General features: G+C 74.4%; 34 protein-coding genes. 9 read left to right on the forward strand and 25 right to left on the reverse strand.

The genetic code is table 11. The features are described from left to right. Window positions 1–40 precede the first annotated feature (40 nt). The 4 genes from glpK to ACWGH1_RS30285 all read right to left on the reverse strand — a co-directional run bounded on the left by glpK (window position 41) and on the right by ACWGH1_RS30285 (window position 3154). A complete protein-coding gene (gene glpK, locus ACWGH1_RS30270; protein ID WP_453355954.1) occupies window positions 41–1558 on the reverse strand; it encodes a glycerol kinase GlpK in 1518 nt (505 codons plus the stop codon). 54 nt (window positions 1559–1612) lie between these two features. Then, window positions 1613–2446: an MIP/aquaporin family protein gene (locus ACWGH1_RS30275; protein ID WP_453355959.1), complete on the reverse strand. Its 834-nt coding sequence runs from the start codon at window positions 2444–2446 to the stop codon at window positions 1613–1615. A gap of 172 nt (window positions 2447–2618) precedes the next feature. Next, window positions 2619–2975, reverse strand: coding sequence for a DUF4190 domain-containing protein (locus ACWGH1_RS30280; protein WP_453355955.1), 357 nt, complete (start codon window positions 2973–2975; stop codon window positions 2619–2621). Further along, window positions 2972–3154, reverse strand: a complete 183-nt coding sequence (locus tag ACWGH1_RS30285) for a hypothetical protein (RefSeq protein ID WP_453355956.1) — start codon at window positions 3152–3154, stop codon at window positions 2972–2974. The genes ACWGH1_RS30280 and ACWGH1_RS30285 overlap by 4 nt, the downstream gene beginning before the upstream one ends. Before the next feature lie 96 nt (window positions 3155–3250). On the opposite strand from ACWGH1_RS30285, the gene ACWGH1_RS30290 reads away from it, so the two are divergent. Beyond that, a complete protein-coding gene (locus ACWGH1_RS30290) occupies window positions 3251–3898 on the forward strand; it encodes a TetR family transcriptional regulator (protein ID WP_453355957.1) in 648 nt (215 codons plus the stop codon). A 33-nt stretch (window positions 3899–3931) separates the two neighbouring features. Here the strand turns inward: ACWGH1_RS30290 and ACWGH1_RS30295 are convergent, their stop codons facing one another. The 3 genes from ACWGH1_RS30295 to ACWGH1_RS30305 form a co-directional block, all read right to left on the reverse strand. Beyond that, complete coding sequence (locus tag ACWGH1_RS30295) at window positions 3932–4975, reverse strand: NAD(P)-dependent alcohol dehydrogenase (protein WP_453355958.1); 1044 nt, start codon at window positions 4973–4975, stop codon at window positions 3932–3934. A gap of 204 nt (window positions 4976–5179) precedes the next feature. Next, on the reverse strand, window positions 5180–6139 hold the full coding sequence (locus ACWGH1_RS30300; protein WP_453409185.1) for an AIR synthase-related protein: 960 nt from the start codon (window positions 6137–6139) through the stop codon (window positions 5180–5182). Between the two features lie 91 nt (window positions 6140–6230). Then, window positions 6231–7649, reverse strand: coding sequence for an MFS transporter (locus tag ACWGH1_RS30305; protein ID WP_453355744.1), 1419 nt, complete (start codon window positions 7647–7649; stop codon window positions 6231–6233). A gap of 229 nt (window positions 7650–7878) precedes the next feature. On the opposite strand from ACWGH1_RS30305, the gene ACWGH1_RS30310 reads away from it, so the two are divergent. The 4 genes from ACWGH1_RS30310 to ACWGH1_RS30325 all read left to right on the forward strand — a co-directional run bounded on the left by ACWGH1_RS30310 (window position 7879) and on the right by ACWGH1_RS30325 (window position 15435). Beyond that, a complete protein-coding gene (locus ACWGH1_RS30310) occupies window positions 7879–8913 on the forward strand; it encodes an AfsA-related hotdog domain-containing protein (RefSeq protein WP_453355743.1) in 1035 nt (344 codons plus the stop codon). Window positions 8914–8918: 5 nt separating this feature from the next. Next, window positions 8919–11402, forward strand: coding sequence for a BTAD domain-containing putative transcriptional regulator (locus tag ACWGH1_RS30315; protein WP_453409186.1), 2484 nt, complete (start codon window positions 8919–8921; stop codon window positions 11400–11402). A gap of 68 nt (window positions 11403–11470) precedes the next feature. After that, on the forward strand, window positions 11471–13720 hold the full coding sequence (locus tag ACWGH1_RS30320; protein ID WP_453352054.1) for an ATP-binding protein: 2250 nt from the start codon (window positions 11471–11473) through the stop codon (window positions 13718–13720). Beyond that, on the forward strand, window positions 13717–15435 hold the full coding sequence (locus tag ACWGH1_RS30325; RefSeq protein WP_453409187.1) for an AMP-binding protein: 1719 nt from the start codon (window positions 13717–13719) through the stop codon (window positions 15433–15435). Before ACWGH1_RS30320 ends, ACWGH1_RS30325 begins: the two co-directional genes overlap by 4 nt. 22 nt (window positions 15436–15457) lie before the next feature. Here the strand turns inward: ACWGH1_RS30325 and ACWGH1_RS30330 are convergent, their stop codons facing one another. The 3 genes from ACWGH1_RS30330 to ACWGH1_RS30340 form a co-directional block, all read right to left on the reverse strand. After that, window positions 15458–16417, reverse strand: coding sequence for a polyprenyl synthetase family protein (locus ACWGH1_RS30330; protein WP_453352052.1), 960 nt, complete (start codon window positions 16415–16417; stop codon window positions 15458–15460). Window positions 16418–16638: 221 nt separating this feature from the next. Beyond that, on the reverse strand, window positions 16639–19332 hold the full coding sequence (locus tag ACWGH1_RS30335) for a LuxR C-terminal-related transcriptional regulator (RefSeq protein WP_453352051.1): 2694 nt from the start codon (window positions 19330–19332) through the stop codon (window positions 16639–16641). Between the two features lie 152 nt (window positions 19333–19484). Then, on the reverse strand, window positions 19485–20312 hold the full coding sequence (locus ACWGH1_RS30340) for a metallophosphoesterase family protein (protein WP_453352055.1): 828 nt from the start codon (window positions 20310–20312) through the stop codon (window positions 19485–19487). 321 nt (window positions 20313–20633) lie between these two features. Here ACWGH1_RS30340 and ACWGH1_RS30345 point away from each other — a divergent pair, with 321 nt between their 5' ends. Beyond that, on the forward strand, window positions 20634–21362 hold the full coding sequence (locus tag ACWGH1_RS30345; RefSeq protein WP_453352050.1) for a 4'-phosphopantetheinyl transferase family protein: 729 nt from the start codon (window positions 20634–20636) through the stop codon (window positions 21360–21362). A gap of 424 nt (window positions 21363–21786) precedes the next feature. After that, complete coding sequence (locus ACWGH1_RS30350; protein WP_453352049.1) at window positions 21787–22824, forward strand: LuxR C-terminal-related transcriptional regulator; 1038 nt, start codon at window positions 21787–21789, stop codon at window positions 22822–22824. A gap of 38 nt (window positions 22825–22862) precedes the next feature. On the opposite strand, the gene ACWGH1_RS30355 is transcribed toward ACWGH1_RS30350, so the two are convergent. Genes ACWGH1_RS30355 through ACWGH1_RS30390 form a run of 8 tightly spaced genes read right to left on the reverse strand, consistent with a single transcriptional unit; the run spans window position 22863 to window position 33768 of the window. After that, on the reverse strand, window positions 22863–23717 hold the full coding sequence (locus ACWGH1_RS30355) for a 4'-phosphopantetheinyl transferase family protein (protein WP_453352048.1): 855 nt from the start codon (window positions 23715–23717) through the stop codon (window positions 22863–22865). Next, a complete protein-coding gene (locus tag ACWGH1_RS30360; RefSeq protein ID WP_453352047.1) occupies window positions 23714–23953 on the reverse strand; it encodes a phosphopantetheine-binding protein in 240 nt (79 codons plus the stop codon). The genes ACWGH1_RS30355 and ACWGH1_RS30360 overlap by 4 nt, the downstream gene beginning before the upstream one ends. Further along, the gene (locus ACWGH1_RS30365; protein WP_453352046.1) at window positions 23940–25844 is read right to left on the reverse strand and encodes an HAD-IIIC family phosphatase; all 1905 of its coding nucleotides are present in this window, start codon (window positions 25842–25844) and stop codon (window positions 23940–23942) included. The genes ACWGH1_RS30360 and ACWGH1_RS30365 overlap by 14 nt, the downstream gene beginning before the upstream one ends. A 7-nt stretch (window positions 25845–25851) precedes the next feature. After that, window positions 25852–26883, reverse strand: coding sequence for a 3-oxoacyl-ACP synthase III family protein (locus ACWGH1_RS30370; protein WP_453352045.1), 1032 nt, complete (start codon window positions 26881–26883; stop codon window positions 25852–25854). Beyond that, a complete protein-coding gene (locus ACWGH1_RS30375; protein ID WP_453352044.1) occupies window positions 26880–29801 on the reverse strand; it encodes a type I polyketide synthase in 2922 nt (973 codons plus the stop codon). Before ACWGH1_RS30375 ends, ACWGH1_RS30370 begins: the two co-directional genes overlap by 4 nt. Continuing rightward, window positions 29801–30151, reverse strand: coding sequence for an acyl carrier protein (locus ACWGH1_RS30380; RefSeq protein WP_453352043.1), 351 nt, complete (start codon window positions 30149–30151; stop codon window positions 29801–29803). The genes ACWGH1_RS30375 and ACWGH1_RS30380 overlap by 1 nt, the downstream gene beginning before the upstream one ends. Window positions 30152–30196: 45 nt before the next feature. Next, window positions 30197–31960 (reverse strand): acyl-CoA dehydrogenase, encoded by a 1764-nt coding sequence (locus ACWGH1_RS30385; RefSeq protein ID WP_453352042.1) that lies wholly within the window; start codon window positions 31958–31960, stop codon window positions 30197–30199. Then, window positions 31957–33768 (reverse strand): fatty acyl-AMP ligase, encoded by a 1812-nt coding sequence (locus ACWGH1_RS30390; protein WP_453409188.1) that lies wholly within the window; start codon window positions 33766–33768, stop codon window positions 31957–31959. The genes ACWGH1_RS30385 and ACWGH1_RS30390 overlap by 4 nt, the downstream gene beginning before the upstream one ends. Before the next feature lie 156 nt (window positions 33769–33924). Here ACWGH1_RS30390 and ACWGH1_RS30395 point away from each other — a divergent pair, with 156 nt between their 5' ends. Next, window positions 33925–34908, forward strand: coding sequence for an ACP S-malonyltransferase (locus tag ACWGH1_RS30395; protein ID WP_453409189.1), 984 nt, complete (start codon window positions 33925–33927; stop codon window positions 34906–34908). A 69-nt stretch (window positions 34909–34977) separates the two neighbouring features. Here the strand turns inward: ACWGH1_RS30395 and ACWGH1_RS30400 are convergent, their stop codons facing one another. Both ACWGH1_RS30400 and ACWGH1_RS30405 read right to left on the reverse strand, forming a co-directional pair. After that, a complete protein-coding gene (locus ACWGH1_RS30400) occupies window positions 34978–36576 on the reverse strand; it encodes an outer membrane protein assembly factor BamB family protein (protein WP_453357030.1) in 1599 nt (532 codons plus the stop codon). A 50-nt stretch (window positions 36577–36626) separates the two neighbouring features. Further along, complete coding sequence (locus ACWGH1_RS30405; protein ID WP_453409190.1) at window positions 36627–38231, reverse strand: AMP-binding protein; 1605 nt, start codon at window positions 38229–38231, stop codon at window positions 36627–36629. On the opposite strand from ACWGH1_RS30405, the gene ACWGH1_RS30410 reads away from it, so the two are divergent. Further along, window positions 38202–38630 (forward strand): phosphopantetheine-binding protein, encoded by a 429-nt coding sequence (locus tag ACWGH1_RS30410; protein ID WP_453409191.1) that lies wholly within the window; start codon window positions 38202–38204, stop codon window positions 38628–38630. The two genes, ACWGH1_RS30405 and ACWGH1_RS30410, sit on opposite strands and share 30 nt — an antisense overlap. An 88-nt stretch (window positions 38631–38718) precedes the next feature. On the opposite strand, the gene ACWGH1_RS30415 is transcribed toward ACWGH1_RS30410, so the two are convergent. The 5 genes from ACWGH1_RS30415 to ACWGH1_RS30435 all read right to left on the reverse strand — a co-directional run bounded on the left by ACWGH1_RS30415 (window position 38719) and on the right by ACWGH1_RS30435 (window position 51787). Further along, window positions 38719–39972 carry a pyridoxal phosphate-dependent aminotransferase gene (locus ACWGH1_RS30415; protein ID WP_453356809.1) on the reverse strand — a complete coding sequence of 418 codons (1254 nt, stop codon included), beginning with the start codon at window positions 39970–39972 and terminating at the stop codon, window positions 38719–38721. Further along, entirely contained in the window at window positions 39969–41351 is a 1383-nt protein-coding gene (locus tag ACWGH1_RS30420) for a KamA family radical SAM protein (RefSeq protein WP_453356810.1), read from the reverse strand. Before ACWGH1_RS30420 ends, ACWGH1_RS30415 begins: the two co-directional genes overlap by 4 nt. A 224-nt stretch (window positions 41352–41575) precedes the next feature. Further along, entirely contained in the window at window positions 41576–43183 is a 1608-nt protein-coding gene (locus tag ACWGH1_RS30425; protein WP_453409192.1) for an MFS transporter, read from the reverse strand. 140 nt (window positions 43184–43323) lie between these two features. Continuing rightward, window positions 43324–44943 (reverse strand): AMP-binding protein, encoded by a 1620-nt coding sequence (locus ACWGH1_RS30430; protein ID WP_453355040.1) that lies wholly within the window; start codon window positions 44941–44943, stop codon window positions 43324–43326. Between the two features lie 61 nt (window positions 44944–45004). Further along, complete coding sequence (locus ACWGH1_RS30435; protein WP_453409193.1) at window positions 45005–51787, reverse strand: SDR family NAD(P)-dependent oxidoreductase; 6783 nt, start codon at window positions 51785–51787, stop codon at window positions 45005–45007. Window positions 51788–51811 lie beyond the last annotated feature (24 nt).

Genomic DNA, 51811 nt, shown 5'->3' on the forward strand with positions numbered 1-51811 from the left:
GGCTCCGGGAGCCGGGCGCGGCGCCGTCTCGGCGGTCGGGTCACTCGACCGTCGTCCAGTCGAGGGTGCGTTCCACCGCCTTCTTCCAGCCGGCGTACCCTTCCTGGCGCCGGTCCTCGGACCACTGGGGCTCCCAGCGCTTGGACTCCTGCCAGTGGGTGCGCAGCTCGTCGGTGTCGCCCCAGAAGCCGGTGGCCAGCCCGGCCGCGTAGGCGGCGCCGAGGGCGGTCGTCTCGGCGACGACCGGGCGGCTGACGGGGACGCCGAGCACGTCGGCCTGGATCTGCATGCACAGGTCGTTGGCGGTGACGCCGCCGTCGACCTTGAGCACGTCGAGGTGGACCCCGGAGTCCTGCTCCATGGCCTCGACCACGTCGCGGCTCTGGTAGCAGATGGCTTCGAGGGTCGCCCGGGCCAGGTGGCCGCTGTCGTTGTACCGGGCCAGGCCGACGATCGCGCCGCGGGCGTCGGAGCGCCAGTACGGGGCGAACAGGCCCGAGAAGGCAGGTACGAAGTACATGCCGCCGTTGTCCTCGACGGTCCGGGCCAGCCGTTCGCTCTCGGCCGCGTCCTTGATGATCTTCATCTGGTCGCGCAGCCACTGCACGGCGGAGCCGGTGACCGCGATCGAGCCCTCCAGGGCGTAGATCGCGGGGCTGTCGCCGAACTGGTAGGCCACCGTGGTCAGCAGGCCGTGCTGGGATCGGACCAGCTCGGTACCGGTGTTGAGCACCAGGAAGTTGCCGGTGCCGTAGGTGTTCTTGGCCTCGCCGGGCGCGTAGCAGACCTGCCCGACGGTCGCCGCCTGCTGGTCGCCGAGGACCCCGGTGATGGGGATAGCGGCGCGCAGCGGGCGAGAGGTACGGGTCTCCCCGTAGGCGTCCCGGTGGGACGACGGGTTGATCTTGGGCAGCATGGCCCGGGGGACGCCGAAGAAGCCGAGCAGTTCCTCGTCCCAGTCCAGGGTTTCGAGGTTCATCAGCATCGTGCGGCTGGCGTTGGTGACGTCGGTCGCGTGGATTCCGCCGTCCGGGCCTCCGGTGAGGTTCCACAGGACCCAGCAGTCCGTGTTGCCGAAGAGGGCGTTGCCCGCCTCGGCCGCCTCGCGCACGCCGTCGACGTTCTCCAGGATCCACTGGATCTTGCCGCCGGAGAAGTACGTGGCCGGCGGCAGCCCCGCCTTGCGGCGGATGGTGTCGCCCTGACCGGAGCGGTCGAGGGCCGCGGCGATGGAGTCGGTACGGGTGTCCTGCCAGACGATGGCGTTGTAGTAGGGACGGCCGTTGCGGGGGTCCCAGACCACGGTGGTCTCGCGCTGGTTGGTGATGCCAATCGCCGCGAGGTCGGCCGGGGACAGGTTCCCGTGCCGCAGGGCGTTCTGGATCACCGAGTTGGTGCGTTCCCAGATCTCCACGGGGTCGTGTTCGACCCATCCCGAACGCGGGAGGATCTGGGCGTGTTCCAGCTGGTGCTTCGCCACTTCGTTACCGGCGTGGTCGAAGATCATGAAACGGGTGCTGGTGGTTCCCTGGTCCACCGCGCCGACGAAGTCCGCCATGGGGGTGCCGCCTCTCCTGTGGGATGGCCTGCTCGCTGCCTCGGGCAGCCGTGGTCACGCCTCCGGTCCCTCGGGGGCCGGCACGCGTCCGGGAGGCTCCGGCTCGGCGGTCGGCAGGAACCTGCCGACGAAGAACTTGTACAGCGCCGCTCCGACCAGGCCGCCGATGAGCGGACCGATGATCGGGACCCAGAAGTAGAAGTTGCCGTACTGATCTCGCCACGCGTTCCCGTAGCCCGTGATGAAGCTGGCCAGACGGGGACCGAAGTCGCGGGCCGGGTTGATCGCGTAACCCGCGTCGGTGCCCCAGGCCATGCCGATCGCCACGACGACCAGGCCGATGATGAACGGGGCCAGGTTGGCGCCGGGAGGCGTGCCCAGCAGGTCCGTGATGGCCAGGATCAGGAACAGCAGGATCGCCGTGCCGATGATCTGGTCACGGAAGGCCCCCCATTCGGTCACCGGCAGGTTGGGATTGCCGTTGGCGGGGAGAGTGGAGAAGACGCCCTGCGTCTTCGTGTGCGTGGGGTCGATCGTCGACAGCGCCTCACTGTAGTTCCAGCGCACCAGCAGGGCTGCCACGAAGGCGCCCGCCGTCTGCGCGAGCGCGTACGGCGCGACCCTGCTCCAGGGGAACCCCTTGAACGCGGCGAGCGCCACGGTCACGGCGGGGTTGAGGTGCGCGCCGCTGAGCCGTGCCGCGACGTAGACACCGAGGGTGACGCCCAGGCCCCAGGCCCAGGCGATGCTGTCGTGGTTGCCGAGGCCGCCGGGGGGATCCGTGAGACCTCCGCCGGCCACCACCTGGGCCACCACGCCGCACCCGAAGAGGATGAGGATCATGGTGCCCGCGAATTCGGCCGACAGCTCAGCGACCAAAGGTGGCATTTTCATCCGCTTGACCATCGAAGCCCGCTTCCCGCCGGCCCAGGGCCGGCCGTGGACTGCCCGGGTCCTCCCCGCTTCTCACCATAGGACGATCACCGGCGAACCGCACGACGGTTCTGGCGCGGGCGGGCGGAGCACGGTGGCCGGCCGGGTCCGGCTGACCGCACGGTGGTCAGCCGACGCTCCACGACCAGGTGTGATCGGCGCCGACCAGGCAGGCGAGGACGACGAGGTCGGCGACTCCGAGCGCGAACCCGAGGCGGGCGCGGGCGGGGCGGCTCGTGCCGCGGCGCAGGGCGAGTGCGGCGAGGACCATCGAGGCCGGGCCGAGGAGGAGGTTCATCGCGAGCAGGCCGACCAGGCCGAGGAGGAAGGAGGCGACGGCCATGCCGTCGGCCTCTCGGGTGCGGCTGCGGCTGCGGGCGGAGGCAGGGGTGGGCCGCTCGGTGCGCTCGGCGAGGCCCGCACGGTCGGCGTTCAGCGTGCGGTCGGGGCCGAGGACGTGGTCGACGGCACTTCGGGTGCTCATGACGAACCTTCCTGTCGGTGGGACCGGCGGTGGTGGCGGCCGGAGCGTTCGCGGATCGCGAAGACCAGCAGCCAGCAGGCGATCGCGGCCGTCGCGGCGAGGGAGACGGGGGCCGGTACGTGGGCCACGGTCCCCAGGAGGACCCCCATCAGCATCAGGGCCGCTACGAGGAAGAGCATCGTGCTCCCTCCGTAAATAGGTGACAGTTGTTCACTGACTACCCAGTCTAATAGTGCTCATGCGGTCCTGTGTGGCGCGGGGGTTAACTTTCCGTCATGAGTGAGACCACCGGAGCCCGCCGGCTCCAACGCCTCAAGACCCGCCGTGCCCTGCTGGACGCCGCTCTGGCCCTCCTTGAGGAGCAGAGCCTGGGCAGCCTCGGCCTGCGCGAGGTGGCCCGCGCGGCGGGCGTGGCACCGACCGCCTTCTACCGGCACTTCCGCGACATCGAGGAGCTCGGCATCGCGCTGGTGGACGAGGCGCTGGAGAACCTGCACGCCACGGTCCGCTCCACGCTCGCCGCCTCGGGCGATCCCGAACAACGCATCGCCACCGCCGTGGAGTTGATGGCCGCCCTGGTGCGCGCCTACCCCGCGCACATCCGCTTCATCGTCCGGGAGCGGCACGGGGGTGTGCGCCGGGTCCGGGAGGCGGTGACGGACCAGCTCGACGCGTTCGCGGGCGAAGTGGCCGAAAGTCTCGGGTCCGACCCGCTCGGCGCCGGCTGGAGCCGCGACGACCTGCTGATGCTGGCCCGGCTGTACGTCGACCACATGGTGATGACGGCCTCCGCGTTCCTGGCGGCGGCCATGGATGACGGCGAACGGGACGCCGTCACCCGCACCGCCCTGCGCCAGCTGCGGCTCATCCACGCGGGGCGGGTGCACTGGGCTCCCGCGGGGGACGCGGCCCCGGCCGGCTGACCGGGCCCCGCCCCGAACGCCGACCCGGCAGGTTCAGCCCAGTGTCGCGATGTCGATCACGAAGCGGTAGCGGACGTCGGAGCCGAGGACGCGTTCGTACGCCTCGTTGATCTTCTCCGCCGGGATCGGTTCGATCTCCGCGCCGACCCCGTGCCCGGCGCAGAAGTTCAGCATCTCCTGGGTCTCGGGGATGCCGCCGATCATCGAGCCGGCGAAGGACCGGCGCCGCGACATCACGGAGAAGGCGTTGACGGCCAGCGGCTCCGGCGGGGCCCCGACGTTGACCATGGCGCCGTCGAGGGCGAGCAGCGAGAGGTAGGCGTCCAGGTCGAGCCGGGCGCTCACCGTGTTCAGGATGACGTCGAAGGCGCCCGCGAGGTGCTCGAACGTGCCCGGGTCGCTGGTGGCGTAGTAGTCGTCGGCGCCCAGGCGCAGACCGTCGGCCTGCTTCTTGAGGGACTGGGACAGGACGGTGACCTCGGCGCCCATGGCGTGGGCCAGCTTGACGCCCATGTGTCCGAGCCCGCCGAGGCCGACGACGGCCACCTTCTTGCCGTGGCCGGCGCCCCAGCGCTTGAGCGGCGAGTAGGTCGTGATGCCGGCGCACATCAGGGGGGCGGCCTCGTCGAGCGCCAGTCCCTCGGGGATGGCGAGGACGAAGTCCTCGTTGACGACGATGTGGGTGGTGTAGCCGCCGTTGGTGTTGGTGCCGTCCCGGTCGACGGAGCCGTAGGTGAAGACGGTGCCGTTCAGGCAGTACTGCTCCTCCCCCGAGCGGCACGGGGGGCACTCGCGGCAGGAGTTGACCATGCAGCCGACGCCGACCCGGTCACCGACGGCGTGCCTGGTGACCTCCGGGCCGGCCTCGGCCACCACCCCGGCGATCTCGTGTCCGGGGGCCACGGGATAGGTCACGGGGCCCCACTCGCCGCGCACGTGGTGGATGTCGGAGTGGCAGATGCCGCAGTACTTGATGTCGATCAGGACGTCGTGCGGCCCGACCGCGCGCCGTTCGACGGTGGCCGGGGCGAGCGGCGCGGTGGCGGAGGTGGCGGCGTACGCCTTGGCGGTGCTCATGTCGTGCCTCCATGGAAGGGAATGGGGCGGCCGGATACGGCTGAGGAGCGGGGCCGCGGGAGCGCGACGAGCGGTGGCGGGCCGGCCCGCCACCGGGGGTCCGTCGGGGCAGGGGCCCGGTTTTCACCGTACGTCCGTGCCGCCGCCCACGCTGGCCCGGCGGCAGGCGCCGCAGGTCACCGGCCCGGCCCGGCCGTCCGGGCCTCAGAGGAGCCGTTCCGGGAGGGAGCCGGGCACGACCGCGTGGGGGCGCACGGCGCCCTCCGGGGTGAGGTACTCGACCTCCCCCATCGGGTCGGCGGTGACCTCGCCGACCACCGCGGCCTGCCTGCCGTACGGGAGGGCGCGCAGGGCCGCCAGGACCGGTCCGGTGCGCCCGGGCGGGACGAACAGGCACAGGCAGCCGGCGCAGGCGGCGTCCAGCGGGGCCAGCCCCCGGGCGGCGAGGGCGACGCGCGCCTCGTACCGGACGGGCAGGGCGGCCTCTTCCACCCGCAGGGTCAGCCCGCGCCCGGCGGCGGTCCGGCGCAGCACCTCCGCCAGCCCGCCCGTGGTCACGGTCCGGGCGTGCCGGATCCCCGGCTGCGCCGCCCGCAGCAGGCCGGCCAGGGGCGCGCAGTCGCTCGGCACGTGGTGTTCGTACCCGAGGCCGTCGCGCAGCGAGACGAGGTGCGCCGCGTGGCTGCCCAGCGGTCCGGTCACCAGGATGCGGTCGCCGGGCCGGATCAGGCCGATGCCCAGGGGCGGCCCGGCGGGGACGCCGAAGGCGGTGGCGGTGACGAAGACCCGGTCGGCTTCGCCCGCGCGGACCACCTGGGTGTCGACGGCGGTGATGGTGACCCCGGCCTCGGCGGCGGCGGCGCGTACGGAGGCGGTCAGGCGGCGGACTAGGTCCATCGGCAGGCCGGCCTCCAGCACGAGGGCGAGGGCGATGTGCCGGGGTTCGGCTCCGGTGGCGGCCAGTTCGTTGACGGCTCCGCACACCGCGACGCGGCCGATGTCGCCGTTGCCGAAGAACGGCGGATCGACCACGTACGTCTTGGTCACGGTCCGCAGGGCGGGCGCGGCGCTCGGCGCGAGGGCCTCCTCGACCAGGGTCCGCGCGTGCGGGCCGAACCCGACCTGGGCCGTGTCCCAGTCGTGTGTGTACGTCACGAAAGCCATCCCCCGATGCCCACGAGCCCTGACCTGCCCATCATCCGGCGACGGAGGGGCGGGGCATACCCGTGTACCGGGCGGCGGCGCTGATGAGGGGTCAGTAGGGGCGGCGCGGGCCCCGGCGGTCGTAGCCGCGGAGCAGGAGGACGGCCAGCGCCGTGGCCGCGGCCGGGAGGACGGCGAAGCCGGCGAGCATGCCGAGTCCGGCGGTGGCGGTCTGCGGGGCCGCGTGGCCGGTGCCGGAGGAGGCGTAGCCGGAGAGCTGGAGGACCAGCCCGTAGAGGAGGGGGCCGACGGCGACGCCCAGGCCTTCGCCGGTGCTGAACAGGCCGGACAGCATGCCCGCTTGACGGGGTGTGGGGTCATCCGGCTCCGGGCCCACGCAGTCGGGCAGCATGGCGTAGAGGAAGAGGAGCTGGCCCGCGTGGCCGGTGCCGGCCAGGGCCATGCTGAGGAGCACCGCCCCTTCGGGCAGGGCGGGGGCCGCGAGGAAGAGCAGGCACCCGGTGGCGAAGAGCGCGGAGGCGATCGCGTGTCCGCGGCGGCCGCGCAGCCGCGACCACAGCGGCACGGTCAGCAGGTTGGGCGCGACGAACGCCGCGACCAGGGCGCCGACGCCGGTCGAGTCGTGCAGGACGTGCCCGGCGAAGTAGGGGGCGCCCGCGAGCAGGACACCGGTGGCGACGGACTGGACGACCACGCACCGCAGCAGCGCGGCGAACGCCGGCTTGCCGCGCGCCGCGGCGAACCGGCGGCGCAGGCCGGGCTCGTCCGGCCGGGCCACCGGACCGCTGCCGCCCGGGCCGCCGCCCGCGTTCGCGCCGCGGCCGCCGGACGTGCCGACGAAGACGCAGAGGGTGCCGAGCGCGATGACCGCGCCGCCGAACACCCCGACCCAGCGGTGGCCCGCGAGGCCCCCGCCGCCGGCCTGGATGAGGGCGGGGCCGGCCGCTCCGGTGACCAGCGCGGCCACCCCGATCACGGCGACCCGGCCGCCGGCCAGCCGCATGCGGTCGCGGGGCACGTCGGTGAGATCGGCGGGCATGGCGACGTACGGGACCAGGAAGAAGGCGAAGGCGGTGGCGGTGAGCAAGTAGCCCGCCGCGGTGAACCACGCGCCGGCGGTGCCTCCGAGCGGGCCCGCGAAGGTGAGCGCGAAGGCCAGGGCCATCACCATGCCGCCGGCGAGTACGTAGGGGCGGCGGGCGCCCCAGCGGGTACGGGTGCGGTCGCTGGCCCGGCCGACGAGCGGGTTGAGGAAGGCGTCCCAGGCCTTGGGCGCGAAGACCACCGCGCCGGCCAGCGCGGCGCCGACGCCGAGCGTGTCCGTGAGGTACGGGAGCAGCAGCAGCCCGGGCAGGGTGGTGAACGTCCCGGTGACCAGCGATCCCGACGCGTACCCCAGCCGGAGCCGCGCGGACAGTCCCCCGGCGGCTGCGGCCTGCGGCCCCGCCGGCGTGCGCGGCGGTGCGGGCGGCGGGACGACCCGGGTTCGCTCGGGTCCTGTGGTGGCCATCGGGATTTCCTTCCGACGCGGTGGAGCGGGGGAACGGCCCCGCCCCGGGGCTGGGGGGTTCCTGGGGGCGGGGCTGCGATCAGAGTGCGTTTCCCGTCATGGGCCCCGCTAAAGCCGGGACGGCCCGGGCGGAGGGCACGAGTTCCTGCCATGCACCTTGCTGCCACCGTGACCGCCTGGCCGCCCCTTCGACCGGCGCTCCAGCATGGCTCCAGAGAAGGAGAGGGACATGACAGTCGACAACGGCACGGCCTCGCCCCGCACCCTCGATGCCCGCGCCGTCGACGGCCCCGCCGGCGACGGGCGGACGCTCGCGGGCACCCGTCACCTGATCCACCGTCCGCCCTCGCGGGCCCACTACGCCCTGGACGTCCCCAGCCTGGGCGAGGAGAACTTCACCCTGGTGGGCGCGGCCCCCGTGGCCCATCCGCTCTTCAACGACGGTCCGGCCCACTTCCACGACCTGCAGATCGCGACGGAGACGATGGGCGAGATCGGCGCGTTCGTCGGGCAGCGCTACTACGGTGTGCCCGAGGACCGGCCGGGGCTCTTCTACCGGTTCGCCCTCAACCTCACGGACCTCGCGGCCTGGCGCTCCGACGGCCCGGGCGCGGGCCCGCTGCCGATGGCGACGCGGATCAGGGCGAGGCCCGCGAACGTCGTCGCCGAAGTGCCGCGCGGGCTCGACTTCCACATCGAGGTCTCCCTCGGCGACCGGCCCTGCGCCACCGGGGCGGCCGGCCTGGTCTTCCTCATGCCGCGGCTCTACCGGCGGCACGTCGAGCACTCCCGGCAGGCCCTGCGGGCCGCGCCCGAACTCGACGACGCCCCCGACGGGCCGCTGCGGCCGGCCGGCGCCCGCGAGGTGGGCCGCTATGCCGCCGAGAACGTCGTCGTCAGCGAGCCGGCCGACGCCTCGCGCGGCCGGATCAGCACCTGGCTGCTCGCCACCGGGGTGAGCCCCGTCTTCGCCGGTGAGGACGGCCGGCTCTCCGGTCTGCACGTACTGGAGGCGCTGCGCCAGGCGTCGCTGCTGGCCGCGGGCCGGGCGCACGGGCTGGCCGCGCGCCGGAGCACGCTCGGCGCGCTCCAAGTGCACTTCCGCGGGCAGGCGGAGCGCGAGCTGCCGCTGCGCTGCGTGGCGGTGGCCGGTCCCCTGGGGCGTGACGGCGACGGCCGGCCGGCCGTGCCCGTCACGCTGACCCTGACCCAGCGGCGCCGCGCGGTGGCCGAGGCGCGCACCTCTGTGGTGCAGGACTACTGAGCGGCATGCGTTTTCGGATTCTGGGACCGCTGGAGGTCTGCGCCGGGACCGGGCCCGGGACCGCGCACGCCCCGCAGGCCGCCAAGTTGCGGGTCGTGCTCGGGACCCTGCTGGTGCGTGCCGGCGAGGTGGTGTCGGTCGGCACCCTCATCGACGAGCTCTGGCCGGACGCGCCCCCGCGCACCGCGACGACGACCCTCCAGGTGTACGTGTCCCACCTGCGCAAGGTGCTGCGCGGCGCCGACCCGGAGCACGGCGCGGCGGCGCTGGTCACCCGTCGCCCCGGCTACCTGTTGCGGGTGGGGGCACGGGCGCTCGACGCCGTGGCCTTCGAGGAGCTGACCCGGCGCGGCCACGAGGCTTTGCTCGCCCGCGACTTCGCGGCCGCCGCGGAGTTGCAGCGGCAGGCGCTCGCGCTGTGGCGGGGGCCCGTGCTGTCGGACACCCCGCACGGGCCGGTGCTCGACGGCGCCGCCGTCCGGCTGGGCGAGGCCCGCGTCACGGCGCTGGACGAGCGGATCCGGGCCGAGCTGCAGCTGGGCCGTCACCGGGAAGTCCTCGCGGAGTTGCAGGAGTTGGTGGCGGAGCACCGGATGCACGAGGAGTTCCACGCCCACCTGATGGTGGCGCTGTACCGGTGCGGGCGGCAGGCCGAGGCGTTGCGGGTGTTCGCGCTGCTGCGGCAGACCCTGGTGGAGGAACTGGGCATCGAGCCGGGTCCGGCCTCGCGCGAGCTCCAGCGGCGCATCCTGGAGGGCGATCCCGGGCTGTCCCGGCCGCGAGCGCCGGAGACGGCCGCGGCCACCGGGGCCGGCCCGGCCGCATGGCCCACGGCCGCGGACGCCGCGCTGCCCGCGACCGATCCGTACTTCACCGGCCGGGCGGACGAACTGGCCGAGCTGGAACGGCTGCTGCGCAGCGCACCGGAGGGCGGCTGCGTCGCCGTGACGGGCCCGCCGGGCACGGGCACGTCGGCCCTGGCGGTCGAGGCGGCGCACCGCGTGGCGGACGCCTTCCCCGACGGCCGGCTCTTCCTGGACCTGCGCCCCGGCGCCGACGGGCAGCCGCCGCGGCCGGTGGACCGGCTGCCGGGGGCGGCGGACGGCCGGCCGCGGCGGGTGCTGCTGGTGCTGGACCACGTCGCGTCGGAGGCGCAGGTGCGGCCGCTGCTGGCCGCCGCGCCGGGCGCCGTGGTGCTGCTCACCGCCTGGCGGGTGCCCGCGGGGCTGCCGGGCCTGCGCTGCGTGGTCCTCGGTCCGTGGGGCCCCGAGCAGCTCCCGCGGCTGGCGGGGCTGTTCGCGGACCGGGCCGGGGCCGGTGGGGCGGCCGTCGCGGACCCGGACGCCGTCGCGGAGACGGCCGAGCTGTGCGGGCGGCTGCCGCTGGCCGTGCGGGCGGCGGCCGCGCAGCTGGCGGCCCGCCCGCACTGGACGGCGGCCGTCCTCGCGGGCCGGCTGCGGGAGGAGCGCGGGCGCCTCGACGCGCTGCGGACCGGCGATGTCGACGTACGGGGCCGCCTGTACGCGGCGTACGCGGCCTGCCCCGAACCGGAGCGGCGGGCGTTCCGGCTGCTGGGGGCGCTGCCGCCCGGCCGGTTCGGCAGCCGGGAGGCCGCGGCCGCGCTGGGCGTGGGCGAGCGGGAGGCCGCCGCGGTGCTGGAGGCCCTGGCCGACGGGCGGCTGGTCGCGCCGGAGCGGGACGGCTGCCGGCTGCCGGAACTGCTGCGGCTGCTGGCGGCGGAGCTGCTGGCCGGGGAGGAGCCGCCGGAGGCGGTCCGGGCGGCGGTGGAGCGCGTGGGCCGGGCGTACGCGGACGCCGCGGCCGAGCCGGGCCGGGTGCCGGACGCCGCGGCGGGCGGGCTCGTACACCTGGCGCGCGCCGCGTACGCGGCGGGGCTGTGGGAGCTGACCGTACGGCTGACGGACGCCCTGGGCGGCTGGGTTCGGGAGGACCTGGAGGCCGGCTACGGCCTGGCGCTGGACGCCGCGGTGCGGTGCGCGGACCGGGCGGCGCAGGCCCGGATGCTGCGTTCGCTCGGGGACCTCGCCTGGCAGCACCGGCGCCTGGAGCGGGCCCGTGAACTGTACGACCGGTCCCTGGAGCTGGCCCGGGAGGCCGGCGCCGAGGAGGAGGCCGGGCGCGCCCTGGTGGGCTTGGCGGAGCTGTGGCTGGACGCCGGGGCGGCGGGTGACGCCGCCGCTCTGCTGGAGCCGGCGCTGGCCGCCCTGTCGGGACCCGGCCGGGCCCGGGGCCGGTACGAGGCGAGCCGGGCGCGGGCGCTGCTGGCGCTGGCGCAGGAGGACCCGGAGACCGCCCGGGCCTGGTTCGGGGAGTGCCTGGAGCTGGCGGGCGTCCTGCGGGACCACCGGCTGGAGGTGTACGCGCGGCGTTCGCTGCGGGCGCTGCGGGGCGCCGGGGCGGGCGCCCGGGGCGCCGTGGAGATCCGGCCGGGCCTGTGGCGCCTGCACCCGCCCCCGGTCCGTACGTGACCGGCCGCCCCGCCCATCCACCGGGCCCGCGCCCAGCCGGGGCGCCCGCCCCTGACGTTCGGAGAACCATGTCGGTAGCGCTGGGTCCGGTCACGGAACTCGTCGGCCGGGAGCTCGAAGGCGCCGCGCTGCGCGAGCGGTTGCGGGATCCCGGGGTCAGGCTGGTGACGCTGACCGGGCGGGCCGGTGTGGGCAAGAGCGTGCTGGCCGCCCGGGCCGTGCGGGAGACCGGCGCGGAGTTCGCCGGGGTGGCCGTGGTGGACGCGGCGGACGCGGCGGACGCGGTCTCGGACGGCGCGGGCGCGCTGCCGGATTCCCTGCTCGCCGGGCCGCTGCCGGACGGCCCCGGGCGGGTGCTGGTCGTACTGGACGGCTGCGACCACGCGGTGCGCCCCGCTGCGGCGGCGGCCGCCGTCGGGCTCGCGGCCGACCCCCGGGTGGTGGTGCTGGCCACCGCGCTGGAGCCGCTCGGCGTGTACGGGGAGCAGCTGCTGCCGCTGGCTCCGCTGTCCGTTCCCGCGCCCGGACCGGGGGGCGCGGCCGACCCCGAGGAGCTGGCCGGGGTGGCGTCCGTCGCCCTCTTCGTGCGGCGCGCCCGGGACGCGGATCCGTCGTTCGCGCTCACCTTGGAGAACGCCGGGGCCGTCGCCGAGCTGTGCACGCTGCTGGGCGGTCTGCCGCTCGCGGTGGAGCTCGCGGCGCGCCGGCTGCGGCTGTTCCCGCCCCATCTGCTGCTGTCCCGGCTGCGCGGGCGGACCACGGCGCTGTCCGGCGGGCCGGCGCAGGCGCCCGAGCGGCACCGTTCGCTGGCCGCCCTCGCCGAGTGGAGCTGCCGCGGGCTGGATCCGCAGGCCTTCGGCGTGCTGCGGCAACTGAGCGTCTGCGAGCCGGGGTTCGGTCTGCCGGCGGCCGGGGTGGCGGCCGAGGCGGCCGTCGAGGTGCTGCTGGACCGGGGCGTGCTGACGGTGGTGGGCGAGGAGCGGGGGGAGCTGCGCCTCGCGGTGCCGGAGCCGGTGCGTTCGTACTGCAGGGCCGGGCTGGTGGAGACGGGCGGCGAGGCCGCCGCCCTGGACGCGCACGCGGAGCGGTACCGGCTGCTGGTGAGCTCCGCGCAGGCCGCCCTGGCCGGGACGGAACAGGCGGCTCGGCTGGGCGAGTTGGCGGCGGAGGGGGACAACGTGTCGGCCGCGCTGCGGCGGCTGCGGGAGCGGGGCGACGGCGAGGCCGTGGCGGCGATGGTGCTGGGCTGCCGGCTGCCCTGGCTGGCGCAGGGGCGGCTGCGCGAGGGGCTGGACTGGTGTGACCTGGCCGCCGAACCGGCCGGGCCGGTGCCCGCGGACGCCCTGCGGGCCCGGCTGGCCGACATGTCCGGGGTCTTCGCGCTGGCCCTGGGCGATCCCCAGGAGGCGGTGCGCCGTCACCGGCGCGCGCTCGCGGTGGGCAAGGGCGTGGGCGACCGGCGGCAGAACGCGCTCGCCTCCGCCCACCTGGGAGCGGCCCTGCTGGCGGCGGGTGACTCTCCCGGCGCCCGGGCGGTCCTGGTGACCTCGCTGAGCGCGCTCGAATCGATGGGGCTCACCCGGGGCGCGGCGGCGGCCGCCGCCTCCCTCGCCGCCGTCCTGCGGGCCGACGGTGACCGGCGCAAGGCGCTGGAGCTGCTGGAGCGGGCCGAGGAGGCGTTCCGCCGGATCCGCGACGGGCGGGGCCTGGCGGGTGCCCTGCGGATCTCGGCGGCGCTGGCCCTGGAGGGCGAGGAGCCGGAGCGCGCCGACCGGGCCCTGCGGGAGGGCCTGCGGCTGTACGGGGAGATCGGCGAGCGCAGTGAGCTGCCCGGGATGCTGGAGGAGTTCGCGCTCCTGCTGCTGCGCACGTCGCCGGCCCAGCGGCCCCGGTGCGTACGGCTGCTCGCGGCGGCGGACGCACTGCGCGGCCGGACGGGGGCGCGGGTGCCCGACGAGTGGCGTTCGGAGGCCGAGCGGGCGCGCACGGAGCTCAGTGCCCGGCTGGACTGGACCGACTTCGCCGTGGCCTGGGCGGAGGGGGTGCGGATGGCCGCGCCGACGGCCGTGGCGGAGGCGCTTTCGGCGCCCGGCCCCTCGCGGCGCCCGGTGGTCTCGGCCGCCGCCGAGGCGCAGTCGCTCACGCCTCGCCAGGTCCAGGTGGCGCTGCTGGTCGCGGAAGGCCTGACGAACCGGCACATCGCGGCCCGGCTGGACATCTCGGAGTGGACCGTCGTCAACCACGTCCGCCAGGTGATGCGCCGCCTCGGCTGCACCTCGCGGGTGCAGGTCGCCGGGGCGGTGGGCCGGTGGGCATGACCGACTCCACCGCGTACGGTGCCGCGGAGCGCCTCGGCCCCAGCCCCGCCCGCCCCATGGACATCAGTGCGCCCGACGAGGTCGCCGCCCGGTTCCGCGCGGCCGGCTGGTGGCGGCCGGAGACGTTCCTGGACGACCTGTACCGTACGGCGGCCGTCGCGCCGGAGCGGCCGGCGATCGTCTCTGAGCGCGCCCACCGGCCGGCCGGCCGGCGCCGGGTCACGATCGGCTACGGGCGGCTCGCGGCCTACGTCGACCGGTTCGCCGCCGCGCTGCGCTCGCTCGGGATCGCGCCGGGCGATCCGGTGGCCTACCAGCTGCCCAACTGGTGGGAGACGGCCGCGCTGACCCTGGCCTGCCTGCGGGCCGGGGCGGTCGCCGTGCCGGTGCTGCCGACCGTACGGGCGCACGGGCTGCGGCGGATCCTGGACAGCACCCGGGCCCGGGTGTGCGTGGTGCCCGACGTCTGGGAGGGCTTCCCGCACGCCGAGGCGCTCGCGGACCTCGCCCCGCGGCTGCCGTGGCTGCGGCACCGGGTCGTGCTCGGGGACGCCGCGGCGACCGGGGCGATCGGCTTCGAGGAGTACTTCCGGCGCACCGCGCACGAGCGCACCGGGGCCGGCCGCCGCGACCGGCCGCGCCCGGGCCGCGCCGACCGGCCAGCGCTGCTGATCAGCGTGATGGGACTGCGGGACGCCTACACCTCGGTGGTGCACTCCCCCAACACCCTGTACGCCAACATCAGCACCCAGCACGAGCCGCGGGGGCCGGGGCGCCGGCCCCGCGAGGTCTTCCTCAGTACGCTGCCGCTCACCTCGCTGGCCTCGCTGATCTACACCGTCTGCTGGCCGCTGGCGGTCGGCGGTACCGGCGTCTACCAGGACCTGTGGGATCCGGGGCGGTGCCTGGACCTGATGGCGGCGGCCGGGGTCGACCAGGTCAACGCGGAGCCCGCCTACCTGTCGGAGCTGCTCACCGCGCAGCGCCGGCGGCCGCGGGAGCTGCCGCGGCTGCGGCTGGTGCTGTCCGGCGGGCGCACCAGTACGCCGGAGCCGCTGGCCGACGAGCTGCGGGAGGTGTTCGGCGTACCGGTGCTGTCCGTGTGGGGGGCGCCCGAGCTCGGCATGGGCACCCTGTCCGGGGACGTGGCACACGGGCGGGACGGCGTCAGCGCGCTGCCGGGCCTGGAGTTGGCCGCCCACCCGGGGACGGGGACGCTGACGGTGCGCGGGCCCTCCGTCTGCCTGGCCACCTGGCCGCACGGTACGCCCGCCCCGCGGCCCACGTGGGAGCACGACGACGGCCGGCTCGACACCGGGGACCTGGCCACGGCCGGGCGGCACGGCGGGGTCAAGGTCGTGGCCCGGGCCGGCGAACGGACGGGGGCGATCTTCATGGTGCCCGTCGCCGAGGTGGAGGAGCGGCTGCTGACGCACCCCCGGGTGCGGGAGGCCGCGGTCGTCGCCTACACCGATCCGGAGCACGGGGAACTGCCCTGCGCAGTGGTGGTCCCGGCCGCGCAGGACCGGCCGCCGGGGCCGGCGGAGCTGCGCGAGCACCTCGCCGGGCAGGGCGTCGCGGAGGCGTTCCTCCCGACCCGGCTGGAGATCGTCGGAGCGTTGCCCCGCGACGACCACGGCCAGGTCCGCCGCGACGCCCTCCGCACCTGGCTGGCCCGGCTGCGCCCCGGCGACCCCCGCCCGGCGGTGGACTGAGGGAGCTCCGGGCCGCTCGGGCTCAGTACTCGCAGCCCGCCACGCGCCGGGCGAAGGCGGTGAGTTCGGCGCGCCAGTGCGGGGCGAGGGGGGCGGCCGCCACCGCCGCGTCGGCGCGCCCCAGGAGTTCGGCGATGGTCTCCTCGGCCCCGGCGCGCGCCCGCTCGTCGAAGAACACGTCACGCAGGAACTGGGCGTCGCCGCCGAAGCCGGGGCCGCCGCGCAGGAAGCCGCGGATCCGCCAGGCCCCGTGCAGGGCGCGGGCGTACTCCTCGTAGGCCTCGCGCAGGTCCTCTCGGCCGGCGAGCGCCGCGCCGATCAGCAGCGCGTGGCGCAGGCCGTACCAGCCGGCGGCGCAGCCGCTGCCGCAGCCGGAGACGCACTGGCCGGGCCAGGCGTCGTCCAGGTACTCGGTCGCCGCGGCGGCCTCGACGTGCGCGCCGATGGCCCGTTCGGTACGCAGTTCGTCCCACCACCGCCAGGCCTCGTACGGGAGCCGCACCGCGAGCCGGTCGCCGTAGGCGAGGGCGAGGTCCCCGGCGAGCACGGCGGTGCCCTCCCCGAACCGGCGGGGCTCGCCGCGCCAGCCGTTGCGCTCGTGCTCGGCGGCGTGGCTGATGTGCAGGGTGGGGATGCCGCGGCGCAACGGGGCGTTGTCCCGTACGTCCTCGCGGATCATGAGGCAGGTGTCGAGCAGTTCCAGGGCGGCGGCCGCGGCGACGGCGTCCTCGCCCTCCGGGTCACCGCCCGCGGCGAGGTACCCGGTGAGGCAGATGACGGGGTGCGCCCGCTCGGCGCCGGCCTGGACGAGTTCGGCGACGCCCGCCACCAGTACGGCGCTGCGCGGATCGCAGGTGCGCCGCGCCCGGTGCTCTTCGGCGAGCAGCCGGGCGAGTCGCTCCTCGACCCGGTCGAGCATGGCGTCGCGGACCTGGGCGGGTGTCCGGGTACGCCACGGCTGGTGGTCTGTCGGTGTCGTCATGGTGCCCTCCCTGGTGGGCTACGGCCTCATGAACGACTCTCCCCGACACCGCTCGAGGGGACCATCGAGGAACGCTACAGAGGGCGGACCGGGGGGAGGTGGGGGCCCGGTCCGCCAGTTGTCTGCCACGAGGGGGCGGACCAGGGGCGGGCTTGCCATGAGCTTGCCATACCCCCGCCACCTCGCGTCCTCGCTCCTGCCGTCGTCCGGTCACCTCCGGCTCAGACCAACTCCGTGACCCCCAGGTGGAAGTCGACGGGCAGTGCCTGGCGGCCGGGGATCTCCAGCTTGCGGTAGACGCGGGTGAGGTGCTGCTCCACCGTGCTGACGGTGATGTAGAGCTTCTGCGCGATCTCCCGGTTGGTGTGGCCGTGCACCGCGAGCAGGGCCACCCGCTTCTCCGAGTCGCTGAGGCTCGCCACGAGGTCGGCGTCCGGGCCGTCGGCGCCCTCCCCGGGGCCGGGGCTGTCGCCGGTGTGGCCGGGCAGGATCTGCACGCACAGCGCCTCGGCGCCGCACTCCTTAGCCACGTGCCAGGCCCGCCGGTCGACCATGGCGGCGCGGGCCGGTTCGCCCATTTCCCGCAGGACCTGCCCGAAGTCGGTCATGGCGCGGGCCAGTTCGTACTGGTCGCCCGAGCGGTGCAGTTCGTCGACGGCCTTGGCCAGCATCGCCTGGCGTTCCTTCGGCTCGCGCAGCGAGGCCCGCAGCCGCAGGGTGATGCCGCGCACCCAGGGGTCGCCGGCGTCGCGGGTGGTGAGCTGGTCCGCGAGGAACCGTTCGGCCTGGTGGACCTGGCCGAGCCGGATCAGGGCCTCCGCCGCGTCGGCGCGCCAGGGCAGCACCCGGGGCCGGTCCAGGCCCCAGCGCTTCATGTGGCGGCCGATGTCGAGGAAGTCGCCCAGGGCGGCGTGGAAGCGGCTGGTGGCCAGGGCGTGCCGGCCGCGGGCGCGCAGGTAGTTCAGACCGTGGACGCTGCCGGCGGGCCTGTCGGGGACCGGCCGGCCGAGTACGGCCGCCGCCTCCTCGGGGCGGCCCATGGCGGTGTACGCCCGCACCAGCGTGCCGGCGACGCCGCTGAGCAGGGCACTGCCGCCGCGCTCGGGGACGGTGCGCAGGGCTCCCTCGGCGGTTTCGGCGGCGCCGGTGAGGTCGCCCAGGCGCAGCCGCGCCTCGGCGAGCAGCCCGGCGAACACGGCCTGCCAGCCGGTGGCGCCCCGCTGCCGGGCCTGCCGGGCGAAGGCCTCGCACCAGGGCAGTGCGCGGGCGGCGCCGTGCAGGTAGAGGAGGGTGCGCAGGGCCTGTACGACGGGTTCGACCGTGCCTTCGGCGAGGGTCGCGCCGCGCAGGAAGAGTTCGGCGGCGTGGGCGGCCGTGGCCTCCTCCGGCTCCACGGGGAGCGCCCACATGGCCGCCGGGTGGGCCGCGGTCCGCACCGGGCGGCCGGTGAGCGGGCCGGGCCGGTCGGGAGCGCCGGTGCGGTCGCAGGCGGCCCATTGGGGGAACGCCGAGAGGCCGTCCAGCGGGTCGTCGCCGGGGACCTCGCCGGGCCGGCGGTCCGTGCCGGGGCGCCGTCCGCCGGCCGCGGCCAGCCGTTCCAGTACGTCGGCGGACTCGTCGATGCGGCCCTGGGCGGCCAGCACCCGGGCGAGCGGGCCGAAGGCGCGCGGTTCGAGCCGGCCTTCGGCGAGGGCGGCCAGGGGCTCCAGGAGGTGGCGCTCGGCGGCGGCCGGGTCGGTGCGCGCGGCGACGGCGGCGAGCCTGATGCCGATGTCGGCGCGCCGGGCCTCGTCCGGGCAGGCTTCGTGGGCGAGTCGCAGGAGGTCCGCGGCCCGCTCGGGGGCGCCGTCGGCGAGGCACTGGTCGGCGGCGGAGCGCAGCACGGGCAGCGCCCAGTCCTCGGCGGTGTGCCGGGCGGCGAGGAGCTGGCGGGCGACCTCGGTGTCGGGTGCTCCCGAGGCGCGGGCCAGCAGGGCGGCCCGGCGGTGCAGGGCCGTGCGGGCCGCCGGGTCCATGCGGTCCAGTACGGCGGCGCGTGCGGCCGGGTGGCGGAAGCCGGGGCCGTCGAGCAGGCCGGCGGCGTCGAGGGCCGCGGCGGCCCGGGCGGCGGCGGTTTCGGTGGCTCCGCTCAGCCGGCCGGTGTGGGCGGGGCTCGCCAGCGTGTCGAGTACCGCGATCGCCTCGGCCAGTTCGGTGGTGGCGGCCCCGCAGCGGTGGAGGCAGGCCAGTACGGCCTGCGCGTACGCCTCCCCGGGCCGGACCGAGGGGTCCTGGAGCAGGGCGCGCAACAGCAGCGGGTTGCCGCCGCTGGCCTGGTGCAGCCGGCCGGTCTCCGCCTCCGTGCGGTCCGGGAGCATCGCGCGGACCGCTTCGGGGCTCAGCCGGTCGAGCCGCAGCCGGACGAAGTGGGGCAGCCGGAGCAGTTCGGTGCGCAGCAGCGGGTCGTCGCCGCGTTCGTGGAGGGACTCGGTGAACACCAGCAGGATCCGGGCCTGGCGGCTGCCGCGGGCGAGGTGCAGCAGGTGGCGGCTGGAGAGTTCGTCGACGTGGTGGAGGTCGTCGACGCAGATCACCACGGGTGCGGTGGCGCTGAGTTCGCGGACGCAGAGGGCGAAGGCCTGCATGGCCTCCACCCGGCCCGCACCGGGTGCCTGCGGCGGGTGGGGCAGCGCTCCGGCGGGGGCGTCGGCGGCCAGCTGGCACAGTACGCCCAGCGGGTCGCCCTTTTCGGCCGCCGTTCCCATGGCGCGCAGTACGCGGCAGCCACGGGCGCGGGCGTGTCCGGCGACGGCTTCAAGGAATTCGCTTTTCCCGCAGCCGACGGCCGCTTCGATGAGTAGTAATCCGGCGTTCCCTTCCGCGCAGCCGTCGATCTGCGCATGGGCAAGGGATAGTTCCTCGGCACGGCGGAACAACACCATAAGAGTCCCCCAGTGTCCCCGGTCCGCGCGTCCGATGAAATGGACGAATGCGGATACAGGAATGATCGAGCAATGCTTGAGCGGTAATTCAGGCCTCAGTGTAGGCCTGCATTCGGCCGCTCACGGTGTCCGGAAGCTGCCAGGCATCAATCCCCGCGGCCCGCGGCGGGGAAGATGCGGCGGGGGACGTTGCGCGGGTGGCCGGGGGTACGCCACTCGCGCGGATATCCGACGGACACCTCCTCGAAGCGCACTCCGTCGTACCACGTGGTGCGCGGGATGTGCAGGTGGCCGTAGACCACGGCGGCGGCCCGGAAGCGCACGTGCCAGTCGGCGGTCAGCTCGGTGCCGCACCACTGGGCGAATTCGGGGTGGCGCAGGATGCGGGTGGGGTTGCGGACGAGGGGGAAGTGGTTGACGAGCACCGTGCGCAACTCGGGGTCGCAGGCGGCGAGCCGCTGTTCGGTGTGGGCGACCCGGGCGCGGCACCAGGCCTCGCGGGAGGGATGGGGGTCCGGGTGCAGCATGAACTCGTCGCTGCACACCACCCCTGCCGCGTACGCCTCTTCGAGGGCCTGCTCCCGGGTGGCCGCCGACGGGGTGCGGAAGGAGTAGTCGTACAGCAGGAAGAGGGGGGCCACGACGAGGGGGCCGCCGGGCCCGGACCACACGGGGTAGGGATCCTCGGGGGTGTGCACGCCGAAGAAGCGGCAGATTTCGACGAGCAGCCGGTAGCGCGCCTCGCCGCGCGGGCCGTCGGGGTCGTCGCGCAGGGTCCACAGATCGTGATTCCCGGGTGCCCAGATCACCGTGGCGTATCGCCTGGTGAGCCGTTCGAGCACCCACCGTAGGTCTTCGGGTGACTCTCCGACGTCGCCGGCGATGACGATCCAATCGGCGGGGCTCTGCGGATACAGCTCCTCGACGATCCTGCGGTTCTCCGGGAATGCGACATGGAGGTCGCTGATGCCCATGAGGTTTCCGTGCGGCATTCCGTGAGTTTGGCCGGGGTCCCGCGTGCCGGACACCCCTGCCGGGCCCCTGAATTGCCGCCGGGGCTTCCGCCCCGCGCTATGGCAGGGGGATGGCAATGCCGCTACCGGCCGTGCCAGCGTCGGGGCAGTCCGCGCCCGCACGGGCCCGCGGATGGCAGCGGACTGGCGCCCGGGCGGCCTCGCCGGGCCCGGTCGGTACGGGTGGCGCTCGGTTTCCTGGCCCCGGCGGCCGGGCGGCGCGAGCGTGGGGTGGTCAGGCCGGACCCGGCCCGGCACCGTCCCGCGACCAGAGGAAATGCCGTGCTCACGAAGCTCCTGCCGGCGAACGTCGCCACCGCCGAGGCCACCGCCGATCCGGACGGGGTCTTCCTTTACCCGGAGGAGGAGAGCCTCATCCGCAACGCCGTACCGAAGCGCAAGCTGGAGTTCGGCACGGTCCGCTGGTGCGCCCGACGGGCGATGGACTCGCTCGGGCTGCCGCCGGCCCCGGTGGTGCCGGGCCGGCGCGGCGCCCCGCAGTGGGCGCCCTCGGTCGTCGGGTCCATGACGCACTGCGCGGGTTTCCGCGGGGTGGCCCTCGCCCGCTCGGCGGAGTTCGCGGCGGTCGGCATCGACGCGGAGACGAACACCGCCCTGCCGGCCGGGGTGCTGGAGTCGATCGCGCTGCCCCGGGAACTGCGCTGGACCCGGGAGCTGGCGCGGTCCGTGCCGGAGGTCTCGTGGGACCGGCTGCTGTTCAGCATCAAGGAGGCCGTCTACAAGACGTGGTTCCCCCTGACCGGACAGGAACTGGACTTCACCGACGCCCTGGTCAGCATCGACGCCGCCGAGGAGACGTTCCGCGCGCGGCTGCTGCCGGACCCCGCGGCCCTCTCGACGGCCGGGCCGCACGCGTTCAGCGGCCGCTGGTCGGCGGTGGACGGGGTGCTGCTCAGCGCGATCGCGGTGCCGGCCGCCCGGCCCGTCGCCGCGGTCGCCCCGGAACGGCGAAGCGCCCCCCGCCTCTGCCCTGCGGGGAGCGCCTGCTGACCTGGCCGCCGGTGACGTCGCGGGCTCAGGGGCTATCCGGCCCTGAGCCGTCAGACACCCCCTACCCCCAGCGGTCGTCCTCGGGTACCTGCGGGGCGCCGAGGAGGCTGCCGTTCCCCGTGATCGTGACCGACAGGCTTAACGCGTTCACCACGACGGCCCCGGACATGAACTGCGCCCCCATGACGGTCAGGACTATACCGGTGAGTACGGTCAAGCAGATCGCAGAGAATTTGCCGGAAATTACCCTCACGCCTTCCCCCAGTTGAAGATCAGGTTCCGACACCCGCACCTGTCCGAATTTTCCGGCTTTGGTGACCCCGGGTGATGCGAATAGAGTGCTTGACATCGATCATTCGCGCCAAGAGGCCGACGCTGGCGTAAAGTTACGTGGCAGCAATTACATCGATCAGTGGGGGCTGAGATGTTCACAGGGGAGGCACCGGATTCAGGCTTCGCAGAGCTGGACGACGTCAGCGCCACCGCGTACGGGCTGGCCGTCGAGTCCGGGCGCTTCGTCCGCGAGCAGGTCGCCGAGCAGCTCTCCCTGACGCCCGAGGAGATCGCCCGGGTGGAGCAGGTGCTCCGCGGCGTCCGCCTGTTGCAGTCGATGCCCGGCAACCCCGCCGAACTGACCCCCGTGACCCCCGACGTGGCGGCCGCCTCCCTGGTGGCGCCGGCCGAACGGCAGATCCGCGACCTCCAGCAGGCGGTCACCGACGTACGCGCCAAACTGCTGTCCCTGACCCCCCTCTACTTCGAGGGACGCAGGCTGCGCAACCGGCTCGAGGCCTTCGACATCATCACGGACGTCTCGCGGATCCAGGCGATGCTCGACCACCTCAGCCAGAACTGCAAGAGCGAGCTGCTCACCGTCCAGCCCGGCGGCGCCCGGCCCGCCGACCTCCTCGACCAGGCCCGCGAGTCGGCGCTGTCCACCCTGGCCCGGGGTGTCCGCATCCGGACGATCTACCAGCACACGGCGCGCAACGACCTGCCGACCCGCTCGTACGTCCGCGACGTGACCCGGCACGGTGCCGAGATCCGTACCGCCGACGAAGTGATCGACCGGCTGATCATCTACGACCGTGAGGTCGCCTTCCTGCCTGAACGTTCCTCCGTGGGCTGCGCCCCCGGCGCGGCGATCGTCCGCGAGCCGACGCTCGTGGCGTTCCTGTGCTCCGTCTTCGAGTACCTGTGGGACGGTGCGTCGGCCTACATGGTGGAGTCGCAGCGGTCCGCCGCCTCCTCCGACGAGCTGAGGTGGTCGATCATCCGGCTGATGGCCAAGGGGTACAAGGACGAGATGGTCGCCCGCCGGCTCGGCATGTCGGTGCGCACCTGCCGCCGCCACATCGCCGACATCACCGAGGAACTGGAGGCGACGAGCCGCTTCCAGGCCGGCTACAACGCGGCGCGCCAGGAGCTGCTCTCCGGCGAGTCGGCGCCCTCCCCGGGCTGACCCGGCGCGGGCCGGGGCGCGAACCGCCCCGGCCGCGCTCACCAGCCCGTGTCCTCGTCGAGCGCCTCCGTGATGGCGTCCACGCAGTCCTGGTCGAGCATCGTCGTGACGTGGGCGTCCTGGAGCCGGCCGAAGCCCGCGTCGTACACGGCGGCGCTGACGACGTACCCGCCGTCGAGCGGGAACGTCCGGAAGATCCACTCGTCCCCGGTGCCCGCCGTGCCGTCCGGCCGCTGGACGCGCACCGGCCTGCCGTCGGGCCCGAAGCCGAACTCCGTGAACCGGAACTGCATGCCCTGCCCGATGGCCTTGCTGTACGCCTCCTTGAGGGTCCACAGCCGCACCAGCGCGCCGTTGCGCTCCGCCTCCGGCATGCCCGACAGCAGCACCGACTCGTAGGGCGTGCAGATGTGGCGGCCGAGGCCGCCGCCGTACATCTCCCGGTCGGCCCGCTCCGCGTCGACGCCGATCAGGCCGCAGGTCGTCAGGCCGACGAGCAGCAGGTCCTCGGTGTGGCTGAGGCTGATGTCGATCTGGTCGCAGCCCCGCAGGTACGGGCGGCCGGTCGGCCCGTAGGCCAGTTCCAGGTCGGCGGGATCGCTGGCGAGCACCGCACCGGCCGCGTGCTTGAGGAGCATCCGGGAGGCGATGTAGCGGTTGCGCACGTCGGCGTGCGTCAGGTCGAGGAAGCGCGTCCAGTCCCGGCCGAGCAGCTCGCGCAGCCCGTCGCCGGACGGCAGGCCCGGCTCCAGGTCGTCGAGCCACGCGTAGACCAGGGCCGTTCCGTGGGTGGCGAGGTCCTCCCGGACCCGGTCCCATGACGCGCCCCCGGCAGCGACCGCGACGGGCTCGCCGAGCGGGGGGCCGAGCGTGGGACTGCCCGGGGCGGTCATCGGCGGTACTCCTTCACGAGGCTGTGGATGTCGCGGAGGCTCTGCGCCTCCAGCAGGCGGTGCACCGGGACGCGGTGGCCGGACTCCTCCAGGAGCGCCACGAGCCGGAGCAGGTTCAGCGAATCCCAGCCGGGCAGGTCCACCAGTGCGGTGTCCGCGCCCGCCGGGCCGGGGAGGTCCAGGCCGAGATCGTCGCGGACCGTCCGGAGGAACACGTCGACGTTATCGAGACTCATCCGCCGGCCTTCTCCCCGGGGTCGCGGTGACGCGCACGTGCCCCGGGACGTCCGGCACCCGCGTCAGATCATGGTGGAACTCCACCGATATGTCCTCGCGTTCCGGTGGAGCGGTCCGCTCCGTGAACCCGCAGGAGGGATAGAAGTCGCGGACGCGGTGGTTGCGCGCGGTGGGTACGTAGCGGGCGGTCACGGCGGACAGCCCGAGGTCGCGGGCCTGGGCCAGCAGTACGGCGAGGACCGCCCGCTCGATGCCGCGGCCGAGCACGCGGCAGCTGAGCCACATGCCGTCCAGCCGCAGCGCGCCGTCCTCGAAGGTCCCGAGCACCGCCGCGACCAGGCCGTTGGCTCCGAACCGGTCGGCGGTGCGACCCGCGAGCAGCAGCCGGTCCGGGTCGGCCGCCAGTGCGGCCAGCTCGGACTCCGGGTGGCCGCCGCCGGTGAGGTTGAACTGGTTGGTGCGCAGGCTCAGCTGCGACAGGCGCGCGAACTCGTGGCGGCGGGGCGGCCCGAGGTCGAGGGTGACCTCCAGGGCCCGCAGGAACTCCTCGTGCGATCCCCCGGCCCGGCGCAGGGCCCGGCGCCGGCGTTGGCGCCGGTACTCGCCGGTCCTGGCCCGGTCCTCCTCGGTGAGCCGCAGGGTGTCGAACCAGCCGTCGGCGAGCAGCCGGGTCACGTGCAGCGCCGGCTCGTCGTCCAGGGCCACGACGGCCACCTCGGGCGCGCCGTGGCGCACCCGGGCCCGCTCGGCCGGTGAGTCGTCGGCGAAGACGAGGGCGTCGGGACCGAGGTCCAGCTGCCGTGCGATGTCGTGGAGGTTGCCGTCCTTGGGCCGCCAGTTGGCACGGACCAGGACGAAGTCCTGCTCGCGCAGCGTCAGGTCGGGGTGGTCGCGCAGCGTCCGCAGGACCAGGTCCTCGTCGTTCTTGCTGCTGACCGCGAGGAGCACGCCTTGGGAGGCGAGCTGGCGCACGCACCGCTGGAAGGCCCCGAAGGCCTCGCCGCGCAGGGTGCCGGCCGCGGCGATGCCGTCGGGGCCGTCCTCGCCGAGCACCCCGTCCCACAGGGTGTGGTCGAGGTCGAGGACCAGGCACTTGCGGACGCGGCCGCGCTCGGCGCGCGCCAGGTGGGCGACTTCGCGGGCGTACGCGGCGAGCAGGCCCGCGCCGAGCCGTACCTTGCCGTAGCGGTCCAGGCAGGGGTCGGTGACGGGGCCGCCCGCGCCGACGAGGGGTTCCAGGTCGATCACCACCAGCCGGCCGGCGGATTCGGTCAGGCGCAGCAGGCGGGCGTTGAACTCCCGCCAGATCGCGCCGAGCCGGGCCCGGGAGCGGTGGTCGACCAGCTGGTGGCTGTAGCAGCGGGGCAGCGGAAGCGTGTTGAGCACGAGGGTGCCGGGGACGGCGTCGGCGAGTGCCGCGCACCGGGACAGCGCCTCCTCCCCGGCCGCCGCCACGTCCTCGGGCCGCCACACCGCCGGGACCTGCGCGAACACGGTCTCGGCGTCGAGGAGGCACAGGGTGAGGTCCGGGGCGGGGGTGCGCAGCGGACCGTGGGGGTCGGTGAGGTCGCGCAGGTACGTCCCGTACTCGCCCCGGACCGGCCGCAGCAGCAGTCCGTGGCGGGCCAGTTCGCCGGTGAGGGGGTCGATGACGTGGCCGACGGTGGACTGGCCGGTGACGGCCACCGTGACGACGGGGGTGTGCGGGTGGTGTGCCAGTACGGCGTCGGGGTCGAGCCGGGCGAGCAGCCGGCCGGCCTGCGCCAGTACGGGGCCGTCGGGCTCGCGGGTGTCGGCGGCCTCCGCGAGCAGTCCCGGCACCTGGTCGTAGGCCTTCTCCAGGAGTCCCCGCTCGCGCAGTTCGCGCAGCCGGGCCAGTGCGTTCGTCATGGGTGCCTCACACCTTCTCCAGGGCGAGCCCGGCGCGGAACCAGCGGCTGGATTCCACGCAGAGGGCCAGCGCGCGCGATCCGGCGGTGAACTGTGGCAGGAGGAGGTCCAGTTGGTGGAAGGGCAGGGCGTTGCCGGTGTTGCCGGTCCGGGAGACGCAGGAGATCTCCCGCGCGGAGCCGGCCGGCAGCCGCTCCACGATCCGCGCGGTCATCCGCTCGGACAGCTGGGGCGGCAGCAGGAAGCCGATGTCGTCGAGGCTCCAGCCGAGGCCGCCGAGGAGCTCCCAGAGGATCTCGACGGTGATCGCCGGCACGTGTTCCTCGATCGCCTTGTAGTCCTCGGAGATCATCCGCCGGCCGGAACCGCGGTCGGTGGTCCCGTACCAGTCCAGTAGCTGGCCGGGTGGGCGCCCCTGGCCCGTCCAGGTGTTGAGCACCGCGCGCAGGGCGACGCGTTCGCCTTCGGGTTCGTCCGTGAGGACCGCGGCGCCCGCGCCGTCCCCGAACAGGACGTAGTTGACGAGTTCTTCGCGCGGCATCCGGGCGGCTTCGGGGGCGGCCGACAGGAACCGGTGGGTGACGTCCCCGCCGATGACCAGGCCGGCCCGGCGTCCGCCGCGCACGAGGGTACGGCCGAGGTCGATGGCCTGGATCGCGCCGGAGCAGCCCGCCTGGATCTGGAAGACCGGCAGGTGGCCCAGGCCCAGCCGGTCGGCGACCTCGCTGGCGGTGGTCGGCAGCAGGGTGTCGGGGGTGGCGGTCGCGAGGATCAGGAACTCGATGTCGGCGGGGCCCAGTCCACAGCCGTCCATGGCCTGTGCGCCGGCCTCGGCGCAGAGGTCGGCGAGGGTGCCGCGGACCTCCCCGGTGACCGGGTCCCAGCCGAAGTACCGGGTCCGGGTGCCGACGAACAGGTCGATCCACTCCTCGCTGACGCCCAGCAGGGCGGCCAGGGCCGCGTTGTCGACGGGGGCTCCGGGCAGCGCGGTGCCGGTCGCGGCCAGGTAGACGGTGCCGTGGTCCGCCGCCCGGCTCATGCCGACCTCGCCGTGATGACGTCGCCGAGGAAGGCGGCGAGCGAGCCGACCGAGCGCAGCGCGGGCAGCATCTGCTGTACGGAGACCTCGCCGACGCGGGGCAGCCGGGCCTCGACCCGGTTCTTGAGCTGCATGATCATCACCGAGTCGAAGCCGAGGTCCTCGTGGAAGCGGGCCTCGCGCACGACTCGCTCGGTGGGGTGGCCGCCCACCTCGCTGACGGCCGCCACGACGGCCAGCAGCACCGGGTCGTCGTCCTGGGCGGGTCCGGAGGGCGGCGGGCCGGTCGGCGCGGGCTGGGGCGCGGGGGCGGCGGGCGCCGGTCCGGCGTGCGGGGCCGGCCGGTCCCAGTACCGGTGGGCGGCGGAGAACACGTACGGGGTGAGGGCTTCGACCGCGCGGTGCTCGGGCGCGTACAGCTCCTCCCACCGCGGGTCGAGCCCGCACCGGTGCAGGGCGGCGACGGTCTCGGCGAGGTCGCGGCCGGTCGCCTGCCCGCCCGGGGCCGGGTGCAGCAACTCCGCTCCGGCGGCGCGCCCGCCCCGGGCGGCGATCTCCAGCAGTTGGCTGCGCGGGCCGATCTCGATCAGGTGGGTCGGGGCGATGTCCGATACGAGCGCCTTGAGCGCGGTGTCCATGAGCACGGGCTCCTCGATCTGGTCCGCCCAGTAGTCGGCGTCCATGGGTTCGTGGCGCAGCATCCGGCCGTGCCGGGTCGAGGCCAGCGGCAGCGCGGGCGGCGCGCAGCGCACCGGCAGCGTCCGCAGGTCGGCGGCGGCCGGGGCGAGCAGGGGCGAGTGGAAGGCGTGGGCGACGGGCAGCGGCTTGACCTTGACGCCGCGAAGGACGAGTTCCCTGCCGATCCTGGCCAGGGCGTCGAGCGGGCCGGACAGCACGGTGTCGGCGGGACCGTTCAGCGCGGCGGTCACCACGCCGGGTTCCCGCGCGAGGACGTCCGCCAGTTCGCCGGGGGCGGCGCCGACGGCGCTCATGCCGCCGCCCCGGGGCAGTTCGCTCATCAGGGCGCCCCGCCGGACCACCAGCCTGGCGGCTTCGTCGAGTTCGAGCGCGCCCGCGGTGACGGCCGCCGCGTACTCGCCCAGGCTGTGGCCGAGTACGGCGGCGGGGGTGATGCCGAGCGAGGTGAGGGTGCGGGCGAGGGCGTAGCCGACGGCGAACAGGGCCGGCTGGGCGAACTTCGAGCGGTGCACCCGTTCGTCGCCGCCGAGGATCAGCTCGCGCACCGAGGTGCCCAGGTGGCCCGCGAGGGCCTCGTCCGCTTCACCGAGGTGGCGGCGGTAGGCCGGGGACTCGCGGTGCAGCGCCGCCGTCATCCCGGGGTACTCCGTGCCCTGCCCGGTGAAGAGGAAGGCCACGACGGGCCGGCCCCAGGGGCGGGCGGCGCCGCCGGCCGCGTCGGGGCGCCCGGCCGCCTCGCGGAGCGCGTCCACGAGTTCGTCGCTGTCGCGCACGGTGGCGGCGAAGCGGTGCGGCAGCCCGGTCTTGATCCGGTTGCTGCTCCAGCACAGGGCCGCCGTGCCCCCGCGCGGGCGCCGGGCCACCGCCTCGGCGTGCGCGGCGAGGTTGCGGCGCAGGGCCTCGGGGGTGTCGGCGCTGACGGTGAAGACCCCGGCGGCGCCCCGGGCGGTACGGGCCGCGGCCGGACGCGGGGCGCGGGGCGCGGTGGCCAGGACGGCGTGGGCGTTCGTACCGCCCATGCCGAAGCTGCTGACTCCGGCCAGGCTCTCCCCGCGCGGCAGCCGCATCGGGGACTTGAGCAGCCGCAGGCCGCGTTCCCCGAGCCGCAGCCGGGGGTTCTCCCGGTCGGCGAACAGGCTGGCGGGCACGATGCGGTGGTGCAGGGCCAGCGCCGCCTTGATCAGCCCTGCGATGCCCGCGGCGCCCTCGGTGTGGCCGAGGTTGCCCTTGACGGAGCCGACCGCGCAGGGCGTCTCGCGCGGGACGCCGTGCACCGCGCCGAGCGCCGCGCACTCGATGGCGTCGCCGAGTACGGTCCCGGTGCCGTGCGCCTCGACGAACGCGACCCGGTCGGGGGTGGTGCCGGCCCGCCGGTACGCGGAGTTCAGCACCCGCTGCTGGGACCAGCGGTTGGGGGCGACGACCCCGTTGCTCCGGCCGTCCTGGTTGACGGCGCTGCCGCGCAGTACCGCGTAGACCCGCTGGCCGTCCGCGAGCGCGTCGTCGAGCCGGCGCAGCACGACCAGGCCGACGCCGTCCCCGCGCCCGATGCCGTCGGCGTCCGCGCTGAAGGGCTTGCAGCGCCCGTCGGAGGCGGCCAGGCCCAGCTGTTCGTAGACCAGGCCCAGCGAGGGCGACAGGACGATGTTGACCCCGCCGGCCAGGGCGGTGTCGCATTCCCCGGTGAGCAGTGCGGAGGCCGCGAGGTGGACGGCGACGAGCGAGGACGAGCAGGCGGTGTCGACGGCGAGGCTCGGCCCGGTGAAGTTGAAGTGGTACGAGATCCGGTTGGCCGCCATCCCGGCGCTGCTGCCCGCCCCCAGCAGCGGGGTCACGCGCGCGAGGTCGCTCATGGTGAGCCGGCCCCATTCGCCGCCCATCACCCCGACGAACACCCCGGTTTCGGTGCCGGAGAGTTCGCCGGGGGCGCGGCCGGAGTCCTCCAGCGCCCGCCAGGCGCAGGGCAGCAGCAGCCGGTGGTGCGGGTCCATGGCGGCGGCCTCGCGCGGGGCGATCGAGAAGAAGTCGCTGTCGAAGACATCGGCGTCGTCGATGAAGCCGCCGCTGCCGCAGACAGCGGGGAACTCCCGGGCCGCCCAGCGCTGCGCGGGGACCGGGCCGGTGCCGCTCCCGCCGCGCATCAGCAGGTCCCAGTACGCCTGCGCGCCCGCCGCCCCGGGGAACGCGCAGTCGATCCCGACGATGGCGATGTCCCCCATCAGCGCCGGTCCCGCGCGGGCGTCAGGGCGGCGGACGGGGCGTCGGCGCCCTCGACGGCGGCGGCGGCCGGGGCCGCTTCCGGGAGCACCTGCTCCAGGTGCCGGACCAGGGCGGTCACGGTCGGGTGGTCCCAGAGCAGGGTGGGTTCCACCTCCAGGCCGAACTCGTCCTCCAGGTCGCCGCAGAGGCTGAGCGCCGCCACCGAGTCCATGCCGTACTCGGCGAGCGGCACGCCCGGGTCGATGCTCTCGGGCGGGCGGCGCAGGTAGAGCGAGAGCCGGTCCAGCAGCCACTCGTGCGGCAGGACGCCGCCGGCCGCGGTGGTGGTCCGGGTGGTGGGAGCGGTCATCGTGGTCTCCTTCAGTGCGTACGGCCCGTGCGGCGTGCGCCGGGGTCAGCCGGGGATCGGGGTGGAGTAGAGGTCGTAGCTGATCTGGGTGCTGAACCTGAGCTGGACCTCGTGCCGGATCCGCGTCTCGCACTCCGGCGGCAGGTCCGCGACCCGGGTCCCCAGCCGCCGGGCGATGCGGTGCAGCGCGGCGGCGGCCCAGGACGGGTCGGCGAGGAACGGGTCGGGGCCGTAGCGGCCCTGGTCCCACAGCCCGAGTACGGCGGCCGCCGCCAGCAGCAGGGCGTACCGGTCCATCAGGGCGAACCTCGCGGGCTGCGCCGAGGACGCGGAGCCGGCCGCCTCCAGCCGCAGCACCCGCTCGCGTACGTCGCGCAGTTCCTCGACGAGCTGCCCCGCGAGGGTGCGCAGGGCCCGTTCGACGGGACCGCTGCCCTCGATCCCGGCGGCCGCCACCAGCATCGACGCGGTGAGGGAGTCCCGGCCGCAGGCCAGGCTCAGCCGGTCGGTGCGCAGCGGCGGCAGGTCGCCGCGCAGCCGGAACAGCCCGGCCGGCGCCTCGTCCTCGACGAACCACGAGCTGCGGGCCAGGCGCGGCATCTGCGGGATGACGGTGGCCTGGCAGGCGACGGTGCCGGCGTGACCGAGGCTGAGCACCGGCACGTCCCGTACGTGCTTCTGGAAGATGCCGAGGGTGCCCTCGCGGGTGTAGAAGCCGGAGCCGAGCACGATCGACAGGTCGTACATGGTCTCCGTGAGCACCCGGGGCAGCAGGTACTTGAGCGCCGCCGAGTAGACGCTGGTCTCGGCGGGCAGCAGGTGCAGGGCCCGGGTGGCGACGACGGCGAGGCTGTCGTACAGCAGCAGGTTGACGAAGGCGTTGGTCAGGGCCGCGCCGGTCCTGCCGTCGATCCCGCGGCCCTGCCAGCCGCCGGAGCTCTCCCGGTCGAAGCGGACGGCGGTGCGCAGGCTGGTGTCGAGCGCCGCGACGGCGGTCGCGGAGATCACCGTACGGCTGATCTGGAAGGACCGCAGGGCCGTCTCGATGCCGCTGCCCTCCGGGCCCAGCAGGGCCGACTCGGGCACCGGGCAGTCGTCGAACTCGACGCCGGCCCAGCGGCAGCCGCGCAGCCCCACGTTGGTGCGGCGGGCGGCGACGGCCGTACGGGTGTCGGTCAGCTGCTCGGGGTCCAGCAGCAGCACGGAGTGGCTGCGGCTGCCGGGTGCCGGGTCGGTACGGCAGAACAGCACCAGCGCCCCGGCCCGTTCCAGGTTGTTGACCATCGGCTTGCCCCCGCTGATCAGGTATCCGCGGGGGCCGCGGCGGGCGGTGACCTGGCTGCGGACGTAGTCGTTGCTGTGGGCGGTCTCGTGCTGGGCGATGGCCGCCTTGCCGCCGCCGCGCAGCAGCGCGGCGAGCCGGTGGCGCTGGCGGGAGCTCCCGGCGGCCCACACGTCGGAGGCCGCCATGAAGGTGGTCATGCCGTGCCCCATGGCCAGGCCCACGTCCCGGCGGAGCACCGGGCGCATGATCCGGACCAGGGCGTCCATGCCGTCGAGGCGTCCGCCGAGGGAGCGCGGCACGTACTCGTCGGCGATCCCGAAGCCGTCCAGCAGCGCCTCGCCGGCGGCGAAGGGCACGGCCGCCCGGTCCGCTTCCAGCAGCGCGGTGTAGCCGACGGGGTTGGCCGGGTCCGAGGGGTCGCCGAACAGCGTCTCCAGCCGGGCGACGCGCTCGCGCACCGCCTGCTCCCGCTGCTGGGCCGCACGGCCCTGCGCCACCGCCGGGTCGCCCAGCAGCGACGTCACCAACGCCGGCCTCCGTCGGCTCCTTCCGGCCGCAGCAGGTCCTCGCCGAACAGCACGTCGTCGGCGCGGGCGAGCGCCCGTACGTCCGGGGTGAGGACCTCGTACTCGCCGCGCACCAGGCCGTCGAGGAAGAGCTTGCGCATGAGGGTGCGCTGTACCTTGCCGCTGCTGGTGCGGCGAACGGCGCCGGGGCGGACCAGCAGCACGTTGCCGGCCGGGATCTCGAACTCCTTGCCGATCAGCGCCTGGATCTTCTGTGCGACGGTCCGCAGCTCGGCGGAGCCGGCGCCCCGCACCTCCTGGATGAGGACGAGGTGTTCGCGGCCGGCGTCGACGGAGAAGGCGGCGCCCACCCCGAAGGTCAGGGCGGGACTGACGGTGCGGGCCGCCCATTCGACGTCCTGCGGGTAGACGTTGCGCCCGTTGATGATGACGACCTCCTTGAGGCGTCCGGTGACGTACAGCTCGCCGTCGTCGAACATGCCGAGGTCGCCGGTGCGCAGGAAGCCGCTCTCCTCGTCGTTGAGGCTGGCGCGGAAGGTCCTGATGGTTTCCGTGGGCCGCTGCCAGTAGCCGCGGGCCACGCTGTAGCCGCGCAGCCAGATCTCGCCGACGGCGCCGGGCGGCAGCTCGTGGTGGGTCAGCGGGTCCACGATGCGCACCTCGATGTCGACCGGTCTGCCGCAGCCGATCAGCGTCTGCACGCGCTCCTGGTCGCCGGCGCCGGCGACCAGGTCGCGTTCCAGGGCGCTCTTGTCGAAGTCCTTGCGCACGTGCGGGGTTCCGGGGGTGCCGCCGGAGACGACGAGGGTCGCCTCGGCCAGTCCGTAGCAGGGGCGCAGCGCCTCGGGGCGGAACCCGGCCGGGGCGAACCGCTCGGCGAACTCGTCCAGGCTCTCGGGACGGACGGGCTCGGCGCCGTTGAGGGCCAGGCGCCAGCGGGACAGGTCCAGGGCAGCGATCTGCTCGTCCTTGACGCGGCGCACGCACAGGTCGTAGCAGAAGTTGGGGCCGCCGCCGACGGTGACGCCGTACTCGTCTATGGCCTGGAGCCAGCGCAGCGGGCGCTTGACGAAGGAGAGCGGGGTCACCTGGACGCTGTGCGTGCCCAGCCAGACGGGGTGCAGGAGGTGCGCGACGAGGCCCATGTCGTGGAAGTACGGCAGCCAGCTGCCGAAGCGGTCCTCGCGGGTGGTGTGGAGCAGCTTCTGCAGGGCGGCCTGGTTGGCGAGCAGGTTGCGGTGGGTGACGGTCACGCCGCGCGGTTCGGAGACGGAGCCGGAGGTGTACTGGAGGAAGGCGTAGTCGTCCTGGCGCACGGTGACGGGCCGCCAGGCGCTCGCGTCGCCGATCCCGGGGACGTCACTGACCACGCAGGCCGCGTCCGGGCGGGAGTTGCGTGCGAGCCAGAGGGCCACCTCGGGGGCGACGGCCGTCTCGGTGAGGACGACCTTCGCGCCGGTGTCCCGGAGGACCGCGGTGGTGCGGTTGAGCCGCTTGTCGCGGCCGGCCTCGCCGGGCAGCGGCACGGGGACGGCGACGGCGCCCGCGTAGAGGCAGCCGGCGAAGGCCTTGAGGAACTCGACGGTGGAGGAGTAGACCAGCAGCACGGGCTGCTCGCCCACCCCGTACTCCTGGAGGCAGGCGGCGATCCGTCTCGCCTCCCGGTCCAGCTCTCCGTAGGTGAGGTGTTCGGCCACCGTTCCGGCTGCGGTGTCGCGGAGGAAGATGTGCACATCCTCGTCGGCGAGTTCCGCCGCCCGCACGCGGAGCAATTCGGTGAAGGTGGCGAAGCGTGACTCTGACATCCGCGGCATCCCCTCGCGTCTGCGGGCCCCCGTGGAGTGGCGGACCTCGTCTTCGCGCCGATGGTCCCCGCAGGTCCTTAAGGGGCGCTTGCGCGCGCCGCACTCAGGGGGTGGCAGGGGTGCTCGGGGGCGGGGGGAGCGCAGGACGCTCGGGGCATGAACACCAACACCGACACCGGCGCCGAGGCCGGAGCCCCGCAGCCGTCGGCCCTCGTCTTCCCCGGGATGCAGCCGACCGCTTTCTCCGAAGTCGCGAAGTTCATGCTGGTCAACCCGTACGCGCGCGAGTTGTACGCGATCGCGGACGAGGTGCTCGGCTACCGGCTGGCCGACCGCTACCAGGAGACCGAGGGCGACTATTCCCTCTACGGGCAGATCTCGTTCGTGGTGAACTGCCTGGCCCTGGCGCGCTGGGCCGCGGACCGGCTGGACGTCACCCCTGCCTTCGTCACCGGTCCCAGTTTCGGCGCGCGGGCCGCCGCCGTGCACTGCGGGGTCCTCGAATTCCCCGACGCGGTACGGATGACGGCGCGGCTGGCGAGCGTGATGGACGGGTACTTCCGGCGCGAGCACCCCGCCCTGGTGACCCAGTCGATCGCGCGGGTACCGCAGGACAAGGTGGAGCTGCTGCGGCGGGAGCTCGACGAGCGGGGCGAGTGGAGCGACGTGTCCTGCGTCGTCGACCACGACTTCACGATGCTGACGGTCCACGAGTCCGTACTGGACTGGCTCCAGCGGCGGATCCGGTCGCTGGGCGGGATGTCGATGTACACGATGAAGCCGCCCATGCACTCGCACCTCTTCGGCGGGCTGCGGGACCAGGTGGCCGCGGAGGTCTTCGACGGGCTGACCTGGTCCGAGCCCCGGCTGCCGGTGGTCGCCGACCAGGACGGCCGGGTGGTGACCACCGGCGCGGGCGTGCGCGGGATGCTGCTGGACGGTTTCGTGCGGACGGTGCGCTGGCCCGATGTGGTGGACACGCTGTCCCGCGCGGGAGTCCGGCGGCTGTACGTGTCCGGGCAGGACGGGCTGTTCACCCGGGTCGCCTGCACCACGCGCGCCTTCGAGGTGGTGCCGATGACGCCGCGCTCCGCGATGCGGCCGGCGCCGCGCCGGATGCCGGCGCCGGCGGCCGCCTGACGCAGGACGCCCGAAGGGGCCGGTGCCTTCCGGCACCGGCCCCTTCGGCGTTCCGGCACACCGGGGCCGCTACTTGCCGTCCACGGTGAAGGCGTAGAAGGTGCCGGAGGTCAGGCTGCCGGTGGTGCCGGCGCCCTGGCTGAACCGGGCGTAGCCGTTGCCCCAGTAGACGGTGCCGTCGACGACGGCGGGGCCCGCGTTGGAGGAGTACGGGGCGTCGAACTCCCACAGGTACTTTCCGGTCGCCGCGTCCAGGGCGTACATCGCACCGCTGGTGGAGCCGCCGAAGACGACGCCGTTCGCGGCGGTCAGGGCGCCCCAGGCGTAGCCGTCGGTCTTGTCCTCGACCTGCCAGAGGATCCTGCCGGTCTGCGGGTCGAGGGCGGCGAAGGAGCTGCGGCTGGTCGAGGCGCCGCCGGCCAGGGTGTACGGAATGCGGAAGAAGTTGGCCTCGGCGAGGTAGATCCGCCGGTCGTCGTTGGCCGTGCCCCACTCGATGCCGCCGATGTGGCCGCCGGGGCCGGCCGCCGCGCTCCAGACCACGTCGCCGGTGGTGGCGTCGAGGAGCCAGTACTCGCCGCTCTTCTCACCCGCGCCGATCACCTTGCGGGAGCGGCCGTCGGCCGCCTTGATGGTGAACAGGTGGGCGCCGTCGCCGAAGTCGTAGTCGTTGCCCGGGTTGGGGGGGCAGTTGTTGGGCGGGAAGCCTGGGATGCAGCCGGTGTTCCAGGCGTCGAAGCGGCCGGAGCCGGTGTGCCACTTGATCCGGCCCGTGGTCATGTCCAGGGCGAGCACCGAGTCGACGTAGTCGTCGGGCGCCAGGCACTGGCCGGGGGTGCCGCCGGCGGTCTGGCAGTCGCTGGCCTCCTTCGGCACCGTGTAGTTGTTGCCGGTGGTGAAGTACACCGTGCTGGTCGACGGGTCGAGGGCCGGGGTGCCCCAGACCGCCACGCCGCTGTAGCCGCCGGTCCTGCCGCCGTTGTCGGGCACCGTGTACTGGCGCCACAGCAGGTTGCCGGTGGCGGCGTCGAGGGCGTTGACGCTGCCGCGGAAGGTGCAGCAGGGGTAGGCGGGGTCGAGGGCGCCCTCGGACTCGCGGGAGGAGACGCCCTGGTAGATCACGCCGTCGTGGACGACGGGCGACTGGGTCAGGACCGCCTTGTACTGCGCGTCGATCTGCTTGCTCCACACCAGGTTGCCGGTGGCCGCGTCGACCGACATCAGGACGGCCTTGTCCCAGTCGGCGAGGTAGACCCTGCCGCCGACCACGGTGGGACTGGAGCGGGAGACCGAGTTCGGGTTGCCGGTGTAGTCGGACACCTTGCGCGACCAGACGGCACGGCCGGTCCTGGCGTCGACCTTGTGCAGGTAGCCGCCCCAGTCGGGGAAGTAGACCGCGCCGCCGGTCACCGCGGGGGTGGCGGACACGTCGCCGTGGGTGGTGAACGTCCATTTGGCCTTGAGCCGGCCGACGTTCCACTTGTTGACGGTGTCTTCCTGCGGGTTCGACCGGCTGTTGCGGATGTCGTGGCCGCCGGTGGGCCAGTTCGCCGCGAGGTAGGCCGCGTTGGTGGGCTGCGTGGTGACGAGGGTGGCGGTCAGTGCCGCTATGGCGAGCAGGACGAACCTGCGGACCGCGCCCTGCCGTGACCAGGGTCTTCTGCGCATGGTGACTTCTTCTTCCGGGTGGTGACGGGTTCGGTGGTGGCCGGTCGGGTTCAGCCGACCGGTACGGGCTTGCCGTGCAGTGCGGCGGCCCGTGCGGTGAGCTCCAGCCGGTCTGTCTTCTTGTTGGTGTTGAGCGGGAACTCGGTGAGCCGGTGGTAGTGGCGCGGGATCAGCTGGGCGGGCAGCAGCCCGGCCAGGTCGCGCAGGAACTCCTGCGGCGAGCGCTCCTCGCCCAGGTAGAAGGTGACGAGTTCGGTGCTGTTGGCGACGGGTACGCCGACCACCACGGCGCCGGTCACCGGTGTGCCGGCGCGCAGCGCGTGCTCCACCTCGGCCAGTTCGACGCGGTAGCCCTGCACCTGCACCTGCGAGTCGGTGCGGCCCAGGTAGACGAGTTCGCCGCCGGCCAGTCGGCGCACGCGGTCGCCGGTGCGGTACCAGCGGGCCCCGTCCCGCTGGAGGTACTTGCCGCGGCCGTCCTCCGGGTCGAGGTACCCGGCGGACAACTGTGGCCCGGAGAGCCACAGTTCGCCCTCCTCACCGGCGGGCTCGCCGTGCTCGTCGAGCAGGAGTTCCGCGTGGCCGTCGTGGAGCAGGCCGAGTGGGACCACGCCGTTGACGCCGAGCCGGGTGGACTCCTCGGGGTCCCAGCGGTGGCGGTGGGTGGTGATGGTCATCTCGGTGGGCCCGTAGACGTTGATCACCGCCGAGTGGGGCGCCGCCTGCTGCCAGGCGTCGGTGTCCTGGAACTGGAGCGCCTCGCCGCCGAAGAACGTCCAGCGCAGCGAGGGCATGCTGCCCGGCACCAGCCGGCCGGTGCGGCGGGACAGCGAGATCACGCTGGGGGCGGAGAACCACACGGTGATGCCGTGCTCGGCGACGAAGCCGGGCAGGTCGCGGTAGGCGTGCGGGGACACGGAGACCAGCGGCGCGCCGGCCGCCCAGGCGCACCACAGATCGGAGACGGCCGAGTCCCAGTTCAGGTTGGCGGCCTGGGAGAAGACGTCGGCGGCGGTGAAGTCGTACCGGTCGTCCATCAGCGCGAAGTAGTGCGCCATGTTGCCGTGGGTCAGCCGGACGCCCTTGGGGCGGCCCGTCGACCCCGAGGTGAACAGTACGTAGGCCACGTCCCCGGGAGCGGCGGACCTCGGCGCGTCGAGGGCCGTGTCCGGTCCGGCGGTCACCGGCCGCAGCCCCAGGGCCGACAGGTCCCCCGCCCGGGCGGCCTCCAGGTGCGGTGCGAGGACCGGGAGTCCGGCGAGCCCGGCGAGTTCGGCCGGCAGGGCGCCGCGCGCCGCACCGAGCAGGGCCGCGCCCTCCTCGTCGACGATCAGCGCGGAGACCTCCGCCGCCGCGAGCATCGAGGCGGTCTTCCCGGCCGGGAAGCCGGCGAGCAGGGGCACCGCGGGCAGCCCGGCGTACAGGCTCGCCAGGACGGCCACGTACGAGGTCACGCTGCGCCCGGCGACGATGCCGACGGCCTTCGGCGGGCCGCCGGGCGCGGCGAGCAGGGCGCCCGCCCAGGCCAGGGCCAGCCGGTGGGCCGTCGTGTAGTCGACGGTCTCCTTCCCGACCCGTACCGCGACTCCCTGCGGCGATGTCTCCAGACCGCGCAGGAAACGGGCGTGCAGCGCGGTCCGCGCCAATGGTTCCATTTACCGCTCCTCCTTGCCGGAATTACCGGCAAGCTCTCGTCGGACAAAACCGGGAGGGCGCCCGTGCCATTGTCCGCGCATTTCCACGGCGCATTGACAGGCACCGGTGGGCGCCGCATTATTTCCCGTATGCCAGAACTCGCGAATCACACCTGGGACGGCGCTTTCGAGGCCGTCGTACGTCCGTTCCTGCCCTACCTCTCACCGGGCGAAAAGCTGACCGGTGATGCCCAACTCCGTGAATTGGGCCTGGATTCCATGGGCACGGTCGAGCTGCTCGCCGCCCTGGAAAGCGCTTATGACGTCCGCTTCCTGGACGACGCCCTGAAACTGGAGAATTTCGCCAGTCCGGATGTGCTGTGGCGCACCCTGATGACCGAGACAGAATCCGCCGCGTGACAGATTTCGTTTCCCGCCAGGCCCGGCCCGGAGCACATCCGAGCCGGGCCTTTCCCTTTGTGCGGGATTTGTGCCGGACGGAACGGGTTCAGGGGACCAGCCGCATGAAACTCTCCTCGATCCGGTCGAGGAGTAATCCGATGTGCGGCAGGGCCAGCGGATCGGGCGCGTCGAGGGCGAGCTGCTGCTCTTCGACGGTTTCGCCGTACAGCATGCTGGTGGCGCACTTGAACCGCAGCGCCTCCCCCTCGTCGCCGAGCAGGTGTCCGGCGAGCACCACGATGCCGAGGTCCAGCATCCGGCGGGCCAGCGTCGGCGAGTCGGTCACGTCGTACTTGCCCAGTTCCGCGCGGACCGGTTCGAAGTCGGGGTAGACGTAGAACGCCCCGGTGGGCGGCCGGCAGCGGGCGCCGGCCGCGACCGTGATGCGGTGCACCTCGCGGGCGACGGCCCCGTGCAGCCGGGCGCTGGAACGCAGCCGCTCCCGGATGTCCTCGGGCTCGTCGAAGGCGTACTCGGCCACCGACTGCATCGGTCCGGCCAGCGTCGACCACACCTCGCTCGCCACCGACACCACACCGGAGCGGATCCACTCCCCCCAGGGCCCCTGCGGGAAGCGGGCAGCGCCGATGCGCCAGCCGCCCAGGGCCAGGCTCTTGCTCAGCCCGGTGACGACGACCGTACTGCCGGGGGCCACTTCGGCGGGGCTGAGGAACTCGGTGGCGCGGTCGTGCACGACGTCCCGGTAGATCTCGTCCGAGACGATCAGCAGGCCCTCCTCCTCGGCGATCGCGCACAGTTCGCGGATCAGCGCGGGCGGCGCCAGGGTGCCGGTCGGGTTGTCCGGCAGGGTCAGGACCAGGACGCGCGGGTCGCGGCCCAGCACCCGCGCCGCGGTGATGCTCTCGCGCAGGGCGGCCGGATCGGGCACCCCGCCGCATTCCTCGGGAATGGCGACGGCGATCGGGTGTTTGCCGGCCAGCCGGGCCTGGGGGGCGTACGTGTTCCAGGCCGGCCGGGGCAGCAGCACGTCGCCGGGGACCACCAGATTGAGGGCCATCAGCAGCGGCTTGCTGCCCGGGGCGACCACGATCTGGTCGGCCTCGGTGGGGATGCGCCGCCGGCCGAAGTAGCCGGCGACGGCCGCCCGGACCTCCGGCGAACCGGCCACCGGACCGTAGGCGTTGCGGGTGGCGCCCGCCGCGAGGCGTGCCATCAGCGGCGGGAACGGCGGCAGCCGCGACTCGCCGAACCCCAGGTGCACCAGCGACTCCCCCGCCGCCCGGCGCTGCGCCACGAGCTGGTTCAGCGCCAGGTTCGGCGACATCCTCATGTCGTTCATGCGGGGCTCCCCACCGGGGCGACGGTCCGCGTCCCGAAGAGTTCGGGCTCGGCCGTCCACGCCGGGCCGGCGATCGCGCGCGCGATGTCGGCCGGGACGGAGCGGTCCAGCCGCAGCTCGTCCAGCCAGGCGGCGTCCGGGTCGTAGTGCGCGAGGAACGGCCGGCCGACCAGGGCGGGTTCGCGGGCCTGGACCATGTGCAGCTGGAAGAAGCGGCCCTCGGCGGTCTCGACGACCCCGTCCACGGCCACCTTGCCGGGCGTCGCCGACATCACCGGGCCGCGGACCGTACGGGCCAGGCCGGGCAGGGTCCGGTAGGCGCCGCGGAAGATCTCGGCGGCCCGGGCGAGCGGGACGCGGAAGTAGTCGTACGGGCCGGTGTCCCGCTCGACGAACATGTAGTAGGGGACGGCTCCGAGGGCGAGCTCCGCCCGCCACATCTCGCTCCAGACGTCCGCGTCGTCGTTGACCCGGGCGATCAGCGGAGCCTGGCAGTAGACGAGGGCGCCGGTGGACTTGATCCGGGCGACGGCCTGCCGGGCGAGGTCGGTGGCCAGCTCGCGGGGGTGGCTGAAATGCGCCATGACGGCGAGGTTCCGCCCGGAGGCGACGACCTGCTCGAACAGGCGCAGCACGTCGTCGGCGTCCGGGTCGGTGACGAAGCGCTGCGGCCAGTAGGCGACGGACTTGGTGCCGATCCGCACGGTGCGCACGGTGTCGACCGCCAGCAGCGGCTCCAGGTGCGTGCGGAGCCGCTCGGTGGACATCACCATGGGGTCGCCGCCGGTCACCAGTACGTCGCCGGCGTCGGGGTGGTCCCCCAGGTAGGAGATCAGCCCGCTCGGGTCGGGCGCGGCGAACCGCAGGTCCGCGTCGCCGACGAACTGGGCCCAGCGGAAGCAGTAGGTGCAGTACGAGTGGCAGGTCTGGCCCTGGCTCGGGAAGTAGAGCACCGTCTCGCGGTACTTGTGCTGGAGGCCGGGAATCTCGGCGCCGTCCCGGGTGGGGACGTTCAGCTCCTTCTGTCCGGAGGGATGCGGGTTGAGGCGGCCGCGGATCTGCTGGACGAGCGTCCGCAGGGCGGGCTTGGCGGCGGGGTCCGCGGAGAGGGCCGCGAGGTCGCGCTCGTTCTGCTCGGTGAGCATGCCCTTCTGCGGGAAGACCAGTTGGAACATGGGGTCGTCCGGGATCCGGTCCCAGTCGATGAGCTGCGAAAGGACGTACTCGTTGACCCGGAAGGGCAGCACCATCGACACGAGCCGGACGGTCTCCCGGATGTCGGCGGGCAGGCCGTGACGGTCCGCGATCTCGTCGAGCTGCCGCGGCCCGTACGCGCGGAACCGCGCCGTCCCGACAGAATCGGTTGCCAGCAGGGACATGCGGATATTCCTCCAGCCTGGTGCCTGGCAGTTCCGAGCGTGTGCTCGAACGCGGTTCGATGCTAGGAAGCCGATTCGGCCACGGGACCCCCAACCGGACCCCTAATAGCGGCCTCCGGACCGCCGGGGCGGGGCAGGGGCCGGGCGGCACGAAAAGAACCGCCCAGGACCACGGGGGCGGGGTCCTGGGCGGTTGTCGGGCGGGTGGGGGGTCGAGGGCCCGGCTATGCCGCGCCGGCGCCCGGCTGGTGGGCGTCGGCGGTCGCGGCGGCGAGTTCGGCGGCGCGCGCGTTGTCGTTCTGGACGGCGCGCAGCCCGATCACCGCGAACACCGCCGCGCCGGCCATCACGATCGCCCCGGCGACGGACGCGGCGTGCACCTCGCTGGTGAACGCGGCACGGGCCGCGTCGACGAGGTGGGCGGAGGCGTCTCCCGAGAGCTTGCCGGCGGCCGCGAGGGCGCCGCCGATGGTTTCGCGGGCGGGGTCCAGCGCGTCGGCGGGCACCCCGGCGGGGGCGTCCAGCGCGGGGCTGTTGCGGTAGACGGCGGCGCCGATGCTGCCCAGGACGGCGACACCGAGGGCGCCGCCGAGTTCCTGGCCGGTCTGGAGCAGCGCGGAGGCCGTGCCGGCGCGCTCCGGCGGCACCTGGCCGACGACGAGCTCGGTGACCAGGGTGAGGACGGGGGTGAGGCCGACGGCGAGCGCGATGATGCCGATCAGGATGAGGACCAGGCCGTCCTCGGCCGGGACCTGGGTGAGCATGAGCAGGGCGACGGTGGCGATGGCGAAGCCGGTGCCGATGATGTGGGCGGGCTTGACGGTGCGCACGAGGACGGTGGCGACGGGGACGACGGCGCCGACCGCGAGCGTGCCGGGGATGGTCCACAGCGCGGACTTCAGGGCGCTCATGCCGAGGACCGACTGCATGTACTGGGTGCTGAACAGCGAGTACCCGACCAGGGTGAAACAGGCCAGCATGTTGACGGTCACCGACGCGCCGAAGGCACGGTTGCGGAACAGTTCGACGTCGACCATCGGGTCGGTGCTGGTGCGCTGGCGGCGCAGGAAGACCGGCGCGAGGGCCAGACCGACGACGATGGCGGCGATGTAGGGGACGGAGAACCCGTCCACGGCGATCCGCTTGAAGCCGTAGATGACCGGAAGTACGACGGCCAGCGAGAGCGCGGCGCTGATGAGGTCGAACTTGCCGGCCGCGGCGTCGCGGAACTCGGGCAGCAGGAACGGCGCCGACACCAGCAGGAGCAGCATCACGGGGACGTTGATGAGGAAGACGGAGCCCCACCAGAAGCCGTTGAGGAGGGCGCCGCTGACCACGGGGCCCAGAGCCGCGCCGGCGGCCATGCCGGTGGACCACACGGCGACGGCGGTGCGCCGCTGGGTCTGGTCGCGGAACAGATTGCGGATCAGCGCGAGGGTCGAGGGCATCAGGGTCGCGCCGCCGATGCCCTGGAGGGCCCGGGCGGAGATCACCATCTCGGGGTTGGAGGCGTAGGCGGCCAGCAGCGAGCCGGCCGCGAACACGACGGCGCCGATGAGCAGGAGACGGCGGCGGCCGATCCGGTCGCCGAGTGCGCCCATGGTGAGCAGGACGCCCGACAGGACGAAGCCGTAGATGTCGATCATCCACAGCTGTTCGCTGCCGGAGGGGCGCAGGTCCTCGCTGATGGAGGGGATGGCGAAGTAGAGAACCGTCAGGTCCATGGAAACGAGCAGCACGGGCAGGAGCAGGACGCCGAGGGCGATCCATTCCTTGCGGCCTGCTTTGGCCTCCGGTCCGGCGTGGTCGTTCTCGCTCAGGGAGCTGGTCATGGGGACTGTCCAATGCTTTTGTGACGGGGGCGTGTACCAGTGAACGGACCGGAGGGCCGGGCGCGCCCGGGTGAGGGCGGGAACAGGGGTGAAAACAGGGGTGGGGCGGACGGCGGAACAGGGGTCGTCGCGGTGGGTTTTCAGCCGTTCGCGGTGGCGAGTTCCGCCAGCGCCCTGCGGTCGGTCTTGCCGTTGGGGGTGAGGGGAAGGCCGGGGAGCAGCGCGACCTTGCGCGGCACCATGTACTCGGGCAGCGTCTGCTTGCAGAACGCGCTGATCACCACGGGGTCGGCGGTGAAGCCGCGGGCGGGGACGACGTACGCGTACAGCTCCGGGTCTTCGCCGGGGCGCGGCCGGACGACCGCCGCGGCCGCTTCGACGCCGGGGAACTCCAGGAGCCTGCGTTCGATCTCGCCGAGTTCCACGCGGTTGCCGCGGATCTTCACCTGGAGGTCGGACCGGCCCACGAAGTACAGCTCACCACTCTCGCCGCGGTATGCCAAGTCGTTCGACTTGTAGACCACTTGACCGGAGCGGGGGTTGAGCGGGTCGGGGACCAGGGCGGCCCGGGTGGCCTGGGGGTCGTCCCAGTAGCCGGTGAAGAGGGAGGGTCCGCGCAGGTGGATCTCCCCGACCGCGCCCGGCTCCTCGACGGGCCGGCCCTCCTCGTCGAGCAGCAGCATCTCGGCGCCCGGGTAGGCGAAGCCGATGGAGAGCCTGTCGGCTCCCTCGGGCAGCGGGTTCGGCACGTCGGTGAGGGAGAAGGCCATCGCCTCGGTGGGGCCGAAGCAGTTCACCACCCGGGCGTCGGGCAACAGGGCCTGCAGCTGGCGCAGTTCGGGCAGCGGGAACGCCTCGCCGGAGAACAGGACACCGCGCACCTGGCCCGCCAGCGCGGCCAGCCCCCCGGCCTCGTGGCGCAGCACGGGCCGCCAGATGGAGGGGACGCCGTCGACCTGGGTGGCGCCGGTGTCGGTGAGGAAGCGCAGCAGCCGGCGGGGCCAGTGCATCAGCTCGCGCGGTACGGGGATCAGCTGCGCGCCGGATCCCAGCGCGAGGCCGATGTCGAGCAGGGCGAAGTCGAACTGCAGTGGTGAAGTGCTGGCCAGCCGGTCCCGGTCCGTGACGATGCCGTGCCGGAGCATCCCGCGGTAGAAGGACAGGACCCCTCGGTGGCTCATGACGACGCCCTTGGGGCGCCCCGTGGTGCCCGAGGTGAAGATCATGTAGGCGGCGTCGGTGGTGACCGGCTCCCGCCGGTGGCGCACGCGCGGCGCGGGCGGACGCTCGACCACCACGCCGTCGGGGCCGAAGCGGGCGGTGCCGATGGTGTCGGGCACCCCCTCCCGGCGGCCGGACGTGGTCTGCAGGTGCAGCGCCGGCTCGGCGGTGGCGGTGATCGCCAGCAGCCTGGCGGTGGGCACTTCCGGGCTCACCGGGATGAAGGTGAGCCCGAGCATCGAGCAGGCCAGCAGCATCGCCACCGCCGAGGCGGAGTTGTCGGACTCCAGGACGACGCGGTCCGCGATGTCCAGGCCGAGGGCGTCCAGGGTCAGGGCGTAGTCGTGGGCCCGGCGCTCCAGTTGCCGGTAGGTCAGCACCCGGGAGGTGCCGTCGTCGCCGGCCTCCCAGACGGCCGGGCTGTCCGGCGCGGTCCTGGCCGCGGCCAGCATGAACTCGTGGATCCGCTCGGCCGGTCCGTGGACCTCGGCCGGGCGCACCGTGCTCAGGGTCACCGTCGTGTCACCTCTGCTCGTCATCGGTTGGGTTCCGCCCGCGTGGAGTTCGGGGCGTCTGCACGGTCATGCGGCGTCTGCACGGTCATCGGGAGATCCGCTCCTTGAGCTCCGTCAGCCACCGGTCGATGACGGGTGCCGTCGTGTCGACGTGCTGCTCGACGATCGTGAAGTGGGTGCCGGGGACGGTCGCCACCGTGTCGGCGCCCTCCCAGTCGGCCTGCCAGGCGGCTTCGGGCGCGTCCTGTGCGATGGCCGAGTCCTCGGCCTGGGCGAACAGGTCGCCGGCCCGGACGAACAGCACCGGCGCCTCGATCCGGTCCTGCCGGAACTGCGGCAGCAGTTCCACGTACCGGCCCATCGCGGACAGCTCGGCACTGCTGAACGAGCCGAGCGTGGCCGCCTTGTCGGGGACCGCGAACGCCATCTGGTCGAAGAGCGCGTCGTTGGTCGCGCCCATGTAGTACGTGTCCAGCAGGACGAGTCCGGCCGGCCGCACCCCGTGGGTCCGCTCCAGCCGGGCCACCGTGGCATGGGCCAGCAGGCCGCCCGAGGAGAAGCCGAGCAGCGCGAACGGTTCACCGTCCGCGGCCCGCAGCACGGCCTCGGCCAGTACGTCGACCGCCGCGTCGAAGGACTCCGGCAGCGACTCGCCGCGCCCGAACCCGGGGGTGGGGAGACCGGACACCGGCATCGAGAGACGGGCCGCGAGCCGGGCGTGCTGGTGCACACCGCCGGCCACGGTCGGCGTGCTCAGGCAGATCAGCCGGGGCGGCTGCGGGCCCTCGGCGGGCCGGAGGTGGCGGGCGCCGTACGACACCGCCGCGGGCAGTTCCGCGAGGTCCGCGGCCGAGCCGAAGGAGGGCCGCAGTGCGGCCACCGACCGCAGCATGGCCAGGCCGGGCTGGAGGTTGCCCGACGTGATCGCGTCGAGGAACAGCCCGTACAGGGTGTCGTCGAGCGGGCTGTCGGACGGGGCGGCCGAAGCGGCGGCCCGTCCCGGTTCGCCCTGCGCGGCCGCCAGCCGGGCGGCGAGCAGCCGGGCCAGTTCGAGCGGGTTCCTGCTGTCGAAGACGACCATCGCCGGCAGTGCCAGGCCGGAGGCGGCGTTCAGCCGGTTGCGCAGCTCCACCGCGGTGAGCGAGTCGAACCCGGCTTCCAGGAAGCCGGCTTCGGCGTCCACCGCGCTCGGATCGGCGTGTCCGAGCACCTCGGCGGCGTGGGTGAGCACGGCGTCGAGCACCGTCCGCTCGCGGTCGGCCTCGCCGAGACCGCGCAGCCGCTCGCGCAGCGCTCCGGCGTCGGTGGCCGCGGCGGCCGCCCCGGCCCGGCGGCGGGCGGTGGGTGCGAGCCCCCGCAGCAGCGCCGGCACCTCGTCGGTACGGGCCCGCAGGGCGCCCGTGTCGACCCGCAGCGGGACGAGCGCCGGGGCGTCGGCCGCGACCGCCGCGTCGAAGAGCCACAGGCCCTCCTCCTCGGAGAGCGCGGGGGTTCCGGTACGGCGCATGCGCTGGAGGTCGGCCTCGCCGAGCCACTGGCTCAGCCCCGTCTCGGTGTCCCACAGGCCGAAGGCCATCGAGGTGGCGGCCAGGCCGGCGGAGCGGCGGTGCTGGGCGAGGGCGTCGAGGAAGACGTTGGCCGCCGCGTAGTTGCCCTGCCCGGCGGCCATGACGAGGCCGCCGGCGGAGGAGAACAGCGCGAAGGCGGTCAGGTCGTGCCCGGCCGTCAGCTCGTGCAGGTACCAGGCGGCGTCCGCCTTGGCCCGCAGGACGTGGTCCACCTGCTCGGGGGTGAGCGCACCGATCAGCCCGTTGTGCGCCACGCCCGCCGCGTGCACGACGCCGCGCAGGGGGTGCGCCGGGTCGATCGAGCCGAGCAGCGCGGCGACCGCCGCGCGGTCTGAGACGTCGCAGGCGGCGATCTCCACCTCGGCCCCCAGCGCGGCGAGTTCGTCGCGCAGGCCCGCCGCGTTGGGGGCGCCGGGACCCCGCCGGCTGGTGAGGACCAGATGGCGGACACCGTGCTCGCTGACGAGGTGCCGGGCGACGAGGGCGCCGAGCCCTCCGGTACCGCCGGTGATCAGGACCGTGCCGTCGGCGTCCCAGGGGCTCTCTGCGGTCACCGCGGCGGACCGGGCGAGCCGCGGGGCGAGCACCGTGTCCCGGCGGACGGCCAGTTCCGGCTCGTCGGTGGCGAGGGCCGCGGCCAGCGCCTTCGGGGACACCTCGGTCCCCTCCACGTCCAGCAGGACGAACCTGCCGGGGTTCTCCGCCTGCGCGGCGCGGACCAGGCCCCAGACCGGGGCCTGCCGTACGTCGACGGGGTCGCCGTCCGAGACGGCCGCCGCGGCCCGGGTGACGAGGACCAGCCTGGAGTGCTCGAACGCCGGCTCCACGAGCCACCGCTGGACGGCGGCGAGGGCGGTGTGCACTGCGGTACGCATCCCGGCGGTGACGTCGTCGGCCCCCGCGCCGGATCCCGGGCCACCCGGGAGCACCGGCAGCAGCACGGTGTCCGGTACGTCCGCGCCCTGCGTGCCGAGCGCGTCCAGCCCCGGGGCCACCGGAACCCCGGCGACCTCCAGGCCCGGGCCCGCGATCGTCCACGGCCCGCGCGGCCCGGACCCGCCCCGCACCGGCTGCCATTCGACGGCCAGCAGCGCGTCCCGGAACCCGCCGGCGCCCAGCTGCCCGGCGGCCACCGGCCGCAGCAGCAGGGCGGCGACGGAGGCCACGGGCCCGCCCGCCGGGTCGGTGAGGTCGAGGCGTACGGCGTTGCGCTGCCCCTCGACGGGGGCGAGCCGGACCCGTACGGCGGTCGCGGACGCGGCGTGCAGGGTGACGCCCGCCCAGGAGAACGGGAGCAGGGCCTGCCCGCCGTCCTCGTCGGCGCCGAGACCACCGAAGCCGAGCGCGTGCATCGACGCGTCGAGCAGCGCCGGGTGGAGTCCGAACCGCCCGGCGTCGGCGTGCGCCTGTTCGGGCAGCTCGATCTCGGCGTAGAGGGCATCGCCGAGCCGCCAGGCGGCCGTCAGGCCCCGGAAGACCGGCCCGTAGCCGAAGCCGCGTTCCGCGAGCCGGTCGTACAGCTGCTCGGTGTCCAGCTCCTCGGCGCCGACGGGCGGCCACACGGCGGGGCCGTCACCGGCCGGCCCGGCGCCGGCCGGGGCGAGGAAGCCGTCGGCGTGCCGGGTCCACGGCTCGTCGGGCCGGTCCTCCGGGTGCGAGTAGATCTGAACGGGCCGCCTGGCCCGGTCGTCGGGTTCCCCGACGACGACCTGCACGGCGACGCCCCCGCGTTCGGGGAGGACGAGCGGTGCCTGGAGGGTGAGTTCCTCCAGCTGCGCGCACCCGACGTGGTCGCCGGCCTGGAGCGCGAGCTCCACGAAGCCGGTACCGGGGAGGAGGACGCTGCCGTGGACGGCGTGGTCGGCCACCCAGGGCTGCGCGTCCGGTGAGATGCGGGCGGTGAAGGTCACCGCTTCGGAATCCGGGGCGGCCAGGACGGCGGCCAGCAGCGGGTGGTGCAGGGCCACCTGGCCGACCGCGACGGCACCGGTGGCGGGCTTGGCGGCGTCGACCCAGTAGCGGCTGCGCTGGAAGGCGTACGTGGGCAGCTCGACGCGGCGGGCGCCGCGGCCGGCGTAGTAGGCCGCCCAGTCGACGGGCACGCCGTCCACGTGGAGCTGTGCGAGGGCCGTGACCAGCGACTCGGGTTCACCGCGGTCCTTGCGCAGGGCCGCCGCCGAGAGGGCACGGTCCGTGCTGAGGCTCTGCTGGGCGAGGCCGGTGAGGACCCCGCCGGGGCCGATCTCCAGGAACCGGGTGGCGCCCTGCTGCTCCAGGGTCCGTACGGCGTCGGCGAACCTGACCGCCTCCCGGACCTGGCCGACCCAGTACTCCGGGGACTGCCAGGCCTCGGACAGCTCACCGGTGACGGTGGAGACCACCGGTATCCGCGGAGCGGAGTACGTCAACCGGGCCGCTACCGCGCCGAACTCGTCCAGCATCGGGTCCATCAACGCCGAGTGGAAGGCGTGCGAAACCGCGAGCCGGCTGGTCTTGCGGCCGGCAGCCGTGAAGTGCTCCCCCACCGCCAGCACGGCGGCCTCCACACCCGATACGACGACCGAGTCCGGGCCGTTGACCGCCGCGACGGACACGCCGTCGGTGAGGTACGCCAGCACCTCGTCCTCCGTCGCCTGCACCGCGAGCATCGCGCCCCCGGCAGGCAGCGCCTGCATCAACTGTCCTCGTGCGACGACCAGTTCGGCCGCATCCGCGAGCGACAGCACACCGGCGACGTGCGCGGCGGCCAGCTCACCGATCGAATGCCCGGCAACGACGTCGGGCGTCACACCCCACGCCTCCACCAGCCGGAACAAGGCCACCTCAAGCGCGAACAGTGCGGGCTGGGTGATCGCGGTGGCGTTCAGCGCCTCCGCATCCTCACCCCACACCACCTCACGCAACGACCGCCCCAGCTGCCGGTCGACCTCGACACACACCGCGTCGAACGCCGCCGCGAACACCGGGAACGCCTCGTACAGCCCACGCCCCATCCCGAGGCGCTGCGCACCCTGCCCCGTGAACAGGAACGCCGTCTTGCCGCTCCGGCGTGCCTGGTCCCGTACGACCGCGGGTGCGTTGCGGCCCTGGGCCAGCGCGGTCAGGCCGCGCAGCAGCTCCGCGCGTTCGGTGCCCACGACCACGGCCCGGTGGGCGAACGTGGTCCGCGACGTGGTCAGGGAGAGCCCGATGTCCGCCGCGTCGGTGTCCGGCCCGGCGGAGACCCGCTCCAGCAGACGCTCCGCCTGAGCGGCCAGCGCCTGCGGGGACTTCGCCGACAGCACCCACGGCGTGGCGGGCAGTTCGGACCGGTCAGCGGACTCGTCCGGTGCCGCAGGGGCTTCCTCGACGATCACGTGGGCGTTGGTGCCACTGATGCCGAACGAGGAGACGGCTGCCCGGCGGGGCCGGTCCGCGGCCTCCCACGGGCGCGCCTCGGTCAGCAGCTCCACCCGGCCCGCCTCCCAGTCCACCTGGTCCGAGGGCGCGTCCACGTGCAGGGTCTTGGGCAGGAGGCCGTGGCGCATCGCCATGACCATCTTGATGATTCCGGCGACGCCGGCCGACGCCTGCGTGTGCCCCATGTTGGACTTGATGGAGCCCAGCCACAGCGGCCGGTCCGCGGGCCGGTCCTGGCCGTAGGTGGCCAGCAGTGCCTGCGCCTCGATGGGGTCGCCGAGGGTGGTTCCGGTGCCGTGCGCCTCGACCGCGTCGACCTCCGCCGGGGCGAGTCCGGCGTTCGCCAGCGCCTGGCGGATGACCCGCTGCTGCGAGGGGCCGTTCGGGGCGGTCAGGCCGTTGCTGGCACCGTCCTGGTTGAGCGCGGAGCCGCGGACGACGGCGACGACCGGGTGGCCGTTGCGGCGCGCGTCGGACAGCCGCTCCAGCAGCAGCACGCCCGCGCCCTCACCCCAGGCGACCCCGTCGGCCGAGGCTGCGAAGGACTTGGACCGGCCGTCGGGGGCGAGCCCGCGCTGCCGGCTGAACTCGACGAACATGCCGGGGGTGCCCATGACGGCCACACCGCCGGCGAGCGCGAGGTCGCACTCCCCGGACCGCAGGGCCTGGGCGGCCAGGTGCAGGGCGACCAGCGACGACGAGCAGGCGGTGTCGACGGTGACCGACGGTCCTTCGAGGCCGAGGGTGTACGACGTGCGGCCGGAGACGAGGCTGCCGCCGCTGCTGGCCGCGGCCTCCACCCCGAGCGCGTAGTCGTGGTACATGACGCCGGCGAACATGCCCGTCGCCCCGCCCTTGAGGGTGGTGGGGTCGATGCCGGCCCGCTCGATGGCCTCCCAGGACACTTCCAGCAGCAGCCGCTGCTGCGGGTCCATCATCAGCGCCTCGTTGGGGCTGATGTCGAAGAAGACCGGGTCGAACTCGGCGGCGTCGTAGAGGAATCCGCCTTCCCGGGCGTACGTACGGCCGGGCGCGCCGGGCTCCGGGTCGTAGACCTCCGGATCCCAGCCCCGGTCGGCGGGGAACCCGCCGATCGCGTCGACCCCCTCCGCCACCAGCTTCCACAGCTCCTCGGGGGTGGTCACACCGCCCGGGTAGCGGCACCCCATGCCGACGATGACGATCGGATCGTCCGCGTCCGCTCCGCCGGCGGAGGAGAGGGCGCGGGCGGGCGCGGGGGCGGTGCGGGCGGAGCCGGCGACCTCGGTACCGATGTGGTCGGCGACGGCCCGGGCGGTCGGGTAGTCGAAGATCAGCGTGGCGGGCAGCCGCAGCCCGGTCGCGGAGCCGAGCCGGTTGCGCAGCTCGACCGCGGCCAGGGAGTCGAAGCCCAGCTCGCTGAACGCCCGCTCCGGCTCGATCGCGTCGGCCGAGGCGTGTCCGAGTACGCCGGCGACCTGGGTCCGTACGAGGTCGAGCAGGGCGGCGCTGCGGTCGGCGGCCTCCAGGCCGGCGAGGCGGGCGGCCAGGCCGTCGGCGCCGTCCGAGGACCGGGCGGCCCGGCGTACCGGGACGCGCACGATGCCCCGCAGCAGGGCGGGCAGCTCATCGGCCCGGCCGCGCAGGACGTTCGCGTCGATGCGCAGGGGCACCACGGCGGGGAGTCCCGAGTTCAGGGAGAGAGTGAAGAGGGCGAGTCCCTCGTCCTGGGTGAGGGCGGGCAGCCCCTGGGCAGCCATGCGCTGTTCGGCGAGGTCGAGCATGGTGGTCATGCCGGTGTTGACGCCCCAGAGGCCGAAGGCCATCGATGTCGCCGGCAGACCCTCCGCACGCCGGTGAGCAGCCAGCACGTCCAGGAACACGTTCGCCGCCGCGTAATTGCCCTGACCGGCCGCCAGCACCAGACCACCGGCCGAGGAGAACAT

The sequence above is a fragment of the Streptomyces sp. NPDC054883 genome (assembly GCF_053610645.1).

What these genes read in the sequence shown, in the direction of transcription:
- ACWGH1_RS30365 (WP_453352046.1), bottom strand. Translation starts at nt 25,844, where the DNA reads ATGACGAACGCACTGGCCCGGCTGCGCGAACTGCGCGAGCGGGGACTC.
- ACWGH1_RS30360 (WP_453352047.1), bottom strand. Translation starts at nt 23,953, where the DNA reads ATGAGTCTCGATAACGTCGACGTGTTCCTCCGGACGGTCCGCGACGAT.
- ACWGH1_RS30370 (WP_453352045.1), bottom strand. Translation starts at nt 26,883, where the DNA reads ATGAGCCGGGCGGCGGACCACGGCACCGTCTACCTGGCCGCGACCGGC.
- glpK (WP_453355954.1), bottom strand. Translation starts at nt 1,558, where the DNA reads ATGGCGGACTTCGTCGGCGCGGTGGACCAGGGAACCACCAGCACCCGT.
- ACWGH1_RS30305 (WP_453355744.1), bottom strand. Translation starts at nt 7,649, where the DNA reads ATGGCCACCACAGGACCCGAGCGAACCCGGGTCGTCCCGCCGCCCGCA.
- ACWGH1_RS30420 (WP_453356810.1), bottom strand. Translation starts at nt 41,351, where the DNA reads ATGTCCCTGCTGGCAACCGATTCTGTCGGGACGGCGCGGTTCCGCGCG.
- ACWGH1_RS30415 (WP_453356809.1), bottom strand. Translation starts at nt 39,972, where the DNA reads ATGAACGACATGAGGATGTCGCCGAACCTGGCGCTGAACCAGCTCGTG.
- ACWGH1_RS30405 (WP_453409190.1), bottom strand. Translation starts at nt 38,231, where the DNA reads ATGGAACCATTGGCGCGGACCGCGCTGCACGCCCGTTTCCTGCGCGGT.
- ACWGH1_RS30280 (WP_453355955.1), bottom strand. Translation starts at nt 2,975, where the DNA reads ATGAGCACCCGAAGTGCCGTCGACCACGTCCTCGGCCCCGACCGCACG.
- ACWGH1_RS30350 (WP_453352049.1), top strand. Translation starts at nt 21,787, where the DNA reads ATGTTCACAGGGGAGGCACCGGATTCAGGCTTCGCAGAGCTGGACGAC.
- ACWGH1_RS30290 (WP_453355957.1), top strand. Translation starts at nt 3,251, where the DNA reads ATGAGTGAGACCACCGGAGCCCGCCGGCTCCAACGCCTCAAGACCCGC.
- ACWGH1_RS30340 (WP_453352055.1), bottom strand. Translation starts at nt 20,312, where the DNA reads ATGGGCATCAGCGACCTCCATGTCGCATTCCCGGAGAACCGCAGGATC.
- ACWGH1_RS30380 (WP_453352043.1), bottom strand. Translation starts at nt 30,151, where the DNA reads ATGACCGCTCCCACCACCCGGACCACCACCGCGGCCGGCGGCGTCCTG.
- ACWGH1_RS30320 (WP_453352054.1), top strand. Translation starts at nt 11,471, where the DNA reads ATGTCGGTAGCGCTGGGTCCGGTCACGGAACTCGTCGGCCGGGAGCTC.
- ACWGH1_RS30430 (WP_453355040.1), bottom strand. Translation starts at nt 44,943, where the DNA reads ATGACGAGCAGAGGTGACACGACGGTGACCCTGAGCACGGTGCGCCCG.
- ACWGH1_RS30295 (WP_453355958.1), bottom strand. Translation starts at nt 4,975, where the DNA reads ATGAGCACCGCCAAGGCGTACGCCGCCACCTCCGCCACCGCGCCGCTC.
- ACWGH1_RS30315 (WP_453409186.1), top strand. Translation starts at nt 8,919, where the DNA reads ATGCGTTTTCGGATTCTGGGACCGCTGGAGGTCTGCGCCGGGACCGGG.
- ACWGH1_RS30285 (WP_453355956.1), bottom strand. Translation starts at nt 3,154, where the DNA reads ATGCTCTTCCTCGTAGCGGCCCTGATGCTGATGGGGGTCCTCCTGGGG.
- ACWGH1_RS30300 (WP_453409185.1), bottom strand. Translation starts at nt 6,139, where the DNA reads ATGGCTTTCGTGACGTACACACACGACTGGGACACGGCCCAGGTCGGG.
- ACWGH1_RS30325 (WP_453409187.1), top strand. Translation starts at nt 13,717, where the DNA reads ATGACCGACTCCACCGCGTACGGTGCCGCGGAGCGCCTCGGCCCCAGC.
- ACWGH1_RS30375 (WP_453352044.1), bottom strand. Translation starts at nt 29,801, where the DNA reads ATGGGGGACATCGCCATCGTCGGGATCGACTGCGCGTTCCCCGGGGCG.
- ACWGH1_RS30330 (WP_453352052.1), bottom strand. Translation starts at nt 16,417, where the DNA reads ATGACGACACCGACAGACCACCAGCCGTGGCGTACCCGGACACCCGCC.
- ACWGH1_RS30400 (WP_453357030.1), bottom strand. Translation starts at nt 36,576, where the DNA reads ATGCGCAGAAGACCCTGGTCACGGCAGGGCGCGGTCCGCAGGTTCGTC.
- ACWGH1_RS30355 (WP_453352048.1), bottom strand. Translation starts at nt 23,717, where the DNA reads ATGACCGCCCCGGGCAGTCCCACGCTCGGCCCCCCGCTCGGCGAGCCC.
- ACWGH1_RS30425 (WP_453409192.1), bottom strand. Translation starts at nt 43,183, where the DNA reads ATGACCAGCTCCCTGAGCGAGAACGACCACGCCGGACCGGAGGCCAAA.
- ACWGH1_RS30310 (WP_453355743.1), top strand. Translation starts at nt 7,879, where the DNA reads ATGACAGTCGACAACGGCACGGCCTCGCCCCGCACCCTCGATGCCCGC.
- ACWGH1_RS30390 (WP_453409188.1), bottom strand. Translation starts at nt 33,768, where the DNA reads ATGTCAGAGTCACGCTTCGCCACCTTCACCGAATTGCTCCGCGTGCGG.
- ACWGH1_RS30395 (WP_453409189.1), top strand. Translation starts at nt 33,925, where the DNA reads ATGAACACCAACACCGACACCGGCGCCGAGGCCGGAGCCCCGCAGCCG.
- ACWGH1_RS30275 (WP_453355959.1), bottom strand. Translation starts at nt 2,446, where the DNA reads ATGCCACCTTTGGTCGCTGAGCTGTCGGCCGAATTCGCGGGCACCATG.